The 57,109-nt window shown below is 70.2% G+C and carries 49 protein-coding genes (1 of these 49 only partly in view); 24 read left to right on the top strand and 25 right to left on the bottom strand.

Features of this window, described 5'->3' with window-relative positions; all coding sequences use genetic code 11:
• The 6 genes from prcA to arc all read right to left on the bottom strand — a co-directional run.
• Positions 1-136, bottom strand: partial view of a proteasome subunit alpha gene (gene prcA, locus ACFYRX_RS12270; protein WP_389098600.1) — the 5' end (the start) only. The gene continues 620 nt to the left of window position 1, outside the view; 136 of the gene's 756 nt are visible here — the first part of the coding sequence; it begins with the start codon at positions 134-136; its stop codon lies beyond the left edge, outside the window.
• A 60-nt stretch (positions 137-196) separates the two neighbouring features.
• Positions 197-1,042, bottom strand: coding sequence for a proteasome subunit beta (prcB, locus tag ACFYRX_RS12265; protein ID WP_389098598.1), 846 nt, complete (start codon positions 1,040-1,042; stop codon positions 197-199).
• Positions 994-1,599 carry an endonuclease VII domain-containing protein gene (locus ACFYRX_RS12260; RefSeq protein ID WP_389098596.1) on the bottom strand — a complete coding sequence of 202 codons (606 nt, stop codon included), beginning with the start codon at positions 1,597-1,599 and terminating at the stop codon, positions 994-996. The genes prcB and ACFYRX_RS12260 overlap by 49 nt, the downstream gene beginning before the upstream one ends.
• A gap of 49 nt (positions 1,600-1,648) precedes the next feature.
• Entirely contained in the window at positions 1,649-1,867 is a 219-nt protein-coding gene (locus tag ACFYRX_RS12255; protein WP_007380863.1) for a ubiquitin-like protein Pup, read from the bottom strand.
• Between the two features lie 155 nt (positions 1,868-2,022).
• Positions 2,023-3,534, bottom strand: coding sequence for a depupylase/deamidase Dop (gene dop, locus ACFYRX_RS12250; protein WP_389098594.1), 1,512 nt, complete (start codon positions 3,532-3,534; stop codon positions 2,023-2,025).
• 245 nt (positions 3,535-3,779) lie between these two features.
• Positions 3,780-5,546 carry a proteasome ATPase gene (gene arc / locus ACFYRX_RS12245; protein ID WP_389098592.1) on the bottom strand — a complete coding sequence of 589 codons (1,767 nt, stop codon included), beginning with the start codon at positions 5,544-5,546 and terminating at the stop codon, positions 3,780-3,782.
• Between the two features lie 243 nt (positions 5,547-5,789).
• Between arc and ACFYRX_RS12240 the strand changes: the two genes are divergently transcribed.
• Positions 5,790-6,095, top strand: a complete 306-nt coding sequence (locus tag ACFYRX_RS12240; protein WP_389098591.1) for a ferredoxin — start codon at positions 5,790-5,792, stop codon at positions 6,093-6,095.
• 57 nt (positions 6,096-6,152) lie between these two features.
• Here ACFYRX_RS12240 and ACFYRX_RS12235 read toward each other — a convergent pair whose 3' ends face one another.
• The 3 genes from ACFYRX_RS12235 to ACFYRX_RS12225 all read right to left on the bottom strand — a co-directional run bounded on the left by ACFYRX_RS12235 (position 6,153) and on the right by ACFYRX_RS12225 (position 9,457).
• On the bottom strand, positions 6,153-6,731 hold the full coding sequence (locus ACFYRX_RS12235) for a hypothetical protein (RefSeq protein ID WP_389098589.1): 579 nt from the start codon (positions 6,729-6,731) through the stop codon (positions 6,153-6,155).
• Between the two features lie 222 nt (positions 6,732-6,953).
• Complete coding sequence (locus ACFYRX_RS12230) at positions 6,954-7,853, bottom strand: tRNA (adenine-N1)-methyltransferase (RefSeq protein ID WP_389098587.1); 900 nt, start codon at positions 7,851-7,853, stop codon at positions 6,954-6,956.
• 38 nt (positions 7,854-7,891) lie between these two features.
• Entirely contained in the window at positions 7,892-9,457 is a 1,566-nt protein-coding gene (locus ACFYRX_RS12225; protein WP_389098585.1) for a site-2 protease family protein, read from the bottom strand.
• 176 nt (positions 9,458-9,633) lie between these two features.
• Here ACFYRX_RS12225 and ACFYRX_RS12220 point away from each other — a divergent pair, with 176 nt between their 5' ends.
• Positions 9,634-10,701, top strand: a complete 1,068-nt coding sequence (locus ACFYRX_RS12220; protein WP_389098583.1) for a RecB family exonuclease — start codon at positions 9,634-9,636, stop codon at positions 10,699-10,701.
• Between the two features lie 14 nt (positions 10,702-10,715).
• Positions 10,716-11,387 carry a response regulator transcription factor gene (locus ACFYRX_RS12215; protein WP_093774523.1) on the top strand — a complete coding sequence of 224 codons (672 nt, stop codon included), beginning with the start codon at positions 10,716-10,718 and terminating at the stop codon, positions 11,385-11,387.
• 93 nt (positions 11,388-11,480) lie between these two features.
• Here ACFYRX_RS12215 and ACFYRX_RS12210 read toward each other — a convergent pair whose 3' ends face one another.
• The 4 genes from ACFYRX_RS12210 to metH all read right to left on the bottom strand — a co-directional run bounded on the left by ACFYRX_RS12210 (position 11,481) and on the right by metH (position 19,519).
• Positions 11,481-13,061 carry an ABC transporter substrate-binding protein gene (locus ACFYRX_RS12210; RefSeq protein ID WP_389098580.1) on the bottom strand — a complete coding sequence of 527 codons (1,581 nt, stop codon included), beginning with the start codon at positions 13,059-13,061 and terminating at the stop codon, positions 11,481-11,483.
• An 81-nt stretch (positions 13,062-13,142) separates the two neighbouring features.
• Positions 13,143-14,747, bottom strand: a complete 1,605-nt coding sequence (locus tag ACFYRX_RS12205) for an ABC transporter substrate-binding protein (RefSeq protein WP_389098578.1) — start codon at positions 14,745-14,747, stop codon at positions 13,143-13,145.
• Between the two features lie 435 nt (positions 14,748-15,182).
• Positions 15,183-15,881 carry an HAD family hydrolase gene (locus ACFYRX_RS12200; RefSeq protein ID WP_389098576.1) on the bottom strand — a complete coding sequence of 233 codons (699 nt, stop codon included), beginning with the start codon at positions 15,879-15,881 and terminating at the stop codon, positions 15,183-15,185.
• 122 nt (positions 15,882-16,003) lie between these two features.
• The gene (gene metH, locus ACFYRX_RS12195; RefSeq protein WP_389098574.1) at positions 16,004-19,519 is read right to left on the bottom strand and encodes a methionine synthase; all 3,516 of its coding nucleotides are present in this window, start codon (positions 19,517-19,519) and stop codon (positions 16,004-16,006) included.
• Positions 19,520-19,803: 284 nt separating this feature from the next.
• On the opposite strand from metH, the gene ACFYRX_RS12190 reads away from it, so the two are divergent.
• From ACFYRX_RS12190 to ACFYRX_RS12170, 5 genes are all read left to right on the top strand, one after another.
• Positions 19,804-20,568, top strand: a complete 765-nt coding sequence (locus ACFYRX_RS12190; protein WP_389098572.1) for an IclR family transcriptional regulator — start codon at positions 19,804-19,806, stop codon at positions 20,566-20,568.
• Positions 20,569-20,946: 378 nt separating this feature from the next.
• Positions 20,947-21,747 (top strand): MIP/aquaporin family protein, encoded by an 801-nt coding sequence (locus ACFYRX_RS12185; protein WP_389098570.1) that lies wholly within the window; start codon positions 20,947-20,949, stop codon positions 21,745-21,747.
• Between the two features lie 59 nt (positions 21,748-21,806).
• Positions 21,807-23,345, top strand: coding sequence for a glycerol kinase GlpK (gene glpK / locus ACFYRX_RS12180; RefSeq protein ID WP_389098568.1), 1,539 nt, complete (start codon positions 21,807-21,809; stop codon positions 23,343-23,345).
• A 55-nt stretch (positions 23,346-23,400) separates the two neighbouring features.
• Positions 23,401-25,017 carry an FAD-dependent oxidoreductase gene (locus ACFYRX_RS12175; RefSeq protein ID WP_389098566.1) on the top strand — a complete coding sequence of 539 codons (1,617 nt, stop codon included), beginning with the start codon at positions 23,401-23,403 and terminating at the stop codon, positions 25,015-25,017.
• Positions 25,018-25,131: 114 nt separating this feature from the next.
• Positions 25,132-25,701 carry an SMI1/KNR4 family protein gene (locus ACFYRX_RS12170; protein ID WP_389098564.1) on the top strand — a complete coding sequence of 190 codons (570 nt, stop codon included), beginning with the start codon at positions 25,132-25,134 and terminating at the stop codon, positions 25,699-25,701.
• Here the strand turns inward: ACFYRX_RS12170 and mtnK are convergent.
• From mtnK to ACFYRX_RS12150, 4 genes are read right to left on the bottom strand one after another with little or no spacing between them, the layout of a single operon-like run.
• Positions 25,690-26,862, bottom strand: a complete 1,173-nt coding sequence (gene mtnK / locus ACFYRX_RS12165) for an S-methyl-5-thioribose kinase (RefSeq protein ID WP_389098562.1) — start codon at positions 26,860-26,862, stop codon at positions 25,690-25,692. The two genes, ACFYRX_RS12170 and mtnK, sit on opposite strands and share 12 nt — an antisense overlap.
• Positions 26,863-26,907: 45 nt before the next feature.
• Positions 26,908-27,954 (bottom strand): ABC transporter permease, encoded by a 1,047-nt coding sequence (locus ACFYRX_RS12160; protein ID WP_389098560.1) that lies wholly within the window; start codon positions 27,952-27,954, stop codon positions 26,908-26,910.
• Between the two features lie 39 nt (positions 27,955-27,993).
• Positions 27,994-29,511, bottom strand: a complete 1,518-nt coding sequence (locus tag ACFYRX_RS12155) for a sugar ABC transporter ATP-binding protein (protein WP_389098558.1) — start codon at positions 29,509-29,511, stop codon at positions 27,994-27,996.
• The gene (locus ACFYRX_RS12150) at positions 29,498-30,595 is read right to left on the bottom strand and encodes a substrate-binding domain-containing protein (RefSeq protein ID WP_389098556.1); all 1,098 of its coding nucleotides are present in this window, start codon (positions 30,593-30,595) and stop codon (positions 29,498-29,500) included. Before ACFYRX_RS12150 ends, ACFYRX_RS12155 begins: the two co-directional genes overlap by 14 nt.
• 523 nt (positions 30,596-31,118) lie before the next feature.
• Between ACFYRX_RS12150 and ACFYRX_RS12145 the strand changes: the two genes are divergently transcribed.
• From ACFYRX_RS12145 to mtnB, 3 genes are read left to right on the top strand one after another with little or no spacing between them, the layout of a single operon-like run.
• Positions 31,119-31,718: an acireductone dioxygenase gene (locus ACFYRX_RS12145; RefSeq protein ID WP_389098554.1), complete on the top strand. Its 600-nt coding sequence runs from the start codon at positions 31,119-31,121 to the stop codon at positions 31,716-31,718.
• A complete protein-coding gene (mtnC, locus tag ACFYRX_RS12140; RefSeq protein WP_389098552.1) occupies positions 31,715-32,434 on the top strand; it encodes an acireductone synthase in 720 nt (239 codons plus the stop codon). The genes ACFYRX_RS12145 and mtnC overlap by 4 nt, the downstream gene beginning before the upstream one ends.
• On the top strand, positions 32,431-33,039 hold the full coding sequence (gene mtnB / locus ACFYRX_RS12135; protein ID WP_389098550.1) for a methylthioribulose 1-phosphate dehydratase: 609 nt from the start codon (positions 32,431-32,433) through the stop codon (positions 33,037-33,039). Before mtnC ends, mtnB begins: the two co-directional genes overlap by 4 nt.
• 54 nt (positions 33,040-33,093) lie before the next feature.
• On the opposite strand, the gene mtnA is transcribed toward mtnB, so the two are convergent.
• Positions 33,094-34,125, bottom strand: coding sequence for an S-methyl-5-thioribose-1-phosphate isomerase (mtnA, locus tag ACFYRX_RS12130; protein WP_389098548.1), 1,032 nt, complete (start codon positions 34,123-34,125; stop codon positions 33,094-33,096).
• Positions 34,126-34,438: 313 nt separating this feature from the next.
• On the opposite strand from mtnA, the gene ACFYRX_RS12125 reads away from it, so the two are divergent.
• The 8 genes from ACFYRX_RS12125 (at position 34,439) to ACFYRX_RS12090 (ending at position 42,960) form a co-directional block, all read left to right on the top strand.
• A complete protein-coding gene (locus tag ACFYRX_RS12125) occupies positions 34,439-35,491 on the top strand; it encodes a BMP family ABC transporter substrate-binding protein (RefSeq protein ID WP_389098546.1) in 1,053 nt (350 codons plus the stop codon).
• Positions 35,472-36,980 carry an ABC transporter ATP-binding protein gene (locus ACFYRX_RS12120; protein ID WP_389098544.1) on the top strand — a complete coding sequence of 503 codons (1,509 nt, stop codon included), beginning with the start codon at positions 35,472-35,474 and terminating at the stop codon, positions 36,978-36,980. Before ACFYRX_RS12125 ends, ACFYRX_RS12120 begins: the two co-directional genes overlap by 20 nt.
• A gap of 1 nt (position 36,981) precedes the next feature.
• Positions 36,982-38,040: an ABC transporter permease gene (locus ACFYRX_RS12115; RefSeq protein ID WP_389098542.1), complete on the top strand. Its 1,059-nt coding sequence runs from the start codon at positions 36,982-36,984 to the stop codon at positions 38,038-38,040.
• Positions 38,040-38,909 (top strand): ABC transporter permease, encoded by an 870-nt coding sequence (locus ACFYRX_RS12110; RefSeq protein ID WP_389098540.1) that lies wholly within the window; start codon positions 38,040-38,042, stop codon positions 38,907-38,909. Before ACFYRX_RS12115 ends, ACFYRX_RS12110 begins: the two co-directional genes overlap by 1 nt.
• Positions 38,906-39,679 carry a nucleoside phosphorylase gene (locus ACFYRX_RS12105; protein WP_389098538.1) on the top strand — a complete coding sequence of 258 codons (774 nt, stop codon included), beginning with the start codon at positions 38,906-38,908 and terminating at the stop codon, positions 39,677-39,679. The genes ACFYRX_RS12110 and ACFYRX_RS12105 overlap by 4 nt, the downstream gene beginning before the upstream one ends.
• A complete protein-coding gene (locus tag ACFYRX_RS12100) occupies positions 39,676-40,971 on the top strand; it encodes an amidohydrolase (protein ID WP_389098536.1) in 1,296 nt (431 codons plus the stop codon). The genes ACFYRX_RS12105 and ACFYRX_RS12100 overlap by 4 nt, the downstream gene beginning before the upstream one ends.
• A 69-nt stretch (positions 40,972-41,040) precedes the next feature.
• The gene (locus ACFYRX_RS12095; protein ID WP_389098534.1) at positions 41,041-41,712 is read left to right on the top strand and encodes a FadR/GntR family transcriptional regulator; all 672 of its coding nucleotides are present in this window, start codon (positions 41,041-41,043) and stop codon (positions 41,710-41,712) included.
• Positions 41,713-41,877: 165 nt separating this feature from the next.
• Positions 41,878-42,960 (top strand): PAC2 family protein, encoded by a 1,083-nt coding sequence (locus ACFYRX_RS12090; RefSeq protein WP_389098532.1) that lies wholly within the window; start codon positions 41,878-41,880, stop codon positions 42,958-42,960.
• Positions 42,961-43,013: 53 nt separating this feature from the next.
• Here the strand turns inward: ACFYRX_RS12090 and ACFYRX_RS12085 are convergent, their stop codons facing one another.
• Positions 43,014-43,946 carry an SMP-30/gluconolactonase/LRE family protein gene (locus ACFYRX_RS12085; protein WP_389098530.1) on the bottom strand — a complete coding sequence of 311 codons (933 nt, stop codon included), beginning with the start codon at positions 43,944-43,946 and terminating at the stop codon, positions 43,014-43,016.
• A gap of 266 nt (positions 43,947-44,212) precedes the next feature.
• Here ACFYRX_RS12085 and ACFYRX_RS12080 point away from each other — a divergent pair, with 266 nt between their 5' ends.
• Together ACFYRX_RS12080 and ACFYRX_RS12075 are read left to right on the top strand one after the other, a co-directional pair.
• Positions 44,213-45,937, top strand: coding sequence for a S8 family peptidase (locus ACFYRX_RS12080; RefSeq protein WP_389098528.1), 1,725 nt, complete (start codon positions 44,213-44,215; stop codon positions 45,935-45,937).
• A gap of 62 nt (positions 45,938-45,999) precedes the next feature.
• A complete protein-coding gene (locus ACFYRX_RS12075; protein ID WP_389098526.1) occupies positions 46,000-46,617 on the top strand; it encodes a hypothetical protein in 618 nt (205 codons plus the stop codon).
• A gap of 71 nt (positions 46,618-46,688) precedes the next feature.
• On the opposite strand, the gene mshC is transcribed toward ACFYRX_RS12075, so the two are convergent.
• The 4 genes from mshC to ACFYRX_RS12055 all read right to left on the bottom strand — a co-directional run bounded on the left by mshC (position 46,689) and on the right by ACFYRX_RS12055 (position 50,278).
• Positions 46,689-47,918, bottom strand: coding sequence for a cysteine--1-D-myo-inosityl 2-amino-2-deoxy-alpha-D-glucopyranoside ligase (mshC, locus tag ACFYRX_RS12070; protein ID WP_389098524.1), 1,230 nt, complete (start codon positions 47,916-47,918; stop codon positions 46,689-46,691).
• Between the two features lie 210 nt (positions 47,919-48,128).
• Entirely contained in the window at positions 48,129-48,941 is an 813-nt protein-coding gene (locus ACFYRX_RS12065) for an SCO1664 family protein (RefSeq protein WP_389098522.1), read from the bottom strand.
• On the bottom strand, positions 48,905-49,495 hold the full coding sequence (locus ACFYRX_RS12060) for a DUF3090 domain-containing protein (protein ID WP_389098520.1): 591 nt from the start codon (positions 49,493-49,495) through the stop codon (positions 48,905-48,907). The genes ACFYRX_RS12065 and ACFYRX_RS12060 overlap by 37 nt, the downstream gene beginning before the upstream one ends.
• Positions 49,496-49,591: 96 nt before the next feature.
• Positions 49,592-50,278 carry a histidine phosphatase family protein gene (locus tag ACFYRX_RS12055; RefSeq protein ID WP_389098519.1) on the bottom strand — a complete coding sequence of 229 codons (687 nt, stop codon included), beginning with the start codon at positions 50,276-50,278 and terminating at the stop codon, positions 49,592-49,594.
• A gap of 62 nt (positions 50,279-50,340) precedes the next feature.
• On the opposite strand from ACFYRX_RS12055, the gene corA reads away from it, so the two are divergent.
• Positions 50,341-51,336 carry a magnesium/cobalt transporter CorA gene (gene corA, locus ACFYRX_RS12050; RefSeq protein ID WP_389098517.1) on the top strand — a complete coding sequence of 332 codons (996 nt, stop codon included), beginning with the start codon at positions 50,341-50,343 and terminating at the stop codon, positions 51,334-51,336.
• Positions 51,337-51,343: 7 nt separating this feature from the next.
• Here corA and ACFYRX_RS12045 read toward each other — a convergent pair whose 3' ends face one another.
• Together ACFYRX_RS12045 and ACFYRX_RS12040 are read right to left on the bottom strand one after the other, a co-directional pair.
• A complete protein-coding gene (locus tag ACFYRX_RS12045) occupies positions 51,344-52,132 on the bottom strand; it encodes a ferritin-like domain-containing protein (protein ID WP_389098515.1) in 789 nt (262 codons plus the stop codon).
• 375 nt (positions 52,133-52,507) lie between these two features.
• A complete protein-coding gene (locus ACFYRX_RS12040) occupies positions 52,508-53,563 on the bottom strand; it encodes an LLM class F420-dependent oxidoreductase (RefSeq protein WP_389098513.1) in 1,056 nt (351 codons plus the stop codon).
• 175 nt (positions 53,564-53,738) lie between these two features.
• Between ACFYRX_RS12040 and ACFYRX_RS12035 the strand changes: the two genes are divergently transcribed.
• Entirely contained in the window at positions 53,739-54,725 is a 987-nt protein-coding gene (locus tag ACFYRX_RS12035; protein ID WP_389098511.1) for an aldo/keto reductase, read from the top strand.
• On the top strand, positions 54,722-56,986 hold the full coding sequence (locus tag ACFYRX_RS12030) for a helix-hairpin-helix domain-containing protein (protein WP_389098509.1): 2,265 nt from the start codon (positions 54,722-54,724) through the stop codon (positions 56,984-56,986). The genes ACFYRX_RS12035 and ACFYRX_RS12030 overlap by 4 nt, the downstream gene beginning before the upstream one ends.
• The last annotated feature ends 123 nt before the right edge of the window (positions 56,987-57,109 follow it).

The raw sequence follows: 57,109 nt of genomic DNA, 5'->3' as shown, positions 1-57,109 counted from the left end.
GATTCTCACCGACGAACACGATGCCATCGGCATACTGCAGCACGACCAGGCTGCGACCACGAGCGATGCCCTTACGGGCGTACTCCGCCCGGTCGGCCATCGCCTGCTGGGGAGAAACATAGAACGGCGTCGACACCGGTTATCCGTCCCTTTCTGTGGAAGACACTGCGATCACCTTGAACAAGACGGGAGACGCCTACAGCAGCGCAGCCCGCGGGCCGTCGGGCTGCTCCAGCCGACGCGCGAGAATCGAACGGGCGATCTCGGACGACTCGTCGTCGGTGAGCCGGCGGAAACCGTCCTCGGTGATCACGGTGACGATCGGGTAGATCCGGCGGGCGACATCGGGACCACCGGTCGCCGAGTCGTCGTCAGCCGCGTCGTACAGGGCCTGCACCACAAGCGTCGTGGCCTCGGCCTCGCTCAGACCGTCGTGGAAGAACTTCTTCATGGCACCGCGCGCGAAGACCGAGCCGGAACCGGTGGCGGCGAAGTTGTGCTCCTCGGAACGGCCGCCAGTGACGTCGTAGGAGAAGATCCGGCCCCTCTCCCGGTCCACGTCGTACCCCGCGAACAGCGGCACCACGGCCAGACCCTGCATCGCCATGCCCAGATTCGACCGGATCATGGTCGACAGCCGATTCGCCTTGCCCTCCAGCGACAGCTGAGCGCCCTCGACCTTCTCGAAGTGCTCCAGCTCCAACTGGAAGAGCTTCACCATCTCCACGGCGAGACCGGCCGTGCCGGCGATACCGACAGCCGAGTACTCGTCCGCCGGGAACACCTTCTCGATGTCCCGCTGCGCGATGACGTTCCCCATGGTCGCCCGCCGGTCACCGGCGAGCACCACACCGCCCGGGAAGGTGACGGCCACGATGGTCGTCCCGTGCGGCGCCTCGATCACGCCCTGCGTCGGCGGCAGTTGCCGGTTGCCCGGCAGCATCCCCGGCTGATGCTCGGACAGGAAGTCCATGAAGGACGACGACCCAGGCGTCAGGAAGGCAGCTGGTAGACGCCCGGTGCTACGAGTGTTGGCTTCCACGCGATTCCTTCCACGTAAGCAGCAGCCCGCCTTATGGCATCGGGCCGATCCTTGAACTGCCCCAGTGCGGCATTGCAGCTGAAGCACAGTACGCCTCGGACCCTACCCGTCTTGTGGCAGTGATCCACATGCTCGGGCACGGCCGCCAAACATATGCAGCAGACGCCCCCTTGAGAGGCGATCAGCTCATCTCGATCGGCTTCGGTGATGCCGTACTGACGCTTCAGATGGCCCTGCCGCCCCTGGATTGCCCGACACGCCTTGCAGCGCGTCGACAAGCCATCGGATGCGGTGGCATTTCGATGCCAGTCGCTGTGCGGCTTGACCTCGCCGCACATGCGGCAGAGCTTGTGTCCGTCCGGGACATCCACTTGCTCCCGAACCGACTTACCCATGGCCTCCCGGCGCCGCCGGTAGTGCGCGGCGCTGTACTCCGCCACGCACTCCCGGCAATGCACCTGAAGGCCGTCACGCCGATTCTTGTCACGCGCAAAGGCCGCAAGAGGCAGATCCCGCCCACACTTCCTGCATCCCTTGACGTCGAGCTCGTCAGCCACCCAACTCCCCCATGGCCTTCAATTTGAAGGAGAAGTGACCAACCGACCTTTACTCTCCGCCTTTTTGCACGAAGCTTCGAACGAAATCCTCTGCGTTCTCTTCGAGTACATCATCGATTTCGTCCAGAACCGAGTCGACGTCGTCGCTCAGCTTCTCCTGGCGCTCCTTGAGGTCCTCGGAACCCTGCGTCTCCGCAGTCTGCTCCTCGACCTCCTCGGTGTTGCGTGTGGCCTTCTGCTGTCCGCCGCCGGTGTCCTTGGTCGCCATAACCCCTCACCCCGCTCGGTTCGACGTTCTTGATCAGACCCTACAAGCAGGGTCTGACATCGGCCCCGCAGTTTCTACAACGTACGGGGACCATCTCGATGATTCCCTCTGGACGGGTTTTCCACCCTGCCGGGCCGTCCGGCCCGCCTGCCCTTTCAGCCGCCCGAAAGCACCCTGACCAGGTCTTCTGCCGTGCGACAGCGATCCAGGAGCTCCTTGACGTGATTTCGCGTTCCGCGAAGCGGTTCCAGGGTTGGGACCCGCTGGAGCGAATCCCGGCCCGGGAGGTCGAAGATCACCGAGTCCCAGGAGGCCGCGGCGACGTCGTCGGCGTACTGCTCCAGACAGCGTCCGCGGAAGTAGGCGCGGGTGTCCTCGGGAGGCTTGGTGCGGGCGCGCTCGACGTCCTGTTCGTCGAGGAGCCGTTTCATGCGGCCGCGGGCCGAGAGGCGGTTGTAGAGGCCCTTCTCGGCGCGTACGTCGGCGTACTGGAGGTCGAGGAGGTGGAGTTTCGCGGCGTCCCAGTCGAGGTCGTCGCGGCGCCGGTAGCCCTCCATGAGTTCTCGCTTGGCGACCCAGTCGAGCTCGCCGGCGAGGCTCATGGGGTCGTTCTCCAGGCGGTTGAGGGTGTCCTCCCAGCGGCCCAGGACGTCTTTGGTCTGGTCGTCCACGTCGGCGCCGAACCGCTCTTCGACGTACTTGCGGGCGAGTTCGTAGTACTCCATCTGGAGCTGGACCGCGGTGAGTGTGCGGCCGCTGCGGAGGGTGACCAGGCGTTGGAGGGTCGGGTCGTGGGAGACCTGGTGCAGGGTTCGTACCGGCTGGTCGACGGCGAGGTCGACTGCGATGAAGCCGTCCTCGATCATCGACAGGACCAGGGCCGTGGTGCCGAGCTTGAGGTAGGTGGAGATCTCGGAGAGGTTCGCGTCGCCGATGATGACGTGGAGGCGGCGGTACTTCTCGGCGTCGGCGTGGGGTTCGTCGCGGGTGTTGATGATGGGGCGTTTGAGGGTGGTTTCCAGGCCGACCTCGACCTCGAAGTAGTCGGCGCGCTGGCTGAGCTGGAAGCCGTGTTCGTGTCCGTCCTGGCCGATGCCGACGCGGCCGGCTCCGGCGAAGACCTGGCGGGAGACGAAGAAGGGCGTGAGGTGGCGCACGATGTCCGAGAAGGGGGTTTCCCGCTTCATCAGGTAGTTCTCGTGTGTGCCGTAGGAGGCGCCCTTGTTGTCGGTGTTGTTCTTGTAGAGGTGGATGGGCTGGGCGCCGGGGAGCTGTGCGGCTCGTTCGGCGGCCTCGGCCATGATGCGCTCGCCGGCCTTGTCCCAGAGGACGGCGTCGCGGGGGTTGGTGACCTCGGGGGCGCTGTATTCGGGGTGTGCGTGGTCGACGTAGAGCCGTGCGCCGTTGGTGAGGATGACGTTGGCGAGGCCGATGTCCTCGTCGGTGAGCTGGCTGGAGTCGGCGGTTTCGCGGGCGAGGTCGAAGCCCCGTGCGTCCCGCAGGGGGTTCTCCTCCTCGAAGTCCCATCGGGCCCGTCGGGCCCGGTGCATCGCCGCCGCGTAGGCGTTGACGATCTGGGACGAGGTGAGCATGGCATTGGCGTTGGGGTGGCCGGGGACGGAGATCCCGTACTCCGTCTCGATGCCCATTACTCGCCGTACGGTCATGCGGCCCTCCTTGCCCGGCGGCGCCCTCGGTCGGGGACGCCGCTCAAGTACCGCTGGCGCTCCGGTGCGTGTGCGGTGCCCGTCCCCGCACTGCGCGACTCGGCGGTACCGAAGAGCCTAGAACGGCTCTGCGCTGGTGGGGAGATCATTTGCGTCATTGCCTTGCTCGCCTCTGTTCCGGTTAGTTGCCTGAAAAACAGTCGGCTGCGGGTACCCCGGTGAGGGCACCCGCAGCCGCCCTGTCTTTACAGGTACTGACCGGTGTTGGCCACCGTGTCGATGGAGCGTCCGGTGTCGGCGCCCTGCTTTCCGGTGATGAGCGTACGGATGTAGACGATCCGTTCGCCCTTCTTTCCGGAGATGCGGGCCCAGTCGTCCGGGTTGGTGGTGTTGGGCAGGTCCTCGTTCTCCTTGAACTCGTCCACGCAGGCCTGGAGGAGGTGGGAGACGCGGATGCCCTTCTGCTTGTGGTCGAGGAAGTCCTTGATCGCCATCTTCTTGGCCCGGCCGACGATGTTCTCGATCATGGCGCCGGAGTTGAAGTCCTTGAAGTAGAGGACTTCCTTGTCACCGTTGGCGTAGGTGACCTCCAGGAAGCGGTTCTCCTCGGATTCGGTGTACATGTGTTCCACGGCGGTCTGGATCATGCTCTGGACCGTGGCCACCTTGTCGCCGCCGTGCTCCCCGACGTCCTCGGGGTGCAGCGGGAGGCGGTCGGTGAGGTACTTCTGGAAGATGTCCTTGGCCGATTCGGCGTCGGGTCGCTCGATCTTGATCTTCACGTCGAGGCGGCCGGGGCGCAGGATGGCGGGGTCGATCATGTCCTCGCGGTTGGAGGCACCGATGACGACCACGTTCTGCAGGCCTTCGACGCCGTCGATCTCGGCGAGGAGCTGCGGGACGATGGTGTTCTCGACGTCGGAGCTGACGCCGGATCCGCGGGTGCGGAAGAGGGATTCCATCTCGTCGAAGAAGACGATGACGGGGGTGCCCTCGCTGGCCTTCTCCCTCGCACGCTGGAAGACGAGGCGGATCTGCCGCTCGGTCTCGCCGACGTACTTGTTGAGGAGTTCGGGGCCCTTGATGTTGAGGAAGAAGCTCTTGCCGGTGGCCTGGCCGGTGACCTCGGCGACCTTTTTGGCCAGCGAGTTGGCGACGGCCTTGGCGATGAGCGTCTTGCCGCATCCGGGCGGTCCGTAGAGCAGGACGCCCTTGGGCGGGCGCAGCTCATGCTCCTTGAAGAGGTCGGGGTAGAGGTAGGGGAGCTCGACGGCGTCGCGGATCATCTCGATCTGTCCGCCGAGGCCACCGATCTGCTCGTAGCCGATGTCGGGGACTTCTTCGAGGACGAGTTCCTCGACCTCGCTCTTCGGTACGACTTCGTAGACGTAGCCGGAGCGGGGTTCGAGCAGGAGGGCGTCGCCGGGTCGGATGACGACGTCCAGGAGTGGTTCGGCGAGCCGTACCACTCGTTCCTCGTCGGTGTGGCCCTGTACGAGGGCGCGCTCGCCGTCCTCGAGGATTTCCTTGAGGGTGACGATGTCGCCGACGCTCTCGTATTCCATGGCCTCGACCACGTTGAGAGCTTCGTTGAGCATCACTTCCTGGCCACGTCGGAGCTCTTCGAGCTCGACGCTGGGGCTGACGTTCACCCGGAGTTTGCGGCCGCCGGTGAAGATGTCGGCGGTGCCGTCCTCGTTCGCTTCGAGGAAGACGCCGAATCCGGCCGGGGGCTGTGCGAGCCGGTCGACCTCTTCCTTGAGGGCCACGATCTGGTCGCGGGCCTCACGGAGTGTGTTGGCCAGTCGCTCGTTCTGGGCGGACACGCCGGCCAGGTTTGTCTGTAGCTCGACGATCCGCTCTTCGAGAATCCTCGTGTGCCGCGGAGAGTCGGCGAGCTTGCGTCGCAGGACGGCGATCTCCTGCTCAAGGTAGGCAATCTGCCCGGCCGGGTCGTCGGACCCTCGTCCCGGGCGGATGCCGCGGTTCATGTCGTCGTCGTGGGCTGCCACGGTCCTCACCTCCTCCAAGGGGAGCTGGACGCTTCCAGACCCTACCTGGGTGGGTGTCGATTGAAACCCCTAGATCACAAAGACTGTCGAGGTGTGTCCGATCTTCACCCTTGCGCTTCCCCTCACGCCAGGGGAATACCCACCGAACATGATTGGGAAGCCGCCGAAGGTAGGGTCGAAGTGTTCAACACCCGTCAGAGCTGGCCTGATTCCCGCCGGCTCGGCATCTAAACGGCAGGAGAGATGAGCGTGCAGCAGGAGGCCGAGGTCGGCGGCGAGGCGTTGGAGGTCTGGATCGACCAGGACCTCTGTACCGGCGACGGCATCTGTGTCCAGTACGCGCCGGAGGTGTTCGAGCTGGACATCGACGGTCTGGCGTATGTGAAGGGCTCGGGCGAGGAGCTTCTGCAGGACAGGGGGGCCACAACGCCCGTACCGCTGCCGCTTCTCACCGATGTGGTCGACTCGGTGAAGGAGTGTCCGGGCGAGTGCATTCATGTACGGCGAGTTTCGGACAGGGTCGAGATCTACGGTCCGGACACGGAGTGACGTGACGGGCACACCGGGTGACCGGTGTCTGATTTCCCACAGGTGTGGTCGCTTCGGTCAGACGGTGTGTGTGCCGGCCGGTGTGGAGCGGACGAATGTGCCGTCCTTCCACTGCCACTGCGCCTTGTCCTTCACGTCCGGGCAGCAACTGGGTACGTCGGACGTGGAGTAGCCGAGCAGGGTCGCCAGGACTGCTCCGTCGCTCACCGTGAAGTCGGTGACGGTGTTGCGGGTCTTCGGGCTCAGCAGGGTGGCGACCACGCGGGGTTCACCGGTGGCCTTCGCGCGCGTGATGACGTAGACGCCGTCGGGTGGGGTGCCCATGGGGGCGTCGCAGTGCACCACGACGATGGTTTCCGGCCGTCCGTCGCCGTCGAGGTCTCCGGTGATCCGCTTCTGCACCTTCGCCTTGACCGGGCCGCAGTCGATCGGGAAGTGGACGTTCGCGGGATCGGGCGCCGTGGTGGTCACCGGGGTGGTTCTGGCCTCGGGGCCGGCCGCCTGCGCGGCCGTCGCCGGGTTGGGCTGCAGGACGGAGGAGAAGGCGACGACTCCCGCCACTGCGGTGGCGGTGGCGACCCAGTGGATGGGGCGGGTGTGCGTGTGTGCCAGTTCCGGGACGGCGGATTGCTGCACTAGGAGCGTCTCCTGTGAGGGCTGTGCCGGTGGGGGTGGGTGGCCAGCATGGTGCCACACGTCACAGGGCGGGGAAACGGCGGGGTCCGGGGCCGCGGACGCGTCCGTCGGGTTTGTTCGGTTTGTGGCGTGGTGTCAACACGAGGGCGCCGCGGTCGCGTTCCGGAAGACTTCCGGGAACGCGGCTGCGGCGCCCGTTCGTTGACTGGGGTGTGCGGTGCGTCAGCGGCCTCCGCCGTCGGCGTTGGGGCCGGTGTAGTCCTCGCCGTAGGCGCCCTTGGAGGGGCGGCGGCGGCGCATGGGCGGCTCGACGCCGTCCGCGAGGCGGCGGGCGGTGAGGAGGAAGCCGGTGTGGCCGATCATCCGGTGGTCGGGGCGGACCGCGAGGCCCTCCACGTGCCAGTTGCGGATCATCGATTCCCAGGAGGTGGGCTCGTTGAAGGAGCCGATCTCGCGGATGGACTCGACGGTCCGGGCGAGCTGGGTGGTGGTGGCGACGTAGCAGCACAGGATGCCGCCGGGGACCAGCGCCTTGGAGACGGCCTCCAGGCACTCCCAGGGGGCGAGCATGTCGAGGACGACGCGGTCGACGTCGGTGTCGGACAGGTTGTCCTGGAGGTCGCCGACGGTGAGCTGCCAGGCGGGGTGCGGGCCGCCGAAGTAGCGTTCCACGTTCTGCTGGGCGATCTCCGCGAAGTCCTCGCGGCGCTCGTAGCTGTGCAGCATGCCCGTGTCGCCGATGGCACGCAGCAGGAAGCTGCTGAGCGAGCCGGAGCCGACGCCGGCCTCCACGACGCGGGCGCCGGGGAAGATGTCGGCGAAGGCGAGGATCTGCCCCGCGTCCTTGGGGTAGACCACGGCGGCGCCGCGGGGCATGGACAGGACGTAGTCGGGGAGCAGGGGGCGCAGCGCGAGGTAGGCGACGTTACCGGTGGTGCGGACAACGCTGCCCTCGGGTGCGCCGATCAGCTCGTCGTGCGGGAAGGAACCCTTGTGGGTGTGGAAGTTCTTTCCCTCTTCGAGCGTGAACGTGTAGTGGCGGCCCTTGGGGTCGGTCAGCTGAACCTGGTCCCCGACCTTGAAGGGCCCGCGCCTGCGGGCGGCACCGGTCGGTTCGGACATGTGAACAGCCTACCGGGGATTGCCGGGGTCGCCGACCACTAGGAGGGCCTGGCCATGGCCTTCACGAAGGCGCGTTCCACGTCGGCGGCGGACAGGACGCCGTAGATCTCTCCGGTCTCCTCGACGACGAGGTACTCGGTCGCCGGGGTGTCGCGCAGGGCGTCCAGGAGGTCTTCGCCCGCGAGTTCGGCCGAGACGCGCATGCCGTCGGTGAGGTCCTGGGCGAGGCCGCTGACGGCGACCCAGGGGCGGCGGTGTTCGGGTACGCCGACGATGGCTGCCTCGCGGACGAGGGAGAGCGGGGTGCCCTCGGCGTCGACGACGACCAGGGCGCGGGCGCCGGCGGCGTTGGCGCGGCGCAGGGCCTCGGAGAGGGGTGTGTCGGTCTCGACGGGGACGGCGCGGCGGGTGAGGGTGCGGGCGCGCAGGTCGGGGAGGTGTTCGCGCAGGCGGGCCACGCGAAGGCTGTTGCCGGCTCCGGTCCAGATGATCGCGGCGAGGATCGCGGCGAGCAGGGCGTCCATCACGGTGTCCATGCCGACGTTGTCCTCGGCGGTGGAGCCGAGGGCTCCGGACTGGGTGAGCAGCGGGAGGCCGATGAGGACGGAGACGGCGAGTGCGCGGCCGACCCAGGCGGCGGCGACGGTGCCGGTCATGGGTTTGCCGGTGATCTTCCAGACGACGGCCCGGAGCATGCGGCCGCCGTCGAGGGGGAGGCCGGGCAGGAGGTTGAACGCGGCCACGATGAGGTTGGAGATCATGAGGCCGCCGAGCAGGACGGCGGGGACGGTGCCGGGTTCCACGGGCTGGAGGGCCAGGTAGAAGAGGCCGGCGAGGACGAGGGAGAACAGCGGGCCGACGAAGGCCAGCACGAACTCGCGGCCGGGGGTCTCGGCCTCCTTCTCGATCTCGGAGACGCCGCCGAAGAACTGGAGCTGGATGCGGCGGACCGGGAGCTTGAAGCGGAGGGCCGCGACGGTGTGGGCGAGTTCGTGGACGAGTACGGAGGCGTAGAAGGCGACCGCGAAGAAGAGGGAGACGAGGTAGCGGGCGGCGCCCAGTTCCGGCAGGACGCGGTCCAACTGGCCGCCGAAGACCCAGGTGATGAGCGCGGCGACGAGGAACCAGCTGGGGGCGACGTAGACGGGCACGCCGAAGGGGCGGCCCATGAGGAGTCCGCCGCGGGGCTGTGGCTGCTGGGGCGGGGGGTTCTTGGCGGGGGCACCGGAGTGGGCGAGGGTGCGGTGGTCGTCGGGTGCGGGGGTTTCGGGTGCGGGTGCCTGGGCCGGCTGCTCGGGGTCACCTGCGCCGGTGTCGCTCCCGGGAGCAGGGGTGTCGGCGGCGTCGTCCAGCGGTGTGCCCGGGGCAGCGTTGTCACCGGTGGCGGGCTTGTGCGGGGCTTCGGTGCTGTGCTCGGGTTCCGGGGCGGGCGGAGTGGTGGAAGAGCGGCCGGGGTCCGCGTCGGTCGGGTGTTCGGCGTTCGTGGCGGCGGCCCTGGTTCCGTTGTCGTGCGGGTCGGTGGTCCGGGCCGTGGGCCCTGTGTGGGGCTCGGCCGACCTGTCCGTGCCGGACTGCGGCTGCCCGCTCCCGCCGCTCTCGTCCACGATGTCCCCTCGTTCGAAGCGTCTTCCGCGTCTGCCGTGCGGAAGGGTCTCGGGTCGATGGTATGCGGCGGTCGCGGCGCGTTCCGCCCCGGCACCCCCTGCGTTTCCCCCGGGGGTCGCGGTGGTCATGCCCGTGGCTGGGTCACTGTCAGTGGCGGGCCGTATGGTCTGTGGTCATGGAGACGAGTACCGAGGGCACGGCGGAGGCCGCGAGCGGCGACCCGGGGACGGCGGCGGAACCGGTCGCGGGTGAGCCGACGGCCGGGGCGGCGGCAGTGGCAGTGGCAGTGGCGGAGGGCACCGGTGAGGTGTCCCGGTCCGCCGCCATAGCGCCCGCCTCCCTCTCTCCCTCGCGGGCCAGTGACTTCATGCAGTGCCCGCTGCTGTACCGGTTCCGGGTGATCGACCGGCTGCCGGAGAAGCCGAGCGAGGCGGCGACCCGGGGGACCCTTGTGCACTCGGTCCTCGAGCGGCTCTTCGACGCGCCGGCCACTGAGCGGACCGCGCCGAGGGCCAAGTCGCTCGTACCGGGCCAGTGGGACCGGCTCAGGGAGAGCCGGCCTGAGGTGGTCGAGCTGTTCGCCGACGATCCGGACGGCGAGCGGTTGACGCGGTGGCTCGGTGAGGCGGAGCGGCTGGTCGAGCGGTGGTTCACGCTGGAGGACCCGACGCGGCTGGAGCCCGCCGAGCGGGAGCTGTTCGTCGAGACGGAGCTGGACTCGGGGCTCAGGCTGCGCGGGATCATCGACCGGGTCGACGTGGCGCCGACCGGCGAGGTGCGGATCGTCGACTACAAGACGGGCAAGGCGCCCCGCCCGGAGTACGCCGAGGGTGCGCTGTTCCAGATGAAGTTCTACGCCCTGGTGGTCTGGCGGCTGAAGAACGTGATCCCGCGCCGGCTTCAGCTCGTCTATCTCGGCAGCGGTGACGTCCTGACGTACGACCCGGTCCTCGCCGATCTGGAGCGGATCGAGCGCAAGCTGCTGGCCCTGTGGGAGGCGATCCGGGAGGCCACGGAGACGGGTGAGTGGCGGCCCCGCCCGACCAAGTTGTGCGGCTGGTGCGACCACCAGGAGCACTGCCCGGAGTTCGGGGGCACTCCCCCGCCGTATCCGCTGCCGGTGCGGGTGGCCGGCCCGGACGCGGGCGGCGACCCGGTGGGTGCTCCGGGGCGGACACAGCCGTCGCCGGTGAGGGCGGCCGAGTCGGCGGGCGGGCCGCAGGGCAGAATGGGGCCGGACTAGCGAAGGAGACTTACGTGGCCATCCGCGTCCTACTCGTCGACGACCAGCCGCTGCTGCGTACCGGCTTCCGGATGATCCTGGAGGCCGAGCAGGACATCGCGGTCGTGGGCGAGGCCGGAGACGGCCTTCAGGCCATCGACCAGGTGCGGGCGCTTCAGCCCGACGTGGTCCTGATGGACATCCGGATGCCGCGGATGGACGGTGTGGAGGCGACCCGGCAGATCACCGGGCCGGGGCGGGACGGTCCGGCCAAGGTGTTGGTGCTGACCACCTTCGACCTCGACGAGTACGTGGTGGAGGCGCTGCGGGCGGGGGCCAGCGGGTTCCTGTTGAAGGACGCCCCGGCCAACGAACTCGTGCAGGCGATCCGGGTGGTGGCCGCGGGTGAGGCGATGCTCGCGCCGAGCATCACCCGTCGGCTGCTCGACAAGTACGCCACGCACCTGCCGTCGGGTGACGAGCCGGTGCCGGACACCCTGCACACCCTCACCGACCGCGAGGTCGAGGTGCTGAAGCTGGTGGCGCGCGGGCTGTCCAACGCGGAGATCGCCGCGGATCTGTTCGTCAGCGAGACCACCGTGAAGACGCATGTCGGTCACGTCCTGACCAAGCTCGGGCTGCGGGACCGGGTACAGGCCGCGGTGTACGCGTATGAGAGCGGTCTGGTGCGTCCCGGAGCGCAGTAGCCGGGCAGCGGTGAGCGAAGAAAGAGGGCGTCCCCTTCCTGACAGGGGGCGCCCTCTTCGTGTGTGCGGCCGTCGGTCGGGCCTGCCGGCGGATCAGCCCTTGCTGAGTTCCCAGAAGCGGAACACCGTGGAGGCGTCGAGGCAGTACTCCAGGCCGTAGACGTCGTCGCGGACGACGGCGTACTGCTTGGCCTGCCAGACCGGCAGGACGGGGACCTCCTGGGCGACGATGTCCTGGAGCGTGCCGAAGTGGTCGTCCGTGGCGGTGCGGTCCGGCTGGGCGGCGGTCTCCGGGATGAGCGTGCCGGTGATCTTGCTGTTGCTGTAGTGGTTGTCGAGCACGTTGCCCGCGCCGAAGAAGGGAGCCGTGAAGTTGTCGGCGTCCGGGTAGTCGGGCACCCAGCCCTTCACGTAGACGCCGTACTTGCCGGCGGCGATGTCCTTCTCGTACTGGTCGAAGGCCACGGACTTCACGTCGGCGGCGAACAGTCCGCTGGCGTTGAGCTGCTGGGCGATCGTCTTGAGTTCCTGGTCGGTGGCCGGGCCGTAGCGGGACGGCGTCGACCACAGGGTCAGCTTCACCTTGCCGGTGATGTTGTCGTCGGCCAGGGCGGCGGCGGCCTTCGACCTGGAGGGCTGCGCGCCGTAGGTGTCGAAGAAGGCCGTGTTGTGGCCGGCGATACCGGCCGGGATGATCGAGTAGAGCGCGGTCGCGGTGCCCTGGTAGACGTCGTGGATGAGGGCTTCGCGGTCGAGCAGATAGGCGATGGCCTTGCGGACGCCGAGCTTTGCGGTGACGGGGTCGTTCATGTTGAAGACGAGGTGCTGGACCTCGGCGCTGCTGCCCTCGACGACCTCGACGCCCGAGTCGGGCGAGGCGTTCTCGATGTCGGTGATGTCGCCCGCGGTGAGGCCGCGGTAGGCGATGTCGACCTTGTTGTCGCTGAGGGCGGTCTTCAGGGCGGCCTGGTCGCCGTGGAAGAACTTGAGCGTGACGCCGGAGTTCTTCGTCTCGGCGGTGCCCTTGTAGTTCTCGTTGACGGAGAACACGGCCTGGTCGTCGTCGAACGAGTCCAGCCGGTAGGGGCCGGAGCCGACCGCCTCGCCGTCCTTGCGCAGCCCGTTCGCGTCGTACTGCGTGTGGTCGACGATGGAACCCGCACCGGAGGCGATCTTGCTCGGGAAGGTGGCGTCGGGTGTGTTCAGCTTGAAGACGACGGTCTTCTCGTCAGGTGTCTCGACCTTGTCGAGCATCGGGAACATGATCGCCGGACCGGCGTCGTCGTTGATCTTCAGCGTGCGGTCGAAGGAGAACTTGACGTCCTCGGAGGTGAGCGCGTCACCGTTGCTGAACTTGAGGCCGTCCTTGAGCGTGCACGTGTACACCTGGGTCTTGGCGTCCGTGAACTCGCAGCTCCGGGCGGCGTCGGGCTCCGGTTCCGTGCCGCCCTTGGGGAAGCTGAGCAGCGACTGGAAGACGTTGTTGAACAACAGCCAGGAGCCGGGGTCGTAGCCGGAGGCCGGGTCGGTGGCGAGGACGTCGTCGGACATCCCCATGACCACGGAGGAGCCGCCGGAACCGGAGTCACCGGACTGGGCGCCACAGCCGCTCAGCAGGCCGCAGGCCAGCCCCGCGACGATCGGCAGGACCGGCCACTGGATGCGCTTGTTCACGTGCGAGTGCCTTGTCGTCGATTCTTGTGGAATCCCGGGACCTGTCCTCGAAGGTCCCGGGCGCAGAACGTGCCGGCCGGGTCAGCCGCTCACGCCCTTGCCGAGTTCCCACAGCTGAAGCGTCGACGAGGAGTTGAGCGCGTAGGCGGTGCCCGTGACGTCGTCGCGTGCGGCGACGTACTGATTGCCCTGCCACAGCGGCAGCACGGGGACGTCGTTGGCGACGATGTCCTGGATCTCGGTCAGGCTTCCGGACGCGGCGATGCGGTCGGCCTCGCGGCGGGACTCCGGGATCAGGGTGTTGCGGATCTGGGTGTTGTCGTACGGCGAGCCGAGGAAGTTGTCCTTGTCGAGGAACGGGGCGAGGTAGTTGTCGGCGTCGGGGAAGTCGGGGAACCAGCCCATGCCGTAGACGTCGTACTCGCCCTTCTGCTCCGCGGGGCGGAAGGTGGCCCAGGGGGAGCCCTTGATGTCGACGTCGAAGAGCCCGCTGCTGTTGAGCTGCTTCTGGAGGTCCTCGAACTCCTCCTTGGTGGCCGAGCCGTAGTGGTCGGTCGTGTAGTGGAGGGTCAGTTTCACCGGGGTGGTGATGCCGGCCTGGGTCAGCAGGGACTTGGCCCTGGTGGCGCTCGGGTCGCCGTACTTGTTGAAGAACGCGTTGGTGTGGCCGGTGATGGTGGCCGGGACCAGCGAGAAGAGCGGCTGCGCCTGGGTGCCGTAGACCTTGGAGACGAGTTCGCCGCGGTTGATCAGCTGGGCCATCGCCTGGCGTACGGCACGGGACTTCACGGTCGGGGCGTCGGTGTTGAAGGCCAGGTAGCGGATCTCCAGGCCGGCCATCTCGACGAGGTCGACGTCACCGCCGGACTCGTTGGAGAGCTTCTGGATCTGCGCGGGCGACATGGTGCGGGTGATGAGGTCGATGTCGCCCTTCTCCAGGGCGGTTCCCATCGCGTCGGCGTCCGTGAAGGAGCGCAGTTCGACCTTGTCGTTGTTCACCTTCAAGGCCCCCTTGTAGTTGGGGTTCTTGGTGAACACGGCGTCGACGAGCTCGTCGTTCTTGACGTCGGCCTTCATCGTGTAGGGGCCCGAGCCGTCGATGTCGAAGCCGTCGCGGAGCTTGTTCTTCGCGTAGTCGTCGGGGTTGACGATGCCGGCGACCGGGGTCGACAGCTTGTACGGGAAGGTGGCGTCGGCGGTCTTGAGGTGGAAGATGACCTCGCGGTCGCCCTTGGTCTCGACGGTGTCGACGGTGGACAGCAGGGCGAAGACGCCGGAGTCCGCCTTGATGGCGCGGGCGCGGTCGATGGAGTACTTCACGTCGGCCGCGGTGATGGCGTCGCCGTTGGCGAACTTCAGGCCGTCGCGCAGGGTGCAGACGTAGCGTTCGTTGCCGCTGTCGCTGAAGCCGCAGGACTGGGCGGCCTCGGGCACCGGGTCGCCGTCGCCCTTGGGCTGGATCATCAGGGTCTGCACGGTCTGGCGCAGGACGTTCCAGGTGCCGACGTCGTAGGCGTAGGCGGGGTCGAGCGGAGCGGGAGCGTCCTTCGTGGCGGTGAACCGGTCCGTGGTGCCGACGCCGATCGCGTCGCTCCCGCCGCTGCCGCTGTCGGTCCCGCCGCAGGCGGCGAGTACCGGCGCGAGCAGACCGATGACGGCCGGCAGCACCAAAGTCTTGCGGTTCATGCGCGAGTTTCTCCACAGCTGTCGAGTCCGTGTACCCGGCATGCATGGGTGGTGCGGCGGATCACGGGGTGAGGGCGATGTTCTCACCAGGAGGTTAGTCCGGACCGGCAGGAGGGTTCGCGGTCACCGGAGTTGGGCCGCCATCACACAGCGGAATCGGGCGTGGACGCACCGAATACCGGCCAGGGGAAGGAATGGGCGCAGGTTTCCATCAATCGGGACACATGGGCGGGTCCAGGCGGCCGGAATCGGGGCCTCCGGCACAGCCTCGGCCACCTGTCGAGGCTCGTCCGCGTGGGGAACCTCACACCCGTAACGGGGCGGGAGTCGACCGGAATTCGGCCATCCGGCGCGCAGGGAATTCCACTGACAGGTATCTGGGGAATTACCGCGCTATCCGCCTTGCACGCTGGGTGAACACCCGAGGCATTTCCGTCATCGAAGGGCGATCAGGCCGCGCAGGAATGTCAGGTCGATCTCTTCGAGGGAGCTGACGACGGTCCGTCCGGGGGCCGCGGCGATGGGAGCCACGGAGGGCACGGCCACGACCTGGCAGCCCGCGGCCTCGGCGGCGGCGACACCGGTCGCGGTGTCCTCGACGACCGCGCATCTGGCCGGATCCGCACCGAGTCCGGCGGCGGCGAACAGATACGGGTCGGGGTAGGGCTTGGTGCGGGACACCTCGTCACCGGCGACCGTGAGGGCGAAGTGCTGCGGGCCGAGGGAGGCGAGGACCCGGTCGATGATGCGCCGGTGCGAGGCGGAGACCAGGGCGGTGGGGATCCGGTGCGCGGACAGTTCGGTCAGCAGCCGGAGCGCGCCCGGCATCAGCGGCAGGTCGCGGCCGATGCGGTCCTCGAAGCCGTCGTTGAGCAGGACGGTGAGTTCGGCGAGGGTGATGTCGGCGCCGGTGGCCTCGATGAGGAAGCCGGCACTGCGGGTCATGGGGCCGCCGACCACGACATGGCGCCAGGAGTCGTCGAGGGTGTGGCCGAGGCGGGCGAAGACCTCTGCCTCGACGTCCCACCAGAAGCCCTCGGTGTCCACCAGGGTGCCGTCCATGTCGAGGAGGACGGCCTGAAGTGCCGAGCCGTCTGCCGTACGGGTTACGGGCGCGGGGACCGTGCTGGTCATCCACGTACCTCCTTGAGGGACGAGCAGGCCGGTCCCCCGCACGGGGAACCGGCCTCCAGTGGACCGACCAGTGTACGACTTATCCGATCAGTGTGCTCGGTGAGTCATGACTCAGGAGCGTTTCAGCGGGCGTTGAAGTACTTCGCCTCCGGGTGGTGGATGACGATCGCGTCGGTGGACTGCTCGGGGTGGAGCTGGAACTCCTCCGAGAGGTGGACGCCGATGCGCTCCGGCTGGAGCAGGTCGGCGATCTTGGCGCGGTCCTCCAGATCGGGGCAGGCGCCGTAGCCGAGGGAGAAGCGGGCGCCCCGGTACTTCAGGGAGAACATGTCCTCGATCTCGCTGGGGTCCTCGCCCGCGAAGCCGAGTTCGGAACGCACCCGGGCGTGCCAGTACTCGGCGAGCGCCTCGGCCAACTGGACGGACAGGCCGTGCAGTTCGAGGTAGTCACGGTAGGCGTTCGCCTCGAACAGCTCGGCCGTCCGCTCGCCGATCCGGGAGCCGACGGTGACGACCTGGAAGCCGACCACGTCGGTCTCCCCCGACTCCTCCGGGCGGAAGAAGTCGGCGAGGCAGAGCCGGCGGCCGCGGCGCTGGCGCGGGAAGGTGAAGCGGGTGCGCTCGTTGCCCTCGTCGTCCAGGATGATCAGGTCGTCGTCCTTGGACACGCAGGGAAAGTAGCCGTAGACGACGGCGGCTTCCAGCAGGTTCTCGGTCTGCAGTTGGTCGAGCAGTCCGCGCAGACGCGGCCGGCCCTCGGTCTCGACGAGTTCCTCGTACGTCGGTCCCTCGCCGGTGCGGGCCTGCTTGAGCCCCCACTGGCCCTTGAACAGGGCGCCCTCGTCGAGCCAGGAGGCGTACTCCTTGAGCTGGATGCCCTTGATGACGCGGGTGCCCCGGAACGGCGGCGTGGGCAGCGGGTTGTCGATGGCCACGTCGGAGCGGACATGCCCCTCCTCGGGCCGCTCCTCCTCGACCTGTACGGCGCTCGCGCGCACCCGGCGCTGCTTGAGCTCGGGCAGCTTGGCGCCGGGCACGCCCCGCTTGACGCCGATGAGGGCGTCCATGAGGCGCAGGCCCTCGAACGCGTCGCGGGCGTAACGGACTTCGCCCTGGTAGATCTCGTGCAGGTCCTGTTCGACGTACGCCCTGGTCAGCGCTGCTCCGCCGAGGATCACCGGGAAGTCGGCGGCCATGCCGCGCTGGTTGAGCTCCTCCAGGTTCTCCTTCATGATCACCGTGGACTTGACCAGGAGGCCGGACATGCCGATGACGTCGGCGCGGTGCTCGGCCGCGGCGTCCAGGATCGCGGAGACCGGCTGCTTGATGCCGAGGTTGACCACGTTGTAGCCGTTGTTGGACAGGATGATGTCGACGAGGTTCTTGCCGATGTCGTGCACGTCGCCGCGCACGGTGGCCAGCACGATGGTGCCCTTGCCCTCGGCGTCCGACTTCTCCATGTGCGGTTCGAGGTGGGCGACCGCCGTCTTCATGACCTCGGCGGACTGCAGCACGAACGGCAGCTGCATCTGGCCCGAGCCGAACAGTTCGCCGACGACCTTCATGCCGTCCAGGAGGGTCTCGTTGACGATGTCGAGAGCGGGGCGGGTCTGCAGGGCCTCGTCGAGGTCGGCCTCCAGGCCGTTCTTCTCGCCGTCGATGATGCGGCGCTTGAGGCGCTCGTCCAGCGGCAGCGCGGCCAGTTCCTCGGCGCGGCCCGCCTTCAGGGACTTGGTGGTGGCGCCCTCGAAGAGCTGCATGAGCTTCTGGAGGGGGTCGTAGCCCTCGGCGCGGCGGTCGTGGATCAGGTCGAGGGCGGTCTGGACCTCCTCCTCGCTGAACCGGGCGATCGGCAGGATCTTCGACGCGTGCACGATCGCGGAGTCCAGGCCCGCCTTCACACACTCGTCCAGGAACACCGAGTTGAGCAGGATGCGGGCCGCCGGGTTGAGGCCGAAGGAGATGTTCGAAAGGCCCAGGGTGGTCTGTACGTCGGGGTGGCGGCGCTTGAGTTCGCGGATCGCCTCGATGGTGGCGACGCCGTCCTTGCGGGACTCCTCCTGACCGGTACAGATGGTGAAGGTCAGGGTGTCGATGAGGATGTCCGACTCGTGGATGCCCCAGTTGCCGGTCAGGTCGTCGATGAGCCGTTCGGCGATGGCGACCTTGTGTTCGGGGGTGCGGGCCTGGCCCTCCTCGTCGATGGTCAGCGCGATCAGCGCTGCGCCGTGCTCCTGCGCGAGCTTGGTGACCTTCGCGAAGCGGGACTCGGGGCCGTCGCCGTCCTCGTAGTTGACGGAGTTGATGACCGCGCGGCCGCCGAGCTTCTCCAACCCGGCCTGGATGACGGGGACTTCGGTGGAGTCGAGGACGATCGGCAGGGTGGAGGCGGTGGCGAAGCGGCCGGCGAGCTCCTTCATGTCGGCCACGCCGTCACGGCCCACGTAGTCCACGCACAGGTCCAGCATGTGGGCGCCTTCGCGGATCTGGTCGCGGGCCATCTCCACGCAGTCGTCCCAGCGCGCCGCCAGCATCGCCTCACGGAACTTCTTCGAGCCGTTGGCGTTGGTGCGCTCACCGATGGCCAGGTAGGAGGTGTCCTGGCGGAACGGGACCGTCTGGTAGAGGGAGGCGGCACCCGGCTCGGGCTGCGGGCTGCGCTCGGAGGGCGTGAGGTCGCGGACGCGGTCCACGACCTGGCGCAGGTGTTCGGGGGTGGTGCCGCAGCAGCCGCCGATCAGGGACAGGCCGTAGTCGCGGACGAAGTTCTCCTGCGCGTCGGCCAGGCCCTCGGGGTCGAGGGGGAAGTGCGCGCCGTCCTTGGTGAGGATGGGAAGGCCCGCGTTCGGCATGCACAGCAGCGGGATGCGGGAGTGACGGGCCAGGTAGCGCAGGTGCTCGCTCATCTCGGCGGGGCCGGTCGAGCAGTTCAGGCCGATCATGTCGATGCCCAGCGGCTCCAGCGCGGTCAGCGCGGCACCGATCTCCGAGCCCAGCAGCATGGTGCCGGTCGTCTCGAAGGCCATCGAGACCACCAGCGGCACGTCGGTGCCGGTGGCCTCCAGCGCGCGCCGGGCGCCGAGGACGGAGGCCTTCGTCTGGAGCAGGTCCTGCGTGGTCTCGACGATCAGGGCGTCGGCGCCGCCCGCGAGCATGCCCTCGACGTTGGCCTGGTAGCCGTCGCGGATCGTGGCGTAGTCGATGTGGCCGAGGGTGGGCAGCTTGGTGCCGGGGCCGACCGAGCCGAGGACCCAGCGCTGCCGGCCGTCGCGGGCGGTGTGCTCGTCGGCCGCCTCGCGGGCGATCCGGGCGCCCGCCTCGGAGAGTTCGTGCACACGGTCGGCGATGTCGTACTCGGTGGCGGCCGTGTGGTTGGCGCCGAAGGTGTTGGTCTCGACGCAGTCGACGCCCACCGCGAAGTACGCGTCGTGGACGGATCGGACGATGTCGGGACGGGTCACGTTGAGGATCTCGTTGCAGCCTTCGAGATTCTCGAAGTCCTCGAGAGTGGGGTCCTGGGCCTGCAGCATGGTGCCCATCGCTCCGTCGGCGACCACCACTCTGGTGGCGAGCGCCTCACGGAGCGCGGACACACGGGTCCGGCTGTCGGCGGAAGGGGTCAGTGGCGACGAGGCCATGAAAGGGCTCCCTGAGTTGCGACGGCTGTCGGCTTCACGGCGCCCGCGAGACGTCCCGCGCTGGGCGCACCACGCCAGGGTAGCCGGGCCCGCCACCGTATGGTCGGCGCGTCCACGGGACGGACGAGGATGGCGGGCAGGTCACCGGCTGGATACCAGTGACGCAACAGATGACGACCGACCATTAGCGGGAGGTCGGCATGGACCGGTAGTGTTCGGCATTGCCGAACACTGGCAGCGACGCCGTAACACTCGGCTGTCGACGGGACGGAGGCAGGACGGCGATGGCACGGAACATCCAGTCGCTCGAACGGGCGGCCGCGATGCTGCGGCTCCTCGCGGGCGGCGAGCGCAGGCTCGGCCTGTCGGACATCGCCTCGTCCCTGGGCCTGGCCAAGGGCACCGCGCACGGCATTCTGCGCACCCTCCAGCACGAGGGGTTCGTGGAGCAGGACGAGGCCTCCGGGCGCTATCAGCTGGGCGCCGAGCTGCTGCGCCTCGGCACCACCTACCTGGATGTGCACGAGCTGCGCGCACGTGCGCTCGTGTGGACCGATGACCTGGCCCGCTCCAGCGGTGAGAGCGTGCACCTGGGCGTCCTGCACCAGCAGGGTGTGCTGATCGTGCACCACGTCTTCCGGCCCGACGACAGCCGGCAGGTGCTGGAGATCGGGGCCATGCAGCCCCTGCACTGCACGGCGTTGGGCAAGGTGCTCTCCGCGTACGACCCGGTGGCGCACAGCGAGGCGGTGGAGAGCGACCGCAAGGTGTTCACCGACCGGACCGTGTGCGATCTGGGCGACTTCGAGCAGATCCTCGACATCACGCGCGCGCGTGGGTACGCGGCGGACATCGAGGAGACCTGGGAGGGCGTCGCGTCCATCGCCGCCCCCATCCACGACCGGCGGCGCATGCCCGTCGGCGCGGTCGGCATCACCGGGGCCGTGGAGCGGCTGTGCCGGGACGGCGAGCTGCGCCCCGAGCTGATCGCGGCGGTGCGGGACTGCGCCCGCGCGGTGTCACGGGACCTGGGCGCCGGCCGGTTCTGACGCGAGCCCGTCCAAGAAGAGCACAAGAGGGTCGGTACGTCCGTTGGACGTCCCGGCCCTTGCCCGTACCCTGACAAACTAGGCAAACCCATAGATCCGCACGCACAGTGCGCACGCGGAAGCCGTGTGTGTCGAACTCAAGATCGATAGCCACAGCAATCAATAACGATCGCGGTTTCGGCAACAGAGCTCTTGACGTGCACGTAACGCCGGAGCAAGACTCCCGTCCATCGGTCGGCATTGTCGAACACCTACCGGCAATACGCGCTAGAGTGTGACAACGCCAAGGGCCGACACCGCTCTCACTCCCGAGAGCAGCTCGAACCACCGGAGGGACCCGGGGTTCGGTCCCCTGGACGAAGGACAAAGGAGTCGCGGGTGTCCAGCTCCGACATCTTCATCGGCGAGACCATCGGTACCGCCATACTCATCCTGCTCGGCGGTGGCGTGTGCGCCGCCGTCACGCTGAAGGCCTCCAAGGCCCGCAACGCCGGCTGGCTGGCCATCACCTTCGGGTGGGGTTTCGCCGTGCTGACGGCCGTGTACACCTCGGCGCCGCTCTCCGGCGCCCACCTCAACCCGGCCGTGACGCTCGCGCTCGCGCTGAAGAAGGACGGCATCGCCTGGAGCGACGTCCCGATCTACTGGGGCGGACAACTGCTCGGCGCCATGATCGGTGCGGCCCTGGTCTGGGTCGCCTACTACGGTCAGTTCCACGCGCACCTGACCGACAAGGAGATCGTCGGCGCTCCCGGCGCGCAGGCCACCTCCGCCAAGGCCGTCGAGGCGCAGGAGAAGGGCGCCGGCCCGGTCCTGGGCATCTTCTCCACCGGCCCCGAGGTCCGCGTCGCCTGGCAGAACGTCGCCACCGAGGTCATCGGCACCATCGTGCTGGTGCTCGCCGTCCTCACCCAGGGCCTCAACGGTGACGGCAAGGGTCTCGGCACCCTGGGCGCCCTGATCACCGCACTCGTCGTCGTCTCCATCGGTCTGTCCCTCGGTGGCCCGACCGGTTACGCGATCAACCCGGCCCGTGACCTCGGTCCGCGCATCGTGCACGCACTCCTGCCCCTGCCCAACAAGGGCGGCTCCGACTGGAGCTACGCCTGGGTCCCGATCGCCGGTCCGCTGATCGGCGGCGCGATCGCTGCAGGCATCTACAACATCGCGTTCGCTTAGACCAGCAGTCGAACAGCAGTCGTAGACCGTCCCTTACTCACGGAACCCAGGAGCACACAGTGACCGACGCCCACACCGCCGGCCCGTTCATCGCCGCGATCGACCAGGGCACCACCTCCAGCCGCTGCATCGTCTTCGACAAGGACGGCCGTATCGTCTCGGTCGACCAGAAGGAGCACGAGCAGATCTTCCCGAAGCCGGGCTGGGTCGAGCACAACGCCAACGAGATCTGGACCAACGTCCAGGAAGTCGTCGCCGGGGCCGTCCAGAAGGCCGGCATCACCCGTGACGACATCAAGGCCATCGGCATCACCAACCAGCGCGAGACCACTCTGCTCTGGGACAAGAACACCGGTGAGCCCGTCCACAACGCCATCGTCTGGCAGGACACCCGCACCGACGCCCTGTGCAAGGACCTCGGCCGCAACGTCGGCCAGGACCGCTTCCGCCGCGAGACCGGCCTGCCGCTGGCCTCGTACTTCGCCGGCCCGAAGGCCCGCTGGCTGCTCGACAACGTCGAGGGGCTGCGCGAGCGCGCCGAGGCCGGGGACATCCTCTTCGGCACCATGGACAGCTGGGTCATCTGGAACCTGACCGGTGGTGTCAACGGCGGCAAGCACTACACCGACGTCACCAACGCCTCCCGCACCATGCTGATGAACCTCCACACCCTGGCGTGGGACGAGAAGATCGCCGAGTCCATCGGCGTGCCGCTGAACATGCTCCCGGAGATCCGCTCCTCCGCCGAGGTCTACGGCGAGGTCACCGGCGGCAAGCTCGGCGACCTGCTCGGCGGCATCCCGGTCGCCTCCGCGCTCGGCGACCAGCAGGCGGCCCTGTTCGGCCAGACCTGTTTCGCCGAGGGCGAGGCCAAGTCGACGTACGGCACCGGCACCTTCATGCTGCTGAACACCGGCGAGAAGATCATCAACTCGTACTCCGGGCTGCTGACCACCGTCGGCTACCGCATCGGTGACCAGAAGCCGGTCTACGCCCTCGAGGGCTCCATCGCCGTCACCGGTTCGCTGGTGCAGTGGATGCGCGACCAGATGGGCCTGATCTCCACCGCCGCCGAGATCGAGACGCTCGCGCTCTCGGTCGAGGACAACGGCGGCGCCTACTTCGTGCCGGCGTTCTCCGGTCTGTTCGCCCCGTACTGGCGCTCCGACGCCCGCGGTGTGATCGCCGGTCTGACCCGGTACGTCACCAAGGCGCACCTCGCGCGTGCCGTGCTCGAGGCCACCGCCTGGCAGACCCGTGAGATCACGGACGCCATGACCAAGGACTCCGGCGTCGAGCTCGCGGCCCTCAAGGTCGACGGCGGCATGACCTCCAACAACCTGCTGATGCAGACCCTCTCGGACTTCCTGGACGCCCCCGTGGTGCGCCCGATGGTCGCCGAGACGACCTGCCTCGGCGCCGCCTACGCCGCCGGTCTCGCCGTCGGCTTCTGGACCAGCACCGACGACCTGCGCGCCAACTGGCGCCGGGCCGCCGAGTGGACCCCCAACATGGACGCGGAGAAGCGCGACCGTGAGTACAAGAGCTGGCTCAAGGCCGTCGAGCGGACCATGGGCTGGCTCGAGGACGAGAACTGACGAGCGAGCGCACCCGAGCTCATCTCGTAGTTCTGACGAGGAGTAAGAACCCCACATGACCAGTCAGTCCACCCTGCAGTCCGTGCCTGCCCTCGGTACGCGCCCGGCCTCCGGCTCCAACCCGAGCCGCGCCGAGACCCGGGAGCAGCTCTCCAAGGCGTCGTACGACCTTCTCGTGATCGGCGGCGGCATCCTGGGCATCTCCACCGCCTGGCACGCCGCGCAGTCCGGCCTCAGGGTGGCACTGGTCGACGCCGGCGACTTCGCCGGCGCCACCTCGTCCGCCTCCTCCAAGCTGCTCCACGGCGGTCTGCGCTATCTGCAGACCGGCGCGGTGAAGCTGGTGGCGGAGAACCACTTCGAACGCCGTGCGGTGTCCCGCCAGGTGGCTCCCCACCTGGCGAACCCGCTCACGTTCTACCTCCCCGTGTACAAGGGCGGGCCGCACGGCGCCGCGAAGCTCGGGGCGGGCGTCTTCGCCTACTCCGCGCTCTCCGCGTTCGGTGACGGCGTCGGTCACCTCCTGTCCCCCGCCAAGGCGGCGCAGGACGTGCCCGAGCTGCGCACCGACAACCTCAAGGCCGTGGCCGTGTACGGCGACGACCAGATGAACGACGCCCGCATGGCGCTGATGACGGTCCGCGCGGCCGTCGAGGCGGGCGCGGTGGTCCTCAACCACGCCGAGGTGACCGGCCTCCGGTTCACCAAGGGCCGGGTGACGGGCGCCGACCTGCGCGACCGGCAGTCCGGTGACGAGTTCGGCGTGAACGCCCGGCTCGTGCTGAACGCGACCGGGCCGTGGGTCGACCACCTGCGCAAGCTGGAGGACCCGAACGCGGCGCCGTCCATCCGCCTCTCCAAGGGCGCGCACCTGGTCCTCAAGCGGACCTCGCCGTGGAAGGCCGCGCTCGCGACCCCGATCGACAAGTACCGGATCACCTTCGCCCTGCCCTGGGAGGACATGCTCCTCCTCGGCACCACGGACGAGGAGTTCGAGGGCGACCCGGCGGATGTCACGGTCACCGAGAAGGACACGGCCCAGATACTCGACGAGGCCGCGTTCTCGGTCCGCGACCAGCAGCTGTCCCGTGACCTGATCACGTACTCGTTCGCCGGTCTGCGCGTGCTGCCGGGCGGCCCCGGCAGCACTGCGAAGGCCAAGCGCGAGACCGTGGTCACCGAGGGCAGGGGCGGCATGCTGTCCGTCGCGGGCGGCAAGTGGACGACCTTCCGGCACATCGGCCGTACGGTCATGCAGAAGCTGGAGGCGCTGCCGGGCCACCCGCTGGGCGACGACTTCGAGCCGGTCTCCTCGCTGCCGAAGAAGCTGCCGCTGCCCGGTGTCGCCAACCCGCGCGCGGTCGCGCACCGGCTGCTGGTGGACAACCCGGCGCCCGGCCCCCGGATGGGAGCCGACACGGCGAGGCACCTCGCCACGCACTACGGTTCGCTGGCCTTCGACATCGCGCGGCTGGCCAACGAGAACCCCGAGCTGGGCGAGCGGGTGCACCCGGACGCGCCCGAGATCTGGGCGCAGGTCGTGTACGCCCGGGACAACGAGTGGGCCGAGACGCAGGACGACGTGCTGCGCCGCCGTACGACCCTGACGATCCGGGGCCTGGCCACGGACGACGTCCGGGCGAAGGTCCAGGACCTGCTCGACAAGAAGTAGAGACCCCGGCCCCTCCCCCTATGGGGGCCGGTACGTGAAGGGGGCGGCTCCTCGACGAGGGAGCCGCCCCTTTCGCATGTCCTGTTGTCAGTGCCGGGTGCTTTCATGGCACGCATGGACAACGATCAGGCCGCTGTCGAGGAACTCACCGCGCTGCGGGAGGCCTTCGGCGTGGACGACGGGGGCGCGTCGGCTCTCGGGTGGGAAGCGGTGCAGACCTTCGAGGCGGAGCGGGGGGTGGTGCTGCCGGAGCCGTATCGGACGTTCGTCGCGGAGATCTCCGACGGGTCGTTCCAGGGGCCGCCGGAATTCGGGCTCGTGGGGTTGGCCGAGTTGCCCGGGGACTGGGGAGGCGACGGCGCGGACCGGGACCTGCGCAAGCCGTTCCCGCTGACCGAGGGCTGGCTCTGGGAGGCGGGCGAGGGTCCGTACGAAGACCCTGACGCCGTCATCGGCCAGGTGTTCCGGCACGGTTCGATCGTGCTCGGGACCGACGGGTGCGCGATGAACTGGCATCTCGTCGTCACGGGCCCCCACCGGGGGCACATATGGCACATCACGGATGTGGGCGCCATGCCCTTCGGCTCGGAGTTCGGGCACACGACCTCCGAGCCCGGGTTCGCCGGCTGGGTGCGGCACTGGGCCGCCGACAAGGAGTGGTTCGACGCCGAGTCAGCCCAGTGAGGCCACGACCTCGCGCACGGCGTCCGGCGAGGACAACTCCGCGCGCCGCAGGATGAGTTCGCGCCCGAGGAGCAGGGACCGGCGGGATGCCGGTACCGGGTCCGGCAGGGTCGTGAGGTCGGTCAGGTGGGCGAAGCCGATGATGCGGCGGATGATCTCGGTGCCCGCGTAGCCGAGGGACTCGGTCCAGACGCGGCGCAGGAAGCGGTCCAGGTAGGCGTCGTCGAAGAAGGTGTCGACGCGGGTCGGCCACAGGCGGCGGAACTCCGTCTCGAACGCCGTCCAGGACAGGGCGAGTTGGTCGGCGTGGTCGCTCAACGCGTCCAGGGCGCGGGCCCGTTCCTCCGAGACCAGCGCGTTGGCCCAGTACAGGCCGAGGTCGAAGCCGATCGGACCCACGAAGGAGAACTCGGGGTCGAAGACCCGGACGACCGGGGCGCCTTCGCGGGTGCCGACCATGATGCTGCCGGTGTGCAGGTCGCCGTGGAGGAGGGCCTGGGCGCTGGTCATGAACAGGTGCCTGAGGTCGGCCACCTCCGTGCGGAGCCTCGCGTCCGCACGGAACGCCTTCGCCAGGTCGTCGACGCCCTCGTGCCAGTGGTTGTGCTCGTGCTCGATGTACGGCTCGGACAGCACCACGTCCTCGGTGATCTTGCAGAGCTCGGGGCTGACGGAGGCCGCGATCAGGGCCTTGCGTTCCGCCGACGGCATGCCGAAGTCGCTGGTGGCGAAGGAGAGCCGGGCGACCAGTTCGCCGACCCGGACCGAGGTGTCGGGGCCGTACGACGCGCCCTCGTTCAGGAGGGTGCGCAGGACCTCCAGGTCCGACATGTCCTCCATGACGGTGGCGTAGTTCTCGGGGTCGTAGCCGTGGATCGCCGGGATCTCGTCGGGGGCGACCTTCGCGATCTGCTCGTAGGCGCGGGCCTCGGCGTCGGCGCGGTCCGGGTTCATCGGCCAGGACGGGCCCGCCACGCGCACCCAGGGCAGGGCCTGCTTCAGCGCGAGGCTGCGGGTGCCGTCGGCCGCCGAGGCGAGGAAGACCCGGTTCATGTTGCCGTCGGAGACCTCGCGGACCTCCGGGTCGGCGGCGCCGTCCCAGTGGCCGCGCTCGCGCAGGTACGCCGGGATGTCCTCCGGCTCCAGGATGCGGTAACCCATGGTCTGGTAACTCCCTTGTGGCGTACGGCGCTCTGAGGTGTGCCGCTATGCCGTGCGGCGCTTGGACAACGTGAAGCTGAAGACCAGGGCGAGGATGAGGACCGCGCCCTCGACGACGTCCTGGGTGTAGTACGGCAGGCCCTTGATGGTCAGGCCGGTGGTGATGATGCCGATGAGGACCGCGCCGAGCGCCGTGCCCCAGACGTTGGGGCGGCCCCGGCCCAGCACGGAGGTGCCGACGAGCGCCACGGCCACCGCTTCCAGCAGCTGCGAGGTTCCGGCGGACACGTCGCCCTGGCCGATGCGGGACGCGAGGATCAGGCCGCCGATCGAGGCGAGGACGCCGGACAGGACGTAGGCCAGGGCCCGGTAGGCGCCGACGCGGATGCCGGCCAGGCGGGCGGCCTCGGGGTTGGCGCCGATCGCGTACAGGACGCGGCCCCAGCGGGTGCGGGCCAGGAACACCCAGGCGACGACCGTCAGGCCGCCGAAGATGAGGACCGAGACGGGGATGCCGGCGACCGTGCCGCGGTCGATCTTGAGGAACCCGGCCGTGAACTTTCCGGGCGCGGTCGAGCCGTCGTCCATGGTCATGCCAGGGGTGATCGACTGACCGTCGACGAGGATGAGCTTGCTGCCCTGGATCACGAACATGGTGCCGAGGGTGGCGAGCATGTCGGGGATCTTCAGTACGACGATCAGCAGCGCGTTGAGCAGGCCCGCCACGGCACCCGCCACGAGCACCGCGAGGATCGCGACCGTGCCGACCTGGTTCTGGACGACCATCGTCTGGGCGGCGACCGAGACGCCGAGGCCCGCGACCGCGCCGACGGACATGTCCATTCCGCCGACGGCCATGGTCAGGGTGACGCCGAGGCCGAGGATCGCGGCGACGGAGACGTACCGGAGGGTGTCGAGGAGGGTCGCCGACTCTCGGAAGGAGCCCTCGCTGAGTGCGAAGTACAGGAACAGGGCGACCGTGACGAAGATGAAGCCGTACTTGATCACGGCGTTCTGGACGCGTACGGCGGTGGAGGTCGCGGGCGGGATCGCCGCCTTGGTGGGGACCTCGGTGCTCTGCTGGGTGGTCATGGGGGCTGCTTCCTTGGGGCCTGCGGCTGGCGGCCGACGTCAGACCGACGCCGAGATGGTCTGGATGACGCGGTCGCGTTCCGCGTCCTCGCCGTACGCGTCGAGGTGGATCTCACCGGCGGCGAGCACGACGACGCGGTCGGCGATCTCGAGGACCTCGTCGACATCGGCGGACAGGACGAGTACGGCGGCGCCCTCGGCGGCCAGCGCGCGGGCGCGGCGGCCGATGTCGCGACGCGCGCCGATGTCCACGCCTCGGAACGGTTCGTCCAGGATGAGGACGCGGGGTGCCTCGGCGAGCCACCGGCCGACGACGACCTTCTGCTGGTTGCCGCCGGACAGCTCCTCGACGGTGCTGTGCTCGTCGCGGGCCACGACGCCGAGGGCCTCGATGGTGTCGCGGCCGAGGGCGTCCTCCCTGGCCGTGTTCACCAGCCCGAGCCGGGACAGCGACTTCAGGAAGGGCAGGGAGATGTTCTGGGCCAGCGACCAGCCGGGCACGAGCGCGTCGGCGTGCCGGTCCTCGGGGACCAGGTGGACACCGCCGCGGATGGCGTCGGAGGGCCGCTTCGGCGCGTACGGTCTCCCGTCCAGCTCGACGGTCCCCGTCGCGAAGGGCTCGGCGCCGAACAGGCCGCGGGCCAGCTCGGTCTTGCCTGCCCCCAACAGGCCCACCACACCGGTGACTTCACCGGCGCGCAGGTCGAGGTCGAGGGGCGCCCTGCCCTCGAAGAGGCGGACTCCGCGCAGCGAGAGAGCGACGTCCCCCTGGTCGCCCTCCCGCACCGGGCGGGCCGTCGTCGTCTCCTGGGCCTGCGCCAGCATCGCGCGCAGGGCGCTGTCCCAGTCGAAGGGCTTGGCCTGGTCCTCGGTGAGACGGCCGTCCCGCAGGACGACCAGGCGGTCGGCGAGGGCGTCGATCTCGCCGAGGCGGTGGGAGACGTAGAGGACGGCGATGCCGTCGTCGCGCATTTTCTCGACGAGCGCGAAGAGGCGTTCGGCCTCGGCTGCGGACAGGGCCGAGGTCGGCTCGTCGAGGATCAGCAGGCGCGGGCGGGTGGCGAGCGCGCGGGCGAGGATCAGCAACTGGCGGTCGGAGATGCCGAGTTCGCCCACCTCGCGGCGCAGCACTGCATCGCTCCAGCCGAGATCGAGGCCCGCCTGGATCTCGCGGGCGCGCTCCAGGACCCGGCGCCCGTTCAGGAACGGGTTTCCGCGCTTCTGCGCCAGCTCCTCGAAGACCAGGTTCTCGGCTACGGAGAGGCCCGGCACGATGCCCTCGCCGATGCGCTGGTGCACGGTCTGGATGCCCAACTGCCGGGCGGCGAGCGGGGACTGGAGGGCCGCGGGTTCCCCGGCGACCCGTACCTGTCCGCCGTGGCCGGTGTGCACGCCCGACAGGATCTTGATCAGCGTGGACTTGCCGGCGCCGTTCGCGCCGAGCAGCGCGACCACGCTGCCCGGGGCGATGTCGAGGCTGACGGACTCCAGGACCGTCTTGCCCCCGAAGGCCATGCTGACCTCGTGGAGGGTGACCGCCGGTTCAGTGGGCGACATTCGAGATCCAGTCGGCGGTGGAGACCTGCGACAGGTTCAGCGCCGGCAGCGCCGTGCGGAGCTGGTCCATGTTCTCGATCTTCTTCTCGCGCAGGAAGTCCTGGGTGATGGCGACGGCCGGGAACTCCACGGAGGTCTTGTTCAGCTGACCGGCCAGCTCCAGGGCGGCGGTCCGCACCACGGCGGCGCCGACCGCGGACGGGTCGGTGCCCGCGGTGGCGACCCAGGGGCTGTCGGCGGCGGTCATCTGCTGGATGTCGGCGTTGGAGACGTCCGCTCCGAAGACCTTCACCTTGTCCTGGAGCTTCTTGTTCTGGACGGCGAGGACGGTGCCCTTGGCGAGCTCGTCGTAGGGGGCGAAGACACCGGTCACGTCCGCGTGCTGGGTGAGCGCGGCGGAGACCAGGGGAACGTTGTCGGTGGCCGTGGAGTCGGTGACCTTGCCGACCTTGAACTGCTGCTTCCAGCCCTGCGCGGCGAGTTCCTTGGCCCACACGGTGTTCCGCTTGTCCAGGGCCGCGTAACCGGCGACGTTGACGTAGCCGACCTTGGCGTTCTTGCCGAGCTTCTTCGCCATCACGTCGAGGACGGCCTGCGCCATGCTCGCGTCGTCCTGCTCGGTGCTCACCACGCCCTTGGTGGGGGTGTCGACGTCGTAGACGACGACCTTGATGCCCTTCTTCACGGCCTTGTCGATCTCCGGCTGGATGGTCGCCGGGAAGCCGTGGTCGATGATGATCGCCTTAGCGCCGGAGTTGATCGCGGAGGACAGGTCGGTGGCCTGCTTGGCGTTGTCCGCCTGGGCGTCGTACACGGTCAGGTCGATGCCGAGGGCCTTGGCCTGGGCCTTGGCGCCGTTGCCCCACTGCTCGAAGTAGTCGCCGGCGCCGCTCTGGCGGACCAGGGCCACCTTGACCGGGCCCGCGCTGAAGGGGGCCGGCTTCTTGCCGGTGGCGGCCGAGGCGGAGGCGGCGGTGTCGGTGGTGTTCTTCGAGGCGTCCGTGGACTGCGAGCAGCCCGCGAGCGCGAGGGCGGAGACGGAGGCCAGCGAGAGCGCGGCGAGCGGGAGGCGGACACGGGACATGGGTGGCTCCAGGTGCGGGGTGGTGAGGAGAAGAGAGGGGTGCGTGTCCCGGAGCGAGCGAAAGGAATGCGCCATCGACGTCAGAGGCCGGTGGCGGGGCGCGCGGGGGCTCCGGGGGAGGTCAGCGACAGCTGGCGGTGGTCATCCGGAGCAGGTCCACGTACAGCCGCCGCACGAGCAGCAGCGTCTTCATAAGGAGATCATGAGAACGTTTCCAGCCAATCGTCAAAGCCCTGGACACGAATTCTCACAAAGTGAGACAACGACTACGTCACACCAGGTCGGCGCCTCCACCGGAGTTACCATCACAGGACCGGCACCCGACCCGGCACAGTGAGGCCCCCATGACGACAACTGGCGCGAAAGCGACGTGTATGCCCTGCATGCGCCGCTGTCCCGGCGCGCTGTGTCGCGGCTGACGACCTGTTCGCCGCCGCCCGCCGCCCCGCTGTCTTCCCTCTCCGTCCGTCCGGTGCTTGTCTCGGTATCCGGACTTTCCATCCAGAATCCTGGAGTTGTTCCCATGACGCTGCTGACGACCTGGTCCGAGTCCGGTCCCGAGACCCTGGTCCGCCGCACCTCGGACCCCGCCGAGATCGCCGAGGCCCTCAAGCCGCTCGGTGTGCGCTACGAGCAGTGGCCGGTCCGCGAGGACGTCCCGTTCGACGCCGACAGCGAGACCGTGTTCGCCGCCTACGGCCCCGAGATCGACAAGCTGAACGCCGAGGAGGGCTTCACCACCGTCGACGTCCTCGGTCTGCACCCGAGCGACGACCCGGAGTTCCCCGCGAAGGCCGCGGCCGCACGCGCGAAGTTCCTCCAGGAGCACACCCACGACGACGATGACGAGGTCCGCTTCTTCGTCTCCGGCTCCGGGATCTTCTACCTGCACGTGAACGGCGAGGTGCACGCGGTGTTCTGCGAGAAGGGCGACCTCCTCGGCGTGCCGCGCGGCACCACCCACTGGTTCGACATGGGCACCGCCCCCTCGTTCACCGCGATCCGCTTCTTCCACGAGGAGGACGGCTGGATCGGCAACTTCACCGGTTCCACGATCGCCGCCCGCTTCCCGGACTACGACACGATCGCTGCGGGCTACGAGGCCGACAGGGCCGCCGCATGACGTTGCACCACGACGTCGACGCCGTGGTGCTCGACATCGAGGGCACCACGAGCGCCACGGGGTTCGTCGTCGACGTGCTGTACCCGTACTCGCGCTCGCGGTTCGCCGCGCTGCTCACCGAGCGGGGCGAGGAACCCGAGGTGGCGCGGGCCGTCGCCCAGGTGCGCGAGGAGATCGGCGAACCGGACGCCGACGCCGCAGGCGTCGAGAAGGCGCTGAACGCCTGGCTCGACGAGGACCGCAAGGCGACCCCGCTGAAGACCCTCCAGGGCGTCATCTGGGCCGAGGGCTTCGCCCGCGGCGACCTCGTCTCGCACTTCTACGACGACGTCGTACCGCGGTTGCGCGCCTGGCACGCGGCGGGCGTGGACCTCTACGTCTACTCGTCCGGGTCGGTCGCGGCGCAGCGGGCGTGGTTCACCAACAGCCCGGAGGGCGACCTCACGCCGCTGGTCTCCGGTCTCTACGACACCGAGAACGCCGGGCCCAAGCAGGAGCCCGAGTCGTACCGCCGTATCGCCTCGGCGACCGGCGTCCGTCCGGAGCGGCTCCTCTTCCTCTCCGACCGGCCCGGCGAGCTGGACGCGGCCCGTGCGGCCGGGTGGCACACCGCCGGGATCCGGCGGCCCGGGGAGCCGTACTACGAGCAAGGGGTCGGCGACCACGCAGCGGCGGGGACGTTCGACGAGATCACCGTTTCAAGGAGCACTTCGTGACCACCGACATCAGCGCCCTCGACCTGGAGGAGGCGGGGGCCGTCCTCGCCGCCGAGTCCGCCCGCTTCGCCTCGTTCGGCTGGATGCGGGGGACCTCCGGGAACCTGTCCGTGGTGCTCTCGCGCGATCCGCTGCGGCTCGCCGTCACCGCCAGTGGGCACGACAAGGGTGAACTGACGCCCGCGGACGTGGTGTTGGTGGACGCTCAGGGTGCGGCCGTACAGGGCGGCAAGCCGTCCGCCGAGGCCGAGCTGCATGCGCGGGTTGCCGCGCTGACCGGCGCCGGTGCCGTGGTCCATGTGCACACCGTCGCCTCGGTGGCGATGGGCAAGCGCGAGCCGGGCGGGATCGTCTTCAGGGATCTGGAGATGCTGAAGGGCGTCGGCCTTCCGGCGCACGACGTCGAGGTGACGCTGCCGGTCATCGCCAACAGCCAGGACATGAAGGTGCTGGGCGATCGTCTGGAGGAGGCACGGGAGCCCCGGATGCCCGCGGTCGTGGTCGCGGGACACGGGCTGTACGTGTGGGGTTCGGATCCGCGGCAGGCCCGGCACCACACCGAAGTGGTGGAGTGGCTGCTGGAGTTGGAGCTGACGGGCCGCTGAGACGGAGAGAGGGGGTCCCCGGGCAGGGGACCCCCTCATGCCTGTGCCCGGCTCCTACTTCAGCCGGTCGCCCGGGAGTTCGCCCGCCGAGACCTCCAGCACCCCGCGCTCCGTCACCAGCCCCGTCACCAGCCGTCCCGGTGTGACGTCGAACGCCGGGTTGTGGCCGCGGGACTCGGCCGGAGCCGTCCGCACGCCGGCCCACTCCAACACCTCGACCTCACCGCGGAGTTCGATGTGGATGTCGTCGCCGGTCGCGGTCGCCAGGTCCACCGTGGTCGTCGGTGCCGCCACCAGGAACGGGATCCCCGCGTCGGCGCACGCCAGGGCGACGCCCACCGTGCCCACCTTGTTCGCGGTGTCGCCGTTCGCGGCGATCCGGTCGGCGCCGACGATCGCCGCGTCGACCTCGCCGCGCAGGATCGTGCCGGCGGCGGCCCCGTCCGCCTGGACGTAGTGCGGGATGCCCTCCTGGACCAACTCCCAGGCGGTGAGCCGGGATCCCTGGAGCAGGGGGCGCGTCTCGTCGGCGTAGACGACCTCCAGGCGTCCGCGCGCGTGCAGTTCACGGACGACACCGAGGGCCGTCCCCCAGCCTGCCGTCGCCAGCGCGCCGGTGTTGCAGTGCGTCAGGATCCTCAACGGCCGGTCCTCACCGATCCGTTCGAGCAGCCAGTCCGCGCCGAACGCGCCCATCGCCCGGTTCGCCGAGACGTCCTCGCGCTGGACCGCCGCGGCCTCCTCCAGCACCGCGTCGAGTCCTTCCTCGAAGCGGGTCATCACCCGGTCCACGCACACCATGAGATTGACGGCGGTGGGCCGGGCCTCACGGATCCGGGCGACCGCCGCACGCACCTCGGCGTCCGACCAGCCCTCCCGCTCCCCCTGCACGAGCGCCAGCGCGACGCCGTACCCTCCGGCGGCCCCGATCGCGGGAGCGCCCCGCACCACAAGGCGCTGGATCGCGTCGACCAAGGTGTCCACATCGTGGACGTCCCTTGTCTCGGTGCGATGCGGCAGCAGCGTCTGGTCGATGAGAGCGAGGCCGTTTCCGGTCCAGTCGACAGCACGCAATTCCTGGGGCATTTCGGGACACTCCTGCTGTTCCGGTGGTGTTTTCCACGGTACATGACCTGCGGGAACCACAGTTCGAGACATTCGAGCAGGTGTCTGGAAACGGGTGGTACTGTCCAGCTTCCAGTCCGCGGACCGAGACGAAGGGGGAAGAACGTGTTGCTGACCAAGCGCCGTTTCCTCGACTTCGGCCGGTGTGCAGGCGACGGCTGTCGACGCTGACCCGTCCCCTTCGGCCCCTCCCCCACGGCGCTCCGCGCCGACCCTCACGCGCTCCCGCCGGAGCGCGTTCCCGTCGTTACGTCGTATCCCGGAAGGTCCCCCGATGCCTCGCAGAAGCCGTCGTACCCTGCAAGTCGCCGCCGCCACCGCGCTCCTCGTCACCGCGGCCTCGGCCTGCAACGCCGCCGCGAAGAGCGACACCGCCTCCGACGCGGCGAGCGGCAGCGGCAAGTCCTTCACCCTGGTCACTCCCGACTCCGTGGGACAGAACGAGTTCCTGAAGCTCGCGGTCACCGGCATCAAGGACGCGGCGAAGCGGTACGACGGGACGGAGAAGGTCTACGAGTCCACGGACACCGCCTCGCAGCAGCAGAACGTGCAGGCCGCGGTGGACGCCAAGCCGGACGTCATCGTGCTCGTCGGCTTCGAGTTCGCCGACATCGTCGCCCAGCAGGCCCAGAAGAACCCCGAGCAGCAGTTCCTGATCATCGACGCCTGCACGACCAAGACGTACAAGAACGTCAGCTGCGCGGTCTTCCGCGAGCACGAGGGCGTCTACCTCGCGGGCGCCGAGGCGGGCCTGCTCAGCAAGTCCGGGAAGGTCGGCGCGGTCGACGTCCTCGACACCCCCCAGTTCCGCCGCTACAGCGACCCGTTCGCGGCCGGCGCCAAGAAGGTCGCGCCCAAGACCTCCACCGGCACCCGTTTCGTCGGCGGTCAGTCCCCCTTCGACGACTCGGCGCGCGCCAAGGAGCAGGCGAGCACGCTGCTCGCGAAGGGCTACGACCAGATCATGGCGGCCGCCGCGGCCGGCAACTACGGCGTGTTCGAGGCGGCGAAGGCCAAGGGCGCCTACGCGTACGGCGTCGACGTCAACCAGTGCCCCTCGGCGCCCGGCACGGTCGTCGACAACGTGATCAAGCGCACGGACATCGCCGTCGAGAAGGGCATCGAGTCGGTCCTGGCCGGGAAGAACGGCACGACCGTGTCGTACGGCCTGAAGGAGGGCGGCATCAGCCTCACCGGTCTCGAGAGCGGCGTCGACTCCTCGAAGTGCGTGATCGCCGACCACAAGGACGTCCTGAAGAAGGTCGAGGCGCTGCGCGACCAGATCGTGTCCGGGAAGCTGACGGTCGATGACCCCGCCGCGAGCTGAGTCCCACGACATCGCGGTCGAACTCCGGGGAATCACCAAGCGGTTCCCCGGAACGCTCGCCAACGACCACGTCGACCTGACCGTGCGGCGCGGCGAGATCCACGCCCTGATGGGTGAGAACGGCGCCGGCAAGTCGACGCTCATGTCGGTCCTCTACGGCATGGAACGCGCCGACGCCGGGACGGTCCGGATCGACGGGCGGGAGACGGACTTCGGCAGCCCCGGCGACGCCATGGCCGCCGGGCTCGGCATGGTCCACCAGAGCTTCAAGCTGTTCGACTCGCTGACGGTCGCCGAGAACGTCGTCTACGCCGCCGAGCCGCGCCGCTTCGGCCTGGTGGACCGGGCCGCGGCCCGCCGCCGGGTACGCGAGCTGGCCGAGGCGCACGGCCTGGCCGTGGACCCCGACGCCAGGGTCGGCGAGCTGCCCGTGGGGCTGCGCCAGCGGGTGGAGATCCTGAAGCTGCTGCACCGCGGCGCCCGCACGCTGATCCTCGACGAGCCGACCGCGGTGCTGACCCCCGGCGAGGCCGACGCCCTGTTCGCGGTGCTCAAGTCGCTGGCCGCCGAGGGCCGTACGGTGATCCTCGTCACGCACAAGCTGCGCGAGGTGCTGGCGGGCAGCGACCGCGTGACCGTCCTGCGGGACGGCAGGGTCGTGGCCCGTCTGGTCACCGCCGAGACCTCCGCCGACGAGATCGCCGCCGCGATGACCGGCCGCGCGGTCGAGCTGGACCGGATCCACCCGGCCGGGACACCCGGTGACGTGGTGCTGGACGTGACCGGCCTCGCGACCCCCGGAGTGCACGAGGCGGCCCTAACCGTCCGCGCCGGCGAGATCGTCGGGGTCGCGGGCGTCGCGGGCAACGGCCAGAGCGAACTCGTCGAGGCGCTGGCAGGACTGCGGCCGGTCACGGCGGGGCGGGTGACGCTCCAGGGCCACGACATCACCCACGCCTCGGCCACCGAACGCCGCCTCAAGGGTCTGGCGTACGTCCCCGAGGACCGGCACGCGGTCGGTACGGCCCCTGCCGCGTCGGTGGCGGACAACCTCGCGATGGGACACCACCGTACGTCCCTGTCGTCCCGCGGACTGCTGCCGCCGGCGACCGTCCGCACCCACGCCCGGCGACTGATCGAGCGGTTCGGGATCAAGGTCCCGACCTCCGCCGTCCCCGCCTCCGCACTGTCCGGCGGCAACCTCCAGAAGCTGCTCATCGGCCGTGAACTCGCCCATGAGGCACCGCTGTTGCTCGTGGAGCAGCCGACGCGCGGGGTCGACATCGGCGCGATCCAGAACATCCACGACCAGCTGATCGCCTACCGCGACGCCGGCCACGCCGTCCTCCTCGTCTCGGCCGAGCTGAGCGAGATCCGGGGGCTCGCGGACCGGGTGCTGGTGATGTACGAGGGCCGCGTCACGGCGGCGTACCGGAAGAACGAAGCGGACGAACGGACCCTGGGGCTCGCGATGGCGGGCGGCACCTGACATGAGACCTGACCGCATCATGAGCGCCCTGCGCTCCCCCGTCACCTTCTCCGTGCTCGCGGGCGTCCTCATCGGCGCCCTCTTCCTTCTCGGCACCGGCGCGGACCCGGTCACGGCGTACGAGGCGGTGCTGACGGGCTCGCTCGGCGCCGACGGCATCGGCTCCACCCTGTCCACCGGCACCAGCGTGCTCGGTCTGGCGCTCGCGCTGGCGATCCCGCTGCGCGCCGGGCTCATCAACCTCGGCGGCGACGGGCAGATGGTGCTCGGCGGGATCAGCGCCGCCGTCATCGGCCTGTACTCACCACTGCCCGCGCCCCTGACCGTCACCCTGGCCCTCCTGGGCGGCATGGCGGCCGGCGCCCTGTACGCCGCCCTGGCCGCCCTGTGCGAGAACCACCTCGGCGTCCCGCTCCTGGTCAGCAGCCTGCTGCTCAGCTATCCGGCGGTGTCGCTCGCGTCCTATCTGGCCCGCTATCCGCTCAAGGAGCCCGGCTCCAGCCTCCCGCAGACCCGGGCGATGCCCGACGGGGTGGCGCTGCCCGCGTTCGGCGACTCGACGGTGACCGTGGGCCTGGTGCTGGTCGTCCTCGCGGCGGCCGCCTACTGGTTCACCGACCGGCGCACCGCCATCGGGTACGAGATCCGCATGACGGGCCTCAACGCCCGCTTCTCCTCGTACGCCGGTGTCGAACGCCGGGGCCTGACCCTGAAGTTGATGTCGGTCTCCGGTGCGCTCGCCGGACTCGTGGGCGCGATAGGGGTGTTGAGCTTCCCGTACCGCTTCGTCGACGGCTCGCTCACCGCACCCGGCTACACCTGGACGGGACTCACGGCCGCGCTGCTCGCGACGGCCGCGCCGATCGGCACGGTCCTCTCCTCGTTCTTCTTCGCGGTCCTCCAGGTCGGCGGCCTCGCGATGGAACGCACGACCCAGGTGCCGCGCGAGCTGACCCAGGTCCTTCAGGCGATCGTGATCGTGTTCCTGGCGGCCCGGCTGCGCCTGCCCGGCCTCCCCGGATTCCTGAGCCGCCGCCGCAAGTCCGAGGAGACGGTGTGATGTTCTTCGACTCCGATCTGCTGATGTCGGCGCTGCGCGCGCTCACCCCGATCCTGCTGGCCGCGCTCGGCGGCGCCCTGTGCGAACGGGCGGGCGTCTTCAACATCGGCCTCGAGGGCATGATGCTGATGGGCTGCTTCACGTCCGTCACCACCAGCTGGTTCACCGGCAGCGCCTGGCTCGGCGTACTGGCGGCGGCCCTCGCCGCGGCCGCGTACTCGCTGATCCTGGCCGTGGGCGCGGTGACCCTGGGCGGTGACGCGGTCGTCCTGGGCGTGGCCATGAACCTGCTCGCGGTCGGCCTGACCGGCTTCCTGCTGCGTACGGTCTTCGGTGTGCAGGGCACTTTTGACGATCCGTCACTGGCCGGGCTGCCGTTGGTCGGTGGCCTGACCCCGCTCACCTATCTGTCCTGGGCGGCGGTCGCGGTGGCCGCCGTGATGCTCTCGCGGCATGTGTGGGGGCTCAGGCTGCGCGGGGTCGGTGAGGCCCCGGACGCGGCGGCCACGCTCGGGGTGAGCCCCGTCAGGTACAAGTACGGGGCGATCCTGCTCTCCGGCGTGCTGTGCGGGCTCGCGGGGGCCCAACTCGCCCTGGGCAACGTCACCTTGTTCACCGAGAACATGACGGCGGGCCGCGGCTGGATCGCGGTCGTCGCGGTCATGCTCGGCCGCGCGGCACCCGTCGGCGTGCTGCTGGCCGCGCTGCTCTTCGGCATCGCCGAGGCGGCCGGGTTCCGTCTGCAGGGCCTCGGTCTGCCCCAGCAGGCGACCGACGCCGCGCCCTACGTCGTCACGCTCGGCGCCCTCTTCCTCACGACGGCCCGGCGCCGTCGCCGTACGCCTTCCCCCTCCGGAGCCGCCTCATGAGCCAGGATCTGCTGCCCGTCACCCGCATCCCCCGCACCGGGCTCCCGGCGCACGCGGTCGTCGTCGGCGACCCGGCCCGCGCGGCGGCCGTCGCCGCACTCCTCGACGGCGCCGAGGAGGTGTCGTACCACCGCGAATACCGTGTGTTCAGCGGGAGTTGGAAGGGCGTGCCGATCACGGTCGCCTCGCACGGCGTCGGCGGGCCAGGAGCCGTACTGCTGTTCCAGGAGCTCGCCGACGCGGGGATCCGCACGATCCTCCGGTTCGGCACGGCGGGTGCGATGAGGCCCGGCATCGGTGACGGCGATCTCGTCATCGCGGAGGCGGCCGTACGGGACGACGGCGTCACACAGCAGTTGCTGCCGCCCGAGTACCCGGCGGTCTCCGCACCCGAGGCGGTGCTCGCGCTCCAGCGTGCGGCCCGCGCGGTCGGCGCACCGCACCACCGGGGGATCGTGTGGACCCGCGCGGCGTTCCAGCCCGGGCTCCTCCCGCTCTTCTCCTACGAGGGCGCCGGGCTCGCGGCGATCGAGATGGAGCTGTCCGCGCTGCTGGTCACCGCCTCCCTGCGCGGAATCGTCGCGGGCGGCGTGCTCGTCGTCGACGGCGCGAACGCGGACGAGCTGGTGGACGAGGAGGGCACCAGCGTGTACGACCCGCACAGGGACGTCGTCGCGGTGGGTGTGGACCGGGGCGCGGTCGTGTCCCTGGAGGCGCTGCGGCTGCTGGCGGAGGCGCACGAGGAACGTGAGACGGGGGACGCGCTGTGACCATCGACCTGCTGGTGCACGGTGGTGACGTCCTGACCGTCGACGAGGCCGGGACCGTTGTTCACAGCGGCGCGGTCGCCGTCCACGAGGGCGTGATCGTCGCCGTCGGTCCCGCGGATGAGCTGTGTACCCGGTTCACAGCGGAGGAGTCCATTGACGCCGACGGCTGTCTGGTCCTGCCAGGGCTCGTCAACACGCACACGCACCTGGCGATGACCCTGCTGCGGGGCCGCGCCGACGATGTGACCCTCCAGGGGTTCCTGGAGCGGGTGCTGCCCGCGGAGGCCGAGCTGCTCACACCGAAGAACGTGGCGGCGGCCGTGCGGCTCGCGATCGCGGAGAGCGTACGGGCCGGGGTGACCTCGGCGCTCGACATGTACTGGTTCCACGAGGCGGCCGAGCAGGCGGCGCGGGAGGCGGGCTGGCGGCTGCTGAGCGGCCCCACCTTCATGGACGTACCGGAGCCTCCCGACGGGATCGAGTACGGGCAGCGGCTCGCGTGGGCCCGGCGGGACCTGGAGGCGCGGGGCCCGGCTCGGGGCGGCCGCCGTCCCGTCGTCTTCGCGCACTCCACCTACACCCTCTCGCCCGGCCAGCTGACCGAGATCGCCGCCCTGGCCCGGGAGTTCGGGGCGCTGCTGCACATCCACGCGGCGGAGAACGCCACCGAGGTCGCCACCGTCGAGGTCCGTCACGACAAGCGGCCGGTCGAACTGCTCGACTCACTGGGGCTGCTCGGCCCCGACCTGCTGATCGCGCACGCCGTGGACCTCACCGGGCCGGAGATCGCGGCTCTGGCCCGTACCGGCACGTCCGTGGCCCACTGCCCGGTCTCCAATCTCAAGCTGGGCTGCGGAATCGCGCCGGTACCGCGGCTGCTGAGCGCCGGGGTGACCGTCGGCCTCGGCACGGACGGGGCGGTCAGCTCCAACTCGCTGGACGTGCTGGGAGCGGTGCGGCAGGCCGCGCTCGTGCACAAGGCGGGCGGCGACCCCACGGCGGTCGGCGCCGAGCGGGCCGTACGCATGGCGACGGTCGAGGGCGCGCGGGCGCTGGGCCTCGCGGACCGGTTGGGGACGCTGGAGGCGGGCAAGCGGGCCGACCTGATCGTCCTGGACCTGAACGCCCCGCATCTGCGGCCGCTGCACGACCCGTGGTCGACGCTGGCGTACGCGGCCCACTCGGCGGACGTACGGGACACCGTCGTCGACGGGCGGGTGCTGATGCGGGACCGGGCGCTGCGCACCCTTGACGTGGAATCGGTGATCGCTGAACTGGAGGCGCTCGTCTGAGCAGACCTCATAATGAGCCTGAGACATCCGACGTCTCAGCGCACCCGCGCGGCGAGAAGGAGGCCGGTCATGGCTGTCACCGACGAGGCGATCGAGAAGATCAAGGGCATGATCGTCTCCGGCGCGCTGCGCCCCGGCGACCGGCTCCCCAAGGAGAGCGAGCTCGCCTCCGAGCTGGGGCTGTCCCGCAACTCGTTGCGCGAGGCCGTGCGGGCGCTGTCGCTGATCCGGATCCTGGACGTGCGGCAGGGCGACGGTACGTATGTGACCAGCCTTGATCCGCAACTCCTGCTGGAGGCGCTGAGTTTCGTCGTGGACTTCCACCGCGACGACACGGTCCTGGAGTTCCTCGCGGTGCGCCGGATCCTGGAACCGGCGGCCACCGCGATGGCCGCCGCCCGGATCAGCGAGCAGCAACTGGACGCGCTGGGAGCCCAGTTGGACAAGCTCGGCGAAAGCCCGTCGGTGGAGGAACTGGTCGCCTCCGACCTCGACTTCCACCGCGGGATCGTGCAGGGCTCCGGCAACTCCGTGCTCTGCTCCCTCCTCGACGGCCTGTCCGGCCCCACCACCCGGGCGCGGATCTGGCGCGGTCTGACCCAGGAGGACGCGGTCAGCCGCACCCTGCACGAGCACCGCGCGATTCTCGCCGCCCTGCGCGACCGGGACGGCGAGGCGGCCCGCTCGTGGGCGACGGTCCACATCGCGAGCGTGGAGCAGTGGCTGCGGTCCACGCTGTGAGAAGCCTGTGAGAACCGTCCGGGGCGGTGGCGCGGTGGGTGGGTGTTCCCGGGGTGCGATCGGGGCAGTGATCGTTCACTCCCCCGTGCAAGGGGGCTGCGGTCGCCCCCGCCGGACGCCGTAAGGTTGGTGCGTTAAGCGAGGGCACGTCGGAAGGAGGCCTGGGTGATCGAGCTCGAGGGAGTACCCGAGCTGGTCGACCCGGTCATGGTGGCCGCGTTCGAGGGCTGGAACGATGCCGGCGACGCCGCTTCCGCCGCGGTCGCGCATCTGGACAGGGAGTGGAAGGGCGAGGTGTTCGCGGCGCTGGACGCCGAGGACTACTACGACTTCCAGGTGAACCGTCCCACGGTGTGGCTGGACGGCGGGGTGCGCAAGATCACGTGGCCGACGACAAGGTTGTCGGTGGTCCGCGTCGGCGGTGACAAACCGCGCGATCTCGTACTCGTCCGGGGCATCGAACCGTCGATGCGATGGCGTTCGTTCTGCAACGAGCTGCTGGGCTTCGCCCACGAACTGGGCGTGGAGCTGGTGGTGATCCTGGGCGCGCTGCTCGGTGACACCCCGCACACGCGTCCGGTTCCGATCAGCGGGACCACGTCCGACGCGGACCTGGCCCAGCGGATGGACCTGGAGGAGACCAAGTACGAGGGCCCCACGGGCATCGTCGGCATCCTGCAGGAGGCGTGCACGCACGCGGGCGTGCCCGCGGTGTCGCTGTGGGCCGCCGTACCGCACTACGTGTCGCAGCCGCCGAACCCGAAGGCGACGCTGGCCCTCCTGAACCGGCTGGAGGACCTGATCGACGTGCGGATCCCGCTGGGCGAGCTGGCCGAGGACGCGCGCGCCTGGCAGGTGGGCGTGGATCAACTGGCCGCCGAGGACACCGAGGTCGCCGAGTACGTCCAGACGCTGGAGGAGGCCCGGGACACCGCGGAGCTGCCGGAGGCCTCGGGTGACGCGATCGCCCGGGAGTTCGAGCGGTATCTGCGGCGCCGGGACGGCGGTCAGCCGGGGCAGCCGGGCGGTCACGCGACCGCGGACGGCAGTGACAGCACGGCGTATCTGTGGGACGGCCCGGGCGGTCGTACGAAGCCGTCCAAGCCGCCGACGCCGGACGCAGGGTCGGAAACGGGGACAGGGACGGGGACGGGGACCGACGACGAGGACTCGTCATCGGAGGATTCCTCACCGGAGGACTCGTCGCCGGAGGACTCGTCGCCGGAAGACTCCTCGTCGGAGGACTGAGCAGGTGAGGGCGGTGCGCAGTCCGCGCACCGCCCTCATGTGTCCCACCGGTCTCAGATCTGCTGGACCGCCACCGCGTCGTAGTCGGTGGTCGGCGTCGGCTCCACGTCGAAGCGCGCGTTGGGCAGGTACAGCCGCCCGCCCCACGCGGCGGCCGTGGTCGGGATGCGGAAGCGCGGGTCGGTGATCCGGGTGATCGCGGTGCCCCTGGTCCCGGCGTCGTTCAGCCGGAACACGTCGATCGCGTTCTGCCGTTGCTGGACGGCGTAGAGGATCCGGCCGAGCAGCAACAGGCCGTCGCCGTTGGGGAGTTTCGCCCCGCCCAGGTCGACTTCGCGGGCAGCCCCGGTGCGCGGGTCGACCCGCATGAGAGCGCCGCCGTTGGCGAAGTCGTTCACCACGAGCAGGGCGCGGCCGTCGGGCGTGCGCTCGATGCCGTTGGCCGTGAAGTCGGGCCCCTGCTGCCATTCCCCGGTCAGCGGTACGGTCTCCACCGCGCCCTTGGCCAGTCTGTAGAGCACCGGTTTGAAGGAGTCGGTGAACCAGGCGGCGCCCGGGGTGAGGATGACGTCGTTCACGAAGGTGCCGCCGGTGGCGTGCACCTGCTCGGTCTCGCCGGAGCGGACGTCGACGGTCCGGATCTCGCCGCTGTCGCCGCCAGCGAGGAAGAGTCTGCCGTGCCCGTCGATCTTCAGACCCACGGTCGGGCGTCCGGTGCCCTTCGCGACGACACGGCCGCGACCGGTGGCCAGGCTCGCGCGGTAGATGTCGCCGTTCGCGAGGGAGCCGAAGTAGGCGTACGGCTTCGCGCCGATCGTGATGCCCTCGGGCTGGAAGCCGTCGGGGAGGGGGAACTGCGCGGGCCACGCGGCGTGCCGGGTGTTCTCGGCCGCGTCCGCGGTACCGCCGAGCAGGGCCGCGCCGGAGAGCGCGGCGGTCGTGGTCAGGAGTGTGCGACGTGCGAAGGAGCGTTCTGCGGGTGCCACGGTGCGTCCTTCCGCAAGGAGACCGGCACATGGCCGGCCGAACAGTCGAGCGACACACCCACCCCATCACATGACGGGGCTCTCCACAGCCTTCGGCCGGATTGTGACGTGACATCGGTTTCCGGACGGATTGCACACGTTACCCAATTCAACTTGTTTCCAAACCGAGTTGGCGAACGGAGGCTGGACGAGCCGTCGTTGTGGTGCTTTGTTGTCCCCCGGAAGGCACCCGCAGCACCCGCACGGACCGAAGGGAGCGGTACCCGATGACCGAACAGGTACAGCCGCCACAGGGCCCGGGAACCACCGGGCCGGGACCCGACGGAGCGGGGTTCACCTACCGAGGAGCCGAACAGGAACTCATCGTCGTCGCACGCCCCGAGACCCGGTTGCGCGCCGAGGAGCAGGGCGTCCGCTCGGCGGCCGGTGCCGACGTGTCGGCCCTCGACATGTTCCTCAGCGACGAACAGATCGCCCTGGAGCCGCTGTTCGGCAGCGAGGAGCGTATCCAGCAGAGCGTCGACGGCATCGGCGGCGAGGACGTGCCCGACCTCGCGCGGTTCTACCGGGTGCGCGGCGGTGAGAGCCGGGCCGAGGAACTGCGGGCCAGGATCGCCGCGTTGCCCGGCATCGACACGGCGTACGTCAAACCGCCCGCCGTGCCGGCGACGGTGGCCGACGACGACCGCCGCCTCAAGGAGGGCGCTCCGGTGACGCCCGACTACACCGGCAGGCAGGGCTATCTGCGCCCCGCGCCCGAGGGGATCGACGCCCACTGGGCCTGGCAGCGCCCCGGCGGGACGGGCCGGGGAGTGACCGTGATCGACGTGGAGGGGGCCTGGCAGCTCGGCCACGAGGACCTGGCCGCCAAACTCGCCGGTGTCGTCGTGGGCACCCCGCTGACCGACCTGGCCTGGCGCAACCACGGCACCGCCGTGATCGGTGTCATCGGCGGCGACACGGGCGAGCGGGGAGTGACCGGGATCGTGCCCGAGGCGGTGACCGCGGCCGCCTCCTTCCAGGGCATCGGCACGGCGGCCGCGATCCAGGCGGCGGCCGACCGGCTCGGCCCCGGTGACGTGGTCCTGGTCGAACTGCACCGCCCCGGACCGCGGTTCGACCACGAGATCCGCGACGACCAGCGCGGCTACATCCCGATCGAGTGGTGGCCGGACGACTTCGCCGCCGTGCGGTACGCGACCGCCAGGGGTGTGCTGGTCGTGGCCGCCGCGGGCAACGGCGGGGAGTCCCTCGACGACGCCGTCTACGAGCGCCGCCCGGACGAGTTCCCGCAGTGGTGGCGGAACCCCTTCAACCCCTCCAACCGGTCCTCCGGAGCCGTCCTGGTCGGCGCGGGCGCCCCGCCGCCCGGCACGCACGGCCGCGACCACGGCCCGGACCGCTCCCGGCTCGCGTTCTCCAACTACGGCGCGCGCGTGGACGCCCAGGGCTGGGGACGCGAGGTCACGACCACCGGCGGCTCCTGGGACAGGCCCGGCGATCTGCAGGGCGGGCCCGAGGAGATCGCCTGGTACACGGACACGTTCTCCGGGACCTCCTCGGCCTCCCCGGTGGTGGTCGGCGCGCTGGCCGCGCTCCAGGGCATGCTGAAGGCGGCCGCCCGACCGCCGATGTCCCCGGGACGCGCCCGTACGGTGCTGCGCGCCACGGGCTCCGCGCAGCAGGACGCACCGGGCCGGCCGGCCTCGCAGCGGATCGGCAACAGGCCCGACATCAAGGCGGCGGTCACCTGGCTGCTGCCGGACCTGGTGGGCTCGGGCCAGGCCGAGCGGTACTGGGACGAACTCCTGCCCTACCCCCCTGAACTCCCGCCGCGCCTGCGGCTGTTCGTGGCCGGCGCCTGGCGCAGCCTCAACCACCCGTCCCCCGAGATCCGGCAGGCGGTGCACGCCGCCTTCGCGGGCGGACGGCCCGACGTCCGGGTGTGGTTCTCGGACGACGAGATCGTCGGCCTGGTGATCGCCGGCTGACGGTCCGGCACGGCAAGTCCCGTCACATCAACCCGTCACATCAAAGGGAAGGTGACATCCGCATGAGCATCACCCCGCAGATGGGCCAGCAGGGACAGCAGCAGCTCCAGCCGGTCCCGAGCACCTCGCCCCACGATCAACAGCCGTTCGGGCAGCAGGGCTTCGGGCAGCAGCAGGACTTCGGCCGACAGCAGGACTTCGGCCAGCAGCAGGGCGGCATCGGCTCGATGGAGCAGCTCCAGCAGCTCGGCCGGCAGCAGCCCTTCCAGCAGTTGCTGCACCAGCTGGGCGGCCTGCAGCAGGGCTACGGCCAACAGCAACAGCAGCCCTACGGCCAGTCGCAGCAGCAGGACCAGCAGGCGCAGCAGACGGAGCAGCAGAACCAGCAGCAGCTCCAGCAGCTCGCCCAGTCCGTGGTCCAGCAGGTGATCCAGCAGGTCCAGTCGCAGGCGCTCGCCGCCGGTGCGGCCGACGGCTTCATCGACATCGTGCACCCGCTCCAGGGCCAGCCGCAGCAGGTCTTCCTGCGCATCAACAACCAGTTCCGGGTGCTGAACAGCCCGAGTCCGCAGATCCACCAGCAGATCCAGGAGGCGTTCGCGTTCGGTCACCAGGTGATCGGCATCTGGGACACCCAGTCCCCGAACGTCCTGCGCAGCGTGCGGATCCAGCGGGTCTGACGCGCGCGTGAAAGACGAAGGGGCGCTTCCCGCCGCGGGTTCCGCGGAGAGGAAGCGCCCCTTCCCGCTGCCTACAGCGCGACGCCGAGCAGCGCGTCCACCGCGCGGGTCACCACGCCGGGAGCGCCCGTGTCGGTGCCGCCCCGCTCCTCCTGGACGGCGGCCCAGCGGTCGACGGCGGCGAGCGCGGCGGGGGCGTCCAGGTCGTTCGCGAGGGCTTCGCGGATCTCCTCGACGAGCGCCTCGGCGGAGGGACCGTCGGGCCGGGACACGGCGGCACGCCAGCGTCCGACCCGGTCCACGGCGTCCTGGAGGACCTGGTCGGTCCACTCCCAGTCGGCCCGGTAGTGGTGGGCGAGCAGCGCGAGCCGGATGGCGGCGGGGTCGACGCCGTCGCGCCGCAGCTGCGACACGAAGACCAGGTTGCCCTTGGACTTGGACATCTTCTCGCCGTCGAGGGCGACCATGCCGGCGTGGACGTACGCCTTGGCCATGGGAAACTCGCCGGTCAGCACCTGGGCGTGCGAGGCGCCCATCTCGTGGTGCGGGAAGACGAGGTCGGAGCCGCCGCCCTGGACGTCGAAGGTCATGCCGAGGTGGTCGAGGGCGATCGCGACGCACTCGATGTGCCAGCCCGGCCGTCCCCGGCCGAGGGAGGCGCCGTCCCAGCTGGGCTCGCCCTCACGGGCGGCCATCCACAGCATGGGGTCGAGGGGGTTCTTCTTGCCCGGACGGTCCGGGTCGCCGCCTCGCTCGGCGGACAGCATCCTCATGGCGGCCGCGTCGAGGCCCGAGACCCTGCCGAAGTCGGGGTCGGACTCGACGGAGAAGTAGGTGTCCCCTTCGAGCTCGTAGGCGGCACCGGCGTCCCGCAGTCGCTCGACGAGCGGCACGATGCCGGGTATCGCCTCGACCGCGCCGATGTAGTGCTGCGGGGGCAGCATCCTCAGGGCGGTCATGTCCTCGCGGAAGAGGGCCGTCTCCTTCTCGGCGAGGGCGGCCCAGTCGACGCTGTCCCGCTGGGCGCGCTCCAGCAGCGGGTCGTCGATGTCGGTGACGTTCTGGACGTAGTGAACCTGGCGCTTGGTGTCGAGCCACACGCGCTGCACGAGGTCGAACGCGTTGTAGGTGGCCGCGTGCCCCATGTGGGTGGCGTCGTACGGCGTGATGCCGCAGACGTAGATTCGGGCGACGGGACCGGGGTCGAGGGTGACCGGACCGCCGGTCGCGGTGTCGTGGATCCTCAGGTCGCGGCCCTGACCAGGCAGGGCGGGGACCTCGGAAGCGGGCCAGGCATGCATGTCATGAGCCTAACCGGACGGATGTTCCGTATACGAACCGGACCGGGCCGGATGGCCGGTAAGGCCTTCTTGCGCGGCACGGGAGCGTATGCGAGGGCCGCCGGGGCCTGTCGTCACGTTCCCGTCCGCCCCTCGACGCCGTGCACGCCCTCTCGCCGCACCGGGCACGGACCCGCACGAACGTCCGTACTCGCCCGCCCCGGAGGTGCCCTAGACGGGCGGCCAGGGAATGGCCGGCCACTCACCGCTCGGTTCCGGGTGCCTGCCGGTGGCGAGCAGGTCGTCGACACGCGCGCGTGTGGCGTCGAGTTCCGCTGCGGTGATCAGGGCGGCCAGCCGGGTGCCCAGATCCCCCGACAGGGCCTCTCTGAGGCTCTTGAGGACCTCGACCGCCTCCCCCGTCAGCGGCTCCCCCGCCCAGCCCCACAGCAGCGTGCGCAGCTTGTTCTCGGCGTTGAAGGTGACGCCGTGGTCGATGCCGTAGAGGCGGTCGCCCTCGGCGGGCAGCAGATGGCCGCCCTTGCGGTCCGCGTTGTTGATCACGGCGTCGAGGACGGCGAGTCTGCGCAGCCGCTCGTCGTCCGCGTGCACCAGCAGCGCGGTCTTCCCTTCGCCGACGTCGGCGAGGCCGATGGCCTTCCAGCCCGGCTCCGGCTCCTCGGCGTCGACCAGGGCGAGCAGTTCGGTACCCGCCACGCCCTCGATCCACAGCTGGCACATGCCCTCGCCGTAGGGGCCGTCCCGCAGCACGGTGGGCGGCACCAGGCCCCAGCCGGTCGCCTCGGACACCTCGTAGGCGGCGACCTCGCGCTGGGCGAGGGTGCCGTCCGGGAAGTCCCACAGGGGGCGTTCGCCACGGACCGGCTTGTAGACGCAGAGGAGCTCCTGGCCCTCGCTCGCGACGGAGCACTGCAGCACCGCGTTGGAGGCGTCCCGGATCTGTCCGCGGACCGTCAGCTCACCCCGGGTGAGCAGCTCTGCCGTGGTCACGCTCCGCGGCGGTATCCGTTCTGGCGCGGACATACATGTCCTTCCGGGTCGAGCGGGAGACTGCACAGCGGGCACGGCGGCCGTCCGGCGTTGACGACGTCCAGGGCGCGCTTGGCGAAGGCCCTGGCCTGCGCGCCGGTGAGCCGGACCCGCAGCATCGGGGGCCCGTTCTCCTCGTCCTGGAGGAGCTTCTCCTCGGCCTCGGCGAGATCCTCCTCGGAGTCCGCCTCCAGCTCCACGAGAGCCTGCGCCTCGACGATCATGCGCTGCTCCTCGCCGTCCCAGGCGAGGGCCATGGTGCCGACCCGGAACTCCTCCTCGACGGGGGTGTCGAGGGGGGCGGCGTCGAAGACGCCGGTGGGCGGCACGGCCGGGACGGGGGCGTTGCCGCCGCTGCGGCGCACGACCTCGTCGAGGAGTTCGTCCATCCGCTCGGCGAGGGCGGCCACCTGCGTCTTCTCCAGGGCCACGCTGGTCACTCGGGGGCCGGCGGTGGCCTGGAGGAAGAACGTACGGCGTCCGGGCAGTCCGACCGTACCGGCCACGAAGCGGTCCGGCGGGTCATAGAGGAACACCTGACGGGACACGTCCTGTCTCCATTGGATTCGTGAGTACGGGAACGACGGGAACGTCCATGCGTGAACGCGGTTGAGTGAATCGCTTCACCCTACTGCGCTCGACGATCACGGTGCGCCCGCACCACCACCGACCGGAGCGTCACCGCCCGCGGCCTCCTCGCGCGGCACCAGGGACGCGAAGTCACCAGTGTCACCGAGGCGGACGAGAAACGGCCTCAGACGTGTGTAACGGATGACGGTGATGGAACACGGTTCAACGGAGATCCGCTGGAAGAGGTCGAGATGAAGTCCCAGTGCGTCCGCCACGAGCGACTTGATGATGTCGCCGTGCGAGCACATCAGATACACGGCGTCGGCACCGTGATCGCGCTCCACGCGCGCGTTCCACTCGCGTACGGCCTCCGCCGCGCGCGTCTGCATGGCCCGCATGGACTCGCCGCCGGGGAACGCGGCCGCCGAGGGGTGCGCCTGGACGACCTCCATGAGCGGCTCTCCCATGAGCTCGGCGAGCTTGCGTCCGGACCAGTCGCCGTAGTGGCACTCCCCGATGCGCTCCTCGCTGTGCGCCGTGAGACCGGGGCGTGCGTCAAGGAGCGGCCGGACCGTTTCCTCGCAGCGCTGGAGCGGGCTGGCGACGACCTCGGAGATCGGTACGCCTTCGAGCCGGCCGGGCAGCGCGGCGGCCTGTGCGGCGCCGCGCTCGTCCAGGGCGACCCCGGGCGTCCACCCGGCGAGCAGCCCCTCGGTGTTCGCGGTGGAGCGTCCGTGTCTGACAAGGATCAACGTGGGCATGCGGCCCAGGGTAGGCGTACGCCGGAATGCGACGGCGTCCGAGCGACAGGAGAACACGCTCCGTGATCGTCGACTGTGCCATCTACCGGGACGGGCACCGGACGGAGGGACCCGAGGACCTGTCGGACGCGCTGGACGGGGCGCGGGCGGCGGGCGGGTTCGTCTGGATCGGGCTGCACGAACCGTCCGAGGACGAGTTCGAGCTGGTCACCAAGGAGTTCGGACTGCACCCACTGGCGGTGGAGGACGCACTCAAGGCCCATCAACGGCCCAAACTGGAGGTCTACGACGACTCGTTGTTCGTGGTCCTCAAGCCGGTCGTGTACGAGCCTGAGAGCGACGCCGTCTCCACCGGCGAGGTCATGCTCTTCCTCGGCGACGCCTTCGTGGTGACGGTCCGTCATGGCGTGGGGTCGCCGCTGAAGGCCGTACGAGAGCGTCTGGAGCAGGAACCGAGGCTGCTCGACAAGGGGCCCACCGCGGTGCTGTACGCGGTCGCCGACGCCGTCGTGGACCACTACCTGGAGGTGGCGACGGAGCTCGGGACCGACCTGGAGGAGCTGGAGGCGGAGGTGTTCTCGCCGGACGGCGGCGGCTCCCGGGACACCGCGTCCCGGATCTACACCTTCAAGCGGCAGATCCTGGAGTTCCGCCGGGCCACCGTCCCGCTCGCGATGCCCCTGACCCGGCTCGCGGGTGTGGAGTCGTACGGCGGGACGGTGCCGTTCGTCAACGACCGGGCCCGGCCCTTCTTCCGGGACGTCAACGATCACCTCGCGCGCGTGAACGAGTCGGTGGAGGGCCTGGACCGGCTGGTGTCGGACGTTCTGTCGGCGCATCTCGCGCAGATGAGCGTCCGGCAGAACGACGACATGCGGAAGATCTCCGCATGGGCCGCCATGGCCGCGATCCCCACGATGATCGCGGGGATCTACGGCATGAACTTCGAACACATGCCCGAGCTTCGCTGGGTGTGGTCGTATCCGGCGGTGATCGCGTTGATGGGCGTTCTGGAGGTGCTGCTGTACCGGACGTTCAAGCGCCGGGGCTGGCTGTAGCGGGCGCTCAGGCGAACTCGGGGGCCGAGGTCGCCGGGCCGCCCAGGGCGTCGCGGCGTTCCGGTGTCCTCAGGGAGACCATGCGGCGCCAGCCCGCGGCGCGTTCGTAGGCGTAGACGCCGTGGATGCCCGCGGCGAGCACCGCCGACTTCGCCCGGGGCCAGCCGAGGATGCGCCCCATGTGGGCCATCACGGCGAGGCTGACGTCCCGGTAGACGCGGATCTCGGCCAGCGCGCACTCCCTGAGCGTGTGCTGGATGGCGCGGCCGTGACCCGCGTGGGCGAAGCGCAGGAGTTCCTCGTGGCAGTAGGCGAGGTGATTGTCCTCGTCACCGGAGATCATCCGTACCGCCCGGCCGAGGTCGGGGTGGTCGGCGAAGTGCTTGCGCAGCAGCTCCATCTGCTCGGCGGCCCGCTGTTCGGTGACGCGGCTGTGGGCGAGGTAGGTGACGATGTCCTGCACGGTGAGCGGCTCGTCGCTCCTGAGCTGTTCGTGGGCGAGGCCGATGCCGTGCCGTTCCAGGAGCATGGTGTAGTCCGTCTCCGGCGGGACGGGGACGGGCTCGAGGCCGCGCTTCTTCATCAGGGCGTTGAAGATCCGCCCGTGCTTGTCCTCGTCCGCGCCGTGCCGGGTGATCTTGGGAGCCAGGTCGCGTTCGCTCCGCGGCACCAGTGCGGCGATGCGGGCGTTCTCCCAGCCGCCCTGTGACTCCCCGCTGGCCGCGATGGAGCAGAACAGCCGGAACGACTCGTCGTTGTCGAGGATCTCCTGGAACAGGCTCTTGGCCGAAAGCATCGTGGGGCACCTCTCTGCCGGACTCCGCGGCAAACCCGCAAAGAACGAGTCAAATGCGGCGCGAGGGGTGCTGCAACAGCTGTGTCGGACAACTCCGCCAAAAGGAGGACCACCGGGGTCACTCCGGGGGCGTAACCGCGCGGGCGTGGGCGCGTTGACTCACGTGACGGCCGTGGCGGGGAAGACCCCCGAGCCCCCACCACGGCCGCGGAAATCGGCGGGGCCGAACGTGTATCCGCGCGGTGGGACGTCAGGTTCCGCGCCCGCGGCGTGATCCGCCGGTCCCTGTGCGGCCGTGCGGTCCGGATCGCTTCGTGGCCGCCGCGCGTGCGAGGCACCGCGGCCGCGAAGCCGAGCGGATCCGGAGATCCGGGCCTATGCGAGGCCGGCGCGCTCCAGGGCCTCGGTGCCGGCCCGGAGCGCCGCGAGGCGCTCGTCGAGCGTGAAGCCCGCGGGGGCCAGGGTCAGGGTGGTGACGCCGGCCGCCGCGTACTCCTTCATCCGGTCCGCGATGCGGTCCACGGAGCCGAGCAGCGCCGTCTTGTCGATCAGGTCGTGCGGAATGGCGGCCGCGGCGCCGTCCTTGTCGCCCGCGAGGTACTTGTCCTGGATCTCGGCGGCCGCCGACTCGAAGCCCATGCGCTGGGCGAGCTGGTTGTAGAAGTTCTGCTTGCGGCTGCCCATGCCGCCGACGTACAGCGCGGTGTACGGGCGGAAGGTGTCGGCGAGCGCGGCCACGTCCTTGTCCTCGCCGAGGGCGAGCGGAAGGGTCGGGGCGATGTCGAACCCGTCGAGGGTCTTGCCCGCCTTCTCCCGTCCGGCGCGCAGATACCGGATCGCGGTGTCCTCCAGGTGCTCGGCGGAGGGGAAGATCAGCAGGGCGCCGTCGGCGATCTCACCGGTCTGCTCCAGGTTCTTGGGGCCGATCGCGGCGATGTACAGCGGGATGTGCTCGCGCTGCGGGTGGACCGTGAGCTTGAGGGGCTTGCCGGGGCCGCCGGGCAGCGGGAGCGTCCAGTGCTCGCCGTCGTGGGTGAGGCGTTCGCGGCTCATGGCCTTGCGGACGATCTCGACGTACTCACGCGTGCGTGCCAGCGGCTTGTCGAACTTGACGCCGTACCAGCCCTCGGAGACCTGCGGCCCCGAGACGCCGAGGCCGAGCCGGAAACGGCCGCCGGAGAGCGAGTCGAGGGTGGCGGCGGTCATCGCGGTCATCGCCGGCTGACGGGCCGGGATCTGGAAGATGGCCGAGCCGACGTCGATGCGCTCGGTCTGGGCGGCGACCCAGGTGAGCACGGTGGCCGCGTCCGAGCCGTAGGCCTCGGCGGCCCAGCAGACGGCGTATCCGAGCCGGTCGGCCTCCTGGGCGACGGCGAGATTGTCCGCGTCCATTCCGGCGCCCCAGTAGCCGAGGTTGATCCCGAGCTGCATGGCCGATTCCCCTTACCGATCAGTAACGTCCCTTGTCGCAGACCTTAGCGTGACAGCGCGGACCGGGGCAGGTCGCGGCCCGTGCCGGTGACCGGGCCCACTTGCCCCGCACCTGTGGGAATCGGTTGTCCACAGGCCCCCACGAGGCATGCTCTGGCCAGTAATCTCGGCGTCCATGGAGCAGAGGCATCTCGGCCGTACCGGCCTGCGCGTGTCCCGCATCGGGCTCGGCACCCTCACCTGGGGCAGGGACACCGACGAGCACGACGCGGCTGACCTCCTGAAAACGTTCTGGGAGGCGGGCGGGACCCTCGTCGACACGGCGGACGTGTACGGCGACGGGGAGGCCGAGTACCTGCTCGGACGTCTCATAGAAGGGCTGGTCCCGCGCCGGGACCTGGTCATCTCCACGAAGGCCGGCAGCGTGGCCGACCCGGACCGCCGTGTCGACGGCTCGCGCGGGCATCTGCTCTCCGCGCTGGACGACTCGCTGGCCCGGCTCGGCACCGACTACGTCGACGTGTGGCACATCCACTCCTACGACCCCTGCACCCCGCTGGAGGAGACGCTCCAGGCACTCGATCTGGCCGTCAGCAGCGGCCGGGCGCGCTATGCCGGAGTGTCCAACTTCTCCGGCTGGCAGCTTGCCAAGGCGGGGACCTGGCAGCTGGCGGCGCCCGGGGTACGGACCCGGCTGGCCGCCACACAGCTGGAGTACTCGCTGCTGCAGCGCGGTCTCGAGCGGGAGGTGCTGCCGGCCGCGCTGGACCTGGGCATCGGCCTGCTGCCGTCCTCACCGCTGGGGCGCGGGGTCCTGACGGGCAAGTACCGGGGAAACACCACGCCGTCCGACTCGCGGGGTGCCTCGGAACACATGGCGCCGTTCGTCGCCCCGTACCTCGACGACACGGCGAGCCGCATCGTGGACGCCGTGACCACGGCGGCCGACGGACTCGCGGTCACCCCGCTGCAGGTGGCCCTCGCGTGGGTCAGGGACCGGCCGGGGGTGGCGGCGCCGATCGTCGGCGCGCGCAACTCGCAGCAGCTCACGGCGGCATTGTCAGTGGAGGCCCTTAGTCTTCCTGACGAGATCTGCCGGGCGCTCGACGATGTGTCGGCGCCCGTGCACCGCTATCCCGATCACGACTGGAGCACGCTGTGAGCACGGAGCCGGAGCCCACGGAGACGACCGAGCCGGGGACGCGGGGCGCCGCGCCGGAGCCGGAGGGCACGGACGAAACACCGGGCGCTTCCGCGGCGGAGAGTGCGGAGAGTGCCGACGCGGAGCCCGACGGGAACACCGAGGGCGTGAGCGGTGATTCCGCCGCCGGTGACACGGACGGCACCGCCAAGGCGCAGTTGTCCGAGGCCGAGGCCGAGCTGGCTGCGCAGCGGGTCGAGCGGGAGCGGATCGCGCGGCGGAAGGCCGAGAAGCAGGGGCCCGTCATCGGCGGCGCCGGGCTCAGCGGGAAGGCGGCCGACCTTCTCGCGGCCGTGCGGGCCGTGGAGAGCGGGGAGAAGCCCGCGGCCGCCGTGTTCAGCGAGCCCGAGCCGCCGCGTCGGCCCGCCAAGGAACCGGCGCGGCCCCGGCCGGTGCCGGCGGAGACTGCCGGAGCCGGAGCCGCGGCCGGGACGGAGGCCGGGATCGCCGGTGCGATCAGTTCAGCCGGTTCCCCGGGAGGGCCCGCACCCGAGGCCGTGGAGGCCGCACGGCGGGTGCTGATCGAGGGCGGTGCGCCGGACGGCCTCGCACCGCAGGTCGCCGCGGTGTTCGGCGAAACGGCGGACGACGAACTGCGCACGGACCCCTGGCAGTTGCTGCGCGTCCCCGCTGTACGGCCCGAGCAGGCCGACGGTTTCGCGCGGGCCCTGCTCGGCGCGGAGTGCGCCCCGGACGACGAGCGGCGCGGGCGGGCGGTCACCGTCTGGCTCCTCGAGCAGGCGGCACTGGCCGGGCACACCGCTCTGGAGATGCCGGCACTCACCGCCGCGCTGGCCCAGCGGGGCGTGCCGGATGCCGACGCGGCCGTACAGAGCACGATCGCCGAGGCCGAGGCCCTGGTCTTCCAGGACGCCCTCGAGTCGACCGCGCCGGAGCCCGAGGTGAGCGACGAGGACGACGAGGAAGGGGCGGAGCGTCCGGTCCGGATCCTGATCGGCCTGGAGCGCTACGCCCTCGCGGAGGAGAGCCTCGCCGACGGACTGGCCCGGCTCATCAACTCCGTGCCCAAGGAGGACGGTTCGGCCGAGGAGTGGGAGCGTGCCGCCGCGTCGGCCAAGGGCTCGGCCGCCGAGCTGATCCGCGCGGTCGCGGCGGACGGCCTGGTCCTGCACACCGGTGGCGAGGCGTCCCAGGCGGACCCCGCGGCACTGCTGGAGGCGGCGCGGAGCCTGGGACTGCGGGCCTGGGCGGCCACGCACAGCCCACTGGGGCGTGACCGCTTCGCCGGACTGCTCACGGCGGGTGCGCAGGTCGCCACCGTCGCGGGTCTTCTCACCGGTGCCGAAGGGCCCGGTCGGGACACCGACGGGGCGTTCGATCTCGACCTGCTCGTCGTGCTCGACGCGCCTCAGCTGGATGTCGAGACGGCCGCGCTGCTCGTGGAGTCGTTGCCGGACGGGGCGCGGCTGGTGCTGGGCGGGGACCCGGCAGTGCTGTGGTCGGCGGGCCCCGGGCGGGTGTTCGCGGATCTTCTCGCCGCGCGGATCTGCCCGCAGGTCGCCTCGCGAACGCCGGACCCCGGACCGCTGGGCGAGCTGGTCTCGGGCATCGGCATCGGCGAGCTGAACCAGGTCGAGGCCCCCGGCAAGGAGGTCGTGATCGTGCCGGTGCGGGACGCGGGCGAGGCCGTGCACCGGACCGTGCAGCTGGTCGCGGACTCGGTACCCCGGGCGATCGGCGTCCCCGCCGAGGAGACCCAGGTGATCACCCCGGGCCACGGCGGCGCCGCAGGCACCCGCGCGCTCAACGCGGCCCTGAAGGAACGCCTCAACCCGGGCCCCGGCCGCTTCGGCGGATTCGACCCGGGCGACCGCATCGCCTACTCCCCCGCACCGGGCCGTACGCTGCTGGGCCGCGTGGTGCGGGCCGACGCGGAGGGCCTGCACCTGACCTGCGCCGACGAGCCCGTCGTCGTACCGAAGGAGCGGGTGGAGCAGTCCGTCCGGCACGGCTGGGCGCTGACCGCGCACCAGGCGGTGGGCGGTCGCTGGCCCGCGGTGGTCGCGGTACTGCCCGGCGACGCCGCCCAGGCGCTGACCCGCCCCTGGGTCTACACGGCGTTCGGCCGGGCGGCCCGCCACCTCTCCGTGGTGCACGGCGTGGACCAGGCACTGCCCAGGGCGGTGGCCGAGATCCCGGCCAAACCCCGGACCACTCGGCTGCCGGTCCTGCTCAGGACACAGACGCCCACGGTCGGCTGACTCCCCAACCGAAACGAGGGCGGTGGGGCCCGCGCCCCGTACACCGGGGCCCCCCCCCCCCGCCCCGGGCGGCCCCGCCCCCACGGGCGGCCGCCCCCCGGAACCGGGGGTGGGGGGGGTTGT

Source organism: Streptomyces sp. NPDC005374 (assembly GCF_042872225.1).
Classification (GTDB): Bacteria; Actinomycetota; Actinomycetes; order Streptomycetales; family Streptomycetaceae; genus Streptomyces.
This window is presented reverse-complemented; position numbering and strand designations above follow the sequence as displayed.

Excerpts from the sequence above, each read along its gene's own strand:
- ACFYRX_RS12255 (WP_007380863.1), bottom strand. The coding sequence starts at position 1,867 with ATGGCGACCAAGGACACCGGCGGCGGACAGCAGAAGGCCACACGCAAC.
- dop (WP_389098594.1), bottom strand. The coding sequence starts at position 3,534 with ATGACCGTACGGCGAGTAATGGGCATCGAGACGGAGTACGGGATCTCC.
- ACFYRX_RS12240 (WP_389098591.1), top strand. The coding sequence starts at position 5,790 with ATGAGCGTGCAGCAGGAGGCCGAGGTCGGCGGCGAGGCGTTGGAGGTC.
- ACFYRX_RS12230 (WP_389098587.1), bottom strand. The coding sequence starts at position 7,853 with ATGTCCGAACCGACCGGTGCCGCCCGCAGGCGCGGGCCCTTCAAGGTC.
- ACFYRX_RS12220 (WP_389098583.1), top strand. The coding sequence starts at position 9,634 with ATGGAGACGAGTACCGAGGGCACGGCGGAGGCCGCGAGCGGCGACCCG.
- ACFYRX_RS12205 (WP_389098578.1), bottom strand. The coding sequence starts at position 14,747 with ATGAACCGCAAGACTTTGGTGCTGCCGGCCGTCATCGGTCTGCTCGCG.
- ACFYRX_RS12200 (WP_389098576.1), bottom strand. The coding sequence starts at position 15,881 with ATGACCAGCACGGTCCCCGCGCCCGTAACCCGTACGGCAGACGGCTCG.
- metH (WP_389098574.1), bottom strand. The coding sequence starts at position 19,519 with ATGGCCTCGTCGCCACTGACCCCTTCCGCCGACAGCCGGACCCGTGTG.
- ACFYRX_RS12190 (WP_389098572.1), top strand. The coding sequence starts at position 19,804 with ATGGCACGGAACATCCAGTCGCTCGAACGGGCGGCCGCGATGCTGCGG.
- ACFYRX_RS12175 (WP_389098566.1), top strand. The coding sequence starts at position 23,401 with ATGACCAGTCAGTCCACCCTGCAGTCCGTGCCTGCCCTCGGTACGCGC.
- ACFYRX_RS12170 (WP_389098564.1), top strand. The coding sequence starts at position 25,132 with ATGGACAACGATCAGGCCGCTGTCGAGGAACTCACCGCGCTGCGGGAG.
- mtnK (WP_389098562.1), bottom strand. The coding sequence starts at position 26,862 with ATGGGTTACCGCATCCTGGAGCCGGAGGACATCCCGGCGTACCTGCGC.
- ACFYRX_RS12160 (WP_389098560.1), bottom strand. The coding sequence starts at position 27,954 with ATGACCACCCAGCAGAGCACCGAGGTCCCCACCAAGGCGGCGATCCCG.
- ACFYRX_RS12155 (WP_389098558.1), bottom strand. The coding sequence starts at position 29,511 with ATGTCGCCCACTGAACCGGCGGTCACCCTCCACGAGGTCAGCATGGCC.
- ACFYRX_RS12150 (WP_389098556.1), bottom strand. The coding sequence starts at position 30,595 with ATGTCCCGTGTCCGCCTCCCGCTCGCCGCGCTCTCGCTGGCCTCCGTC.
- ACFYRX_RS12145 (WP_389098554.1), top strand. The coding sequence starts at position 31,119 with ATGACGCTGCTGACGACCTGGTCCGAGTCCGGTCCCGAGACCCTGGTC.
- mtnC (WP_389098552.1), top strand. The coding sequence starts at position 31,715 with ATGACGTTGCACCACGACGTCGACGCCGTGGTGCTCGACATCGAGGGC.
- mtnA (WP_389098548.1), bottom strand. The coding sequence starts at position 34,125 with ATGCCCCAGGAATTGCGTGCTGTCGACTGGACCGGAAACGGCCTCGCT.
- ACFYRX_RS12125 (WP_389098546.1), top strand. The coding sequence starts at position 34,439 with ATGCCTCGCAGAAGCCGTCGTACCCTGCAAGTCGCCGCCGCCACCGCG.
- ACFYRX_RS12120 (WP_389098544.1), top strand. The coding sequence starts at position 35,472 with ATGACCCCGCCGCGAGCTGAGTCCCACGACATCGCGGTCGAACTCCGG.
- ACFYRX_RS12115 (WP_389098542.1), top strand. The coding sequence starts at position 36,982 with ATGAGACCTGACCGCATCATGAGCGCCCTGCGCTCCCCCGTCACCTTC.
- ACFYRX_RS12110 (WP_389098540.1), top strand. The coding sequence starts at position 38,040 with ATGTTCTTCGACTCCGATCTGCTGATGTCGGCGCTGCGCGCGCTCACC.
- ACFYRX_RS12105 (WP_389098538.1), top strand. The coding sequence starts at position 38,906 with ATGAGCCAGGATCTGCTGCCCGTCACCCGCATCCCCCGCACCGGGCTC.
- ACFYRX_RS12095 (WP_389098534.1), top strand. The coding sequence starts at position 41,041 with ATGGCTGTCACCGACGAGGCGATCGAGAAGATCAAGGGCATGATCGTC.
- ACFYRX_RS12080 (WP_389098528.1), top strand. The coding sequence starts at position 44,213 with ATGACCGAACAGGTACAGCCGCCACAGGGCCCGGGAACCACCGGGCCG.
- ACFYRX_RS12075 (WP_389098526.1), top strand. The coding sequence starts at position 46,000 with ATGAGCATCACCCCGCAGATGGGCCAGCAGGGACAGCAGCAGCTCCAG.
- mshC (WP_389098524.1), bottom strand. The coding sequence starts at position 47,918 with ATGCATGCCTGGCCCGCTTCCGAGGTCCCCGCCCTGCCTGGTCAGGGC.
- ACFYRX_RS12065 (WP_389098522.1), bottom strand. The coding sequence starts at position 48,941 with ATGTCCGCGCCAGAACGGATACCGCCGCGGAGCGTGACCACGGCAGAG.
- ACFYRX_RS12055 (WP_389098519.1), bottom strand. The coding sequence starts at position 50,278 with ATGCCCACGTTGATCCTTGTCAGACACGGACGCTCCACCGCGAACACC.
- ACFYRX_RS12045 (WP_389098515.1), bottom strand. The coding sequence starts at position 52,132 with ATGCTTTCGGCCAAGAGCCTGTTCCAGGAGATCCTCGACAACGACGAG.
- ACFYRX_RS12040 (WP_389098513.1), bottom strand. The coding sequence starts at position 53,563 with ATGCAGCTCGGGATCAACCTCGGCTACTGGGGCGCCGGAATGGACGCG.
- ACFYRX_RS12035 (WP_389098511.1), top strand. The coding sequence starts at position 53,739 with ATGGAGCAGAGGCATCTCGGCCGTACCGGCCTGCGCGTGTCCCGCATC.